This is a genomic window from Paenibacillus sp. NEAU-GSW1 (genome assembly GCF_009737085.1).
In the GTDB taxonomy this organism is placed as follows: Bacteria; Bacillota; Bacilli; order Paenibacillales; family Paenibacillaceae; genus Pristimantibacillus.
The window spans coordinates 1-57671 of sequence record NZ_WOVL01000027.1 but is presented as its reverse complement, the minus strand read 5'-3'; the positions used below and the strand labels follow the sequence as shown (position 1 = coordinate 57671).

Genomic DNA, 57671 nt, shown 5'->3' with positions numbered 1-57671 from the left:
GGTTTTATGTATGCGGCGGATCGCAACAATTTATTTACAGGCGATGGGGAAGAAACGGCAATCGTTTCGCAAACGGCGAGCAACGCAGCCTCAAGCAGTCAAGATGCAGGCGTGAAAACCGCTTCTGCAAGCGTGGATCAGAGCATCTCGGATATTTATGCCGAGGCGTCGCCGGCTGTCGTTAAAATTGAGAACTATACGGAGCCGCAGCAGACGGCCGGCAGAGGCAGCGACTATTGGCAGTTCTTTGGCGGACAGACGCCGCAGCAGCAGTTCGGCAAGGGCCGCAACGGTACAGGCGAAGGCGGCAGTCAGGAGCAAGGAGCGCCGCAATCGGAATCGAATTCGCAAAGCGAGGGCATAGACACTTCGAATTTGCAGCTGAGCGGTTCGGGGACTGGCTTTATTTTTGACAAATCCGGTTATATTCTGACCAACGAGCATGTGATCGCCGACGCGGCGCAAGTGAAAGTAACGGTTGAGGGCTATGACGAGCCGTTCGTGGCAACGGTTGTCGGTTCCGACGCGGAACAGGATTTGGCTGTGCTCAAAATCGAAGGAACGGACGAGTTCTCGACGCTTCCGATCGGCAACTCGGATGACAGCGCTATTGGCGATTGGGTAATTGCCATAGGCAATCCTTACGGTTTTGACCATACGATGACGGTTGGCGTGCTGAGCGCCAAAGAACGTCCGATTACCATTGCCGACGAATCGGGCGAGCATGTATACGAGCATCTGCTGCAGACGGACGCCTCGATCAATCCCGGTAATTCGGGCGGTCCGCTATTGAATGCAAGCGGAGAAGTCATCGGCATTAACACGGCGGTCAACTCGGAGGCGCAGGGCATCGGCTTTGCCATTCCGACAGGCACGATTCAAGAGGTGCTGAATACGATTATGGGCGCCAACACGCTATAAAAGCAAAAACCGTCTCGCAGCCAGCGAGACGGTTTTGCGTCTGCAGCGAGTCTAGCCCCGCCAACCGCACCAATTAAGCTCAAATGAGCCTAATATGCCCCGCCGTCAGGTGAGATCAGAAGATATTAGGCTCAAATGAGCCTAAAGTGGGCAACTAGGGGAATCTGGCGGCAAGTGCATACAGCGCGAGGGGCGCCATTATTTTTTGCCATACCCAGCCAAAAACGTATATAATGGTTCCGATACGAATGGAGGCAATGCGCTCAAATGAACAAAACTTCCGGCTACTGGTTAGCCGTGCTGCTCGTGGCGGGCGGCGCCGCATGCTATGGCGTAATGTCGCCGCTCTTAAAGCTGGCATACAACGGAGGTTTCCGTTTCGAGCAATTAACCGTTCACCAGACGGGAGCGGGAGGCGCGCTCTTGTGGCTGCTCATGCTGCTGCGGCCGGCTCGCTGGCGATACAATCGTTTTGACCTGAAGCAGTGGACGCAGCTTTCATTCATTGGCATTTTTGGCCTATGCATGACGACTGTGTTTTATAACCAAACGTTGGAACGGTTGGATGCTTCTTTCTCTATTGTCTTGCTTTTTCAATTTATGTGGATTACGATTTTACTAGAATGTTTATGGCATAAAAGATGGCCTGCCGCCACCCAATGGGCGGCAATTGTGCTGGCAATGACCGGAACGGTGCTGGCCGCAGGCTTGCTGGACCGGGGCGCATTGGACGCCCTCGATTGGAGCGGCGTATGGTACGGGCTTGCTTCCGCTGTTACATACAGCTTGTTTTTGCTGCTGACGGGCAAGGTAAAGTCGGATTACGATCCGGTAATGAAATCGGCGATCATGATGACTGCCGGCTTCGTATGTATCGCGCTGCTGTTTGGCTACAAATCGGCCGGCGACGGCCTGGCTGCGGAATGGACGCTGCTTGGTTGGGGAATCGCGCTTGGCTTGCTCGGTCAGGCGTTTCCGGCGCTGTTTTTCAATGCCGGCATACCGCGAATCGGAAGCGGGCTTGCTTCGTTGTTAGGCGCGTTGGAACTGCCTTTTGCGGCAATCAGCGCATGGCTGATTCTCGGCGAACCGATCACGCCGGTGACTGGGGCGGGCATGGCGCTCATTCTATGCGGCATTGCCGCGGCAGAATACGGCTCGCGCAAGCAAACCGTTCAAACGGAAGGGTTGGAGGAGTAATCGTGAATTTATTGGAGGCCCGACTCGCCAAATTAGCGTTGAAAGGCGATCAGCGGGCGTTTGCAGAGCTTGTGGAGCTGTATCAGGACAAACTGTTCCATATGGCCTACCGCATGCTGAATAACCGCCAAGAGGCGGAGGACGTCGTTCAGGAAACGTTTCTGCGCGTCCATAAAAATTTAGAGCGTTACGACGAGTCGCTTAAATTTTCGACATGGATCTATCGGATTGCGACGAATCTGTGTATCGACCGGCTGCGCAAACGGAAGCCGACCTATTCCCTTGATGCGGAATCTTCCGAGCATGAAGGGCTGGACGGCTATTCGATGATTCCAAGCGATAACCGCACGCCCGAGTCGGAGATGCTGCTGTCGGAGACGCAGCGCATTATCCACGAGGCGATCGAATCGCTGGCTCCGAAGTACAAGACAGTCATGATGCTGCGTTATATTCAGGAGCTGTCGCTTCAGGAAATTAGCGATGTGCTCGATATGCCGGTAACGACGATCAAAACGCGAGTCCATCGGGGCAGGGAATTTTTGCGCAAAAAGTTAGAGCATAAGCTGTAAGCAAGTTTAGGGACAAACAATTTGGCCTCATCTATAAAAAAGTGAAACATCCTGTTCGGCGCAACGTATCCTACTAATGAGAAAGAACTATGCGCAAAGCGCGGACGGTTTTGAGGTCCATTAGATGGCGAAGCCGAAGCGCGAACAGTGATTAATATGTGATATGTGATTCATGCTTGAACTGAACAAACGAAAGAAAGGACTGGCTGCCATGGAATGCAACGTCGCCATCATATGGATGCATGATTATTTGGACGGCGATCTGCCGCGCGAGGATGCGCAGCAACTACAAAATCATTTACGCTCATGTCCTTCGTGCATGGCCCGCTATGAACAGCTGGAGCGAACCGAAGCGTTGATGTTCAGCGCCAGAGAGCACGCACCTGTCATTACCGGCTACGACAAGGCAGCTTCAGCGAAGCTGACGGAACGAATTATGGCGCAGTTGCCGCAGGGGAAAATTCCGCAGCAGCGCCGTCGCGGCGCATTGCGCTACCTGTATAAATATCCTGGCTTAGCCGTTGCGGCCGTATTCGTGCTGGTGATGCTCGGAAGCTTCGTGTCGATGTGGGAGCAAGACTCCAAGCTGGTCGTATCGGGAGAAGGAGAAGTTCTCCAGCAGGTCGTTATTGAAGGCGATACTGTAACCGTGCCTGAGGGCGTTCACGTCAAAGGCAATTTGATCGTTGAGAACGGCAAGGCCGATGTACGAGGCGAAGTGGAAGGAAACGTAACTGTTATTGACGGCTCGCTCAATCTGGCATCGACCGGATATATCACTGGCCAGCAGCGCGAAATTGACCAAGCGCTGGACTGGTTCTGGTACAAAGTGACACAGACGTTCAGCGGATTGGCCTCTTAATCGCAGACTGCCTCCCTGGAAAGGGAGGCGGTTATTTTTTATTTTAAAAAAAGGATTTCCAAACCCAATTCTAGAAAACAATAAGGTTGCTACCGCGCAAATTTTTAGAAAAATAGTTGCTGTCGGTTGTTTGGGGGTTTGCATATGAGTTACTTTACCGATTTGAATTGGAATGACTGGGTTAAGGACATCATCGACATAGGCATTGTCAGCTTTATCATCTATAAATTGATTATGATCGTACGCGGAACGAGAGCTGTTCAGTTATTGAAGGGCATTCTCGTGCTTGTTGCGACATGGGCGATTAGCACCTGGTTCAATCTGTACACGCTCAAGTGGCTGATGAACCAGATGTTCACGTTTGGCGTCGTTTCGGTGCTCATTATTTTCCAGCCAGAGCTGCGGCGAGCGCTGGAGCAGCTTGGACGAGGCAAGCTGTTTGCCCGGACGTCCTCGATCGAGAAGGATGTTATCAGCGACATGATCGACGCCGTCATGCGTTCGGTGCTCTTCATGTCGAAGCGCAAGATTGGCGCGTTAATTGTATTCGAGCGGACGACAGGGATCAATGAAATGATCGAGTCCGGCATCATGATGGAGTCGAAAATCACATCGGAGCTGCTGAGCAATATTTTTACGCCGAATACGCCGTTGCATGACGGAGCGGTCATTATTCGCAGCAATCAGATTATGGCGGCCGGCTGTTATTTGCCGTTATCGGAAAATCCGTTCATCAGCAAAGAGCTTGGCACGCGTCACCGCGCGGCAATCGGCGTCAGTGAAGTAAGCGATGCGATCGCCGTCATCGTGTCCGAAGAAACCGGGCAAGTATCGCTTGCATTAAATGGTATGATCGTACGCGATATTAATGAGGAATCGCTTATCTCGAAGCTGTTCGAGGAGCTGACGCCGAAGCAGAAGGAATCATCCAAGGAACGCGCTTCCGTCTCGTCTTTCCTGAAGCGGAAAGGAGGCCGCAGCAATGGATAAATGGCTTAGCCATCCGACCGCGCTGAAAGTGCTGTCGGTCATTATTGCGCTGCTGTTGTGGGCGGTTGTTCATTTTGACCCGGAGAAAACTCCGGCAACGGTAACGTCCAACGTTGATACGAAAGCCTATGAGGCGCAGTCGGTCGTTCCGATCGGCCTGGACGATGAGTTCTATGCGCTTGTCAAGCTGGAGCCGACGGTCGTTCGCGTCGTTGTGGAAGGCAAGCGAGCCAATCTATTGGCGCTGAAGGACGATGATATTGTGCTGAACGTCGATGTGAGCGGTTTGGAGGCGGGCGAGCATACCGTGCCGCTGTCGTATAAGCTGCCAAAAGGCATCGAGCTCGTGGAAATGTCGCCGACAACGGTGACGGTTGAGCTTGTGGAAATACAGACGAAACTATTCGACCTTGGGGTCATAACGAAGGGGACACCTGCGAAAGGGTATATAACAGGCACTCCTATATTTGCGAATGAGGGCAACAGCCAGGTTGAGGTTACGCTCCCGAAAGAAGAGATGTCGCATGTCGGGTCTGTCAGCATCACGCTAAGCGTTGAAGGAGCCGAAAAGCCGATTGAGGAGAAAAAGGCGAAAATCGTCGTGTATGATACGGAAGGCAAACCGATGGAGCACTCGGTTATAAAGCCGGAAACCGTTGCGGTAACGCTCCCGGTTACTCCGCCTTTCAAGATGCTGCCGCTGCAAATTGGCTTTACAGGCAGCTTGCCGGAAGGGTTAAGCGTATCGGCGGTAAAGCCGGAGATCGAGAAAGTTGCCGTATATGGCGAGCAGAAGCTACTTGATACGATGGAGTCGTATAAAGGAGCGACGATAGACCTTTCGAAAATTAAAGGTTCCGGTACTTATCAAGTGAAACTGGAAGCATCGGACGGAGTGAAGCTGGTCGAGCCTACGGAAGTGAACGTCGAGCTGACGATCGTGAGCTCGGAGACGAGAACGATTAGCAGGCAGATCGAGCTTAATGGGCTTGGCGAAGGGCTAAGCGCCAATATTACGTCTCCTGAAGGCGGGACTGCTTCATTTGAGGTTGTAGGCGCGCCAAACGTGCTGGATGCGCTGGAGACTGGCGACGTGCTGCTGTCGGTCGATTTAAGCGGAGTTGCTCCCGGCACGTATACGATGAATGTGCAAGCGAGCTTGCCGCGATTCGTACAGCTTGCGGGCAGCGCCGAGGCCGTTTTGAAAGTAACGCTGGACATTACGGATAACTCCGTAAGCACCGGCGCCGATCCAGCTGGAGCGGATACTCCGGAAGGCGGAGGAGAAGCGACCGCTCCTCCTGCAGGCGAAACTGCGCCTGCAGGAGAAAGCGCTGAGCCGAACGAATCGGGCGGCGAGGCAGACGCCGGCTCGGGCGCAGGTGCAGGTGCAGGTGCAGAAACCGGCGATAGCGCAGCGAATAGCGGAGAAGCCGGAAACGGCGGTTGACGCTGTCCGCAACTTTTTGTAGAGTAAATGAGTTTAAAGGTTGGGGCTCAGTGATCTGAGCTTCGATTTCAATGAATTAAGGTTAGGCAACTATGCAAACAGAGGAGCAAGAACAATATGGGGAAATATTTTGGAACAGACGGTGTGCGCGGGGTAGCGAATGCAGAATTGACTCCGGAGCTTGCTTATAAAATCGGCCGTTGCGGCGGTTATGTACTTACGGGACAAGCGGATAAGCCTAAGGTTGTTATTGGACTCGACACGCGGATTTCCGGTCCGATGCTGGAGTCGGCGCTAATTGCCGGCCTGCTGTCGATCGGAGCGAGCGTTGTGCGTCTCGGCGTCGTGTCCACGCCGGCAGTTGCATACATTACTCGCGAGTTGAAGGCGGATGCGGGCGTTATGATTTCCGCGTCGCACAATCCGGTGCAAGATAACGGCATTAAATTTTTTGGCGGCGACGGCTTTAAGCTGTCCGACGAGACGGAGAATGAAATCGAGCGTTTGATCGATGCGGCAACCGATGAGCTCCCGCGTCCTATCGGCGGAGATATCGGTACGGTAACGACAGACGACGATGCCAAATATAGATTTTTGGAGTACTTGAAAACGACGATCAAAGGCGATTTCAACGGACTGAAAATTGTGCTCGACTGCGCGAACGGCTCGGCCTACGAGCTTGCTCCGAAAGTGTTCGCAGAGCTTGGAGCCAATATCGTTACGGTCGGCGCGGAGCCGGACGGCCGCAATATTAACGCTGGCGTAGGTTCTACGCATCCGGAATATTTGCGCGAGCAGGTGCTGGCGCATGGCGCGGACTTGGGTCTGTCGTTCGACGGCGACGCGGATCGTCTGATCGCGATTGACGACAAAGGCGAGGAAGTGGACGGAGATTATATTCTGGCGATTTGCGGCGATGCGATGAAGCGGGAGGGCAAGCTGAACGGCGAGACGGTTGTTACGACCGTAATGGCGAACATCGGCTTCTTCAAAGCGGCGCAGCGTTTGGGCCTGAAGACGGCGCAAACGGCTGTCGGCGACCGTTATGTGATGGAAGAAATGCGCCGCGGCGGCTTTAATCTGGGCGGCGAACAGTCCGGCCACGTTATTTTCCTCGATTACAATACGACAGGCGACGGTATTCTGACTGCCTTGCAGCTGGTGGATACGCTCGTGGCTTCGGGCCGCAAGCTGAGCGAGCTGAAAACGCTGATGAGCAAATATCCGCAGGTGCTTATTAACGTGCGAGTTGCCGATAAGAGCCTGTATGCGGGCAACGAGGCCATTGCTGCTGCAGTGGAAGCGGTGGAAGCGGAGCTTGGCGACAATGGCCGTGTGCTTGTGCGTCCGTCCGGTACGGAATCGCTTATTCGCGTTATGGCGGAAGGTCCGGATAAAGATCAAATCGAAGGCTATGTTGCCCGTATCGTTGATGTTGTGAAGCAGCAGCTTGGATAACATATGGTTTAGTTCGCGATGCCGCCTTGCTTGCTTGGAGCAGGGCGGTATCGTTTAACAGGCTAGAGCGAACGTAACGGAGAATGGGGAAGGGCTTAAAGACTACGAAAAGCGGACTTCGGCACGGGTTTTCTCGGTTAATTGCCAATTCTTTACCGGCCTAAGCCTAAAGTATAGGTTGCGAATTGCAATGAAAATGAATATGATAGGAAGTATCATTCCAGCAGGAAAGCGAGGAGCGAGGTTACAAACGTTTCATAAGCGCCAGAGCTTGCGTGATGAACAGATTTTTTTTCGCGGTATGGGAAGAGAATCGTTCATACGGGAAGCTGACGAGGTGAAGGTGTTCGGAACATTCGGCGGGGACCTTCCGGTATAGCATGCCAACCGAAAGCCGTTACGCAAATAGATTGGGCGACCGATCTGACAAACGTGCGGCGGGCTTGCAGAACAGTAATTCGTTTATATTTCAATGCGAAACGAAGCGTCGCCTCCAATGGACGGCGAAGCCGTTTCTGCTAGAACTCCCGTATGTCTACGGTGCCGCTTGAGGGGCGGGCAGGGGCAGAAGGGTTGACATTGGCTTGCATATAATGACAACCGAATAGCGCTGTGCCGCGCATAGCGGACATCCGGATACGGGCAAATTATACCGATAACGGAGGTCTATATAATTATGTGTGGTATTGTAGGATATATTGGTAAACGCGACTCGCAGGACATTTTGATCGAAGGTTTGAAGAAGCTTGAGTATCGCGGTTATGACTCTGCGGGCATTGCTGTGTTTACAGCGAACGGTCTGGAAATTTCGAAGTCGAAAGGCCGCCTTGCAGTACTGGAAGATAAATTGCGCGATGAGCCGCTTGCCGGTTCGGTCGGCATTGGCCATACGCGCTGGGCAACACACGGTAAACCGTCTGACGTGAACTCGCATCCGCATACGGACAACTCGGCGAAATTCTCAGTTGTACACAACGGGATCGTTGAGAACTACCTGGATTTGAAAGATGAACTGACAGCGAAGGGTCATGTTTTCGTGTCGGAGACGGATACAGAAGTCATCTCCCACCTTGTGGCTGATGAGTATGACGGCAACATCGTTGAGGCGGTTCAACGCGCGGTTAAACGGATGCGCGGCGCGTTTGCGCTTGGCGTATTAACGGAATTTGAGCCTGAGAAACTGGTTGCGGTTCGTTTCGCGAGCCCGCTCGTTATCGGCATTGGAGAAGGCGAGAACTTCATCGGTTCGGATATTCCGGCGATTCTGGAGCATACTCGCAACGTGTATATTTTGAACGACGGCGAAATGGCTGTTTTGACACGCGACGGTGTCGAATTGATGACGACGGAAGGCGAATTTATTTCCAAGGAAATATATCATGTCGATTGGGACCTGGTCACTGCAGAAAAAGCCGGATTTGATCATTTCATGCTGAAAGAAATTTACGAGCAGCCGAAGGCTTACCGCGACACGATGCTCGGCCGTATTGCTGATGACGGCAAATCGGTTGATCTGAAAGAATTGACGATGGATGCGGACTACATCAAGTCGATCCGCAAAGTGCATATCGTAGCTTGCGGTACGGCGTACCATGCAGGCATGGTTGGCAAAACGGTAATCGAATCGCTTGCTCGTATTCCGGTTGAGACAGATGTCGCTTCCGAATACCGCTATCGTTCGCCAATCATTACACCGGATACGCTTGTTATCGTCGTAAGCCAATCGGGCGAAACGGCTGATACGCTTGCTGCGCTTCGCGAAGCGAAACGCAACGGCGCTCGCGTACTGGCAATTACGAACGTTGTAGGTAGCTCGGTTGCGCGTGAAGCGGACGATGTGCTCGTAACTTGGGCAGGTCCGGAAATCGCGGTTGCTTCGACTAAAGCTTACACGTCGCAATTGATTGCGTTCTACCTGTTCGGTCTGCATCTTGCAGGCGTATTGGGAACGAAAGCGGAAGCTGAAGTTGCTGCGCTGATCTCGGCGATGCATGAGCTGCCAGAACAAGTCGAAGCTATTCTGGAGCAATCCGCCGTATTGAAACAAGTAGCGGAGTCGATCTCCTCGCATAAAAATCTGTTCTTCATCGGCCGCGGCGTGGACTATGCAGTCGCGCAAGAAGGCTCGCTGAAGCTGAAAGAAATTTCGTACATTCACTCCGAAGCTTATGCGGCAGGCGAGCTGAAGCATGGCACGCTGGCGCTGATCGAGGATAACATCCCGGTTATCGCGCTCGTTACGCAAGAAGAGCTGTACGAAAAAACGCTCAGCAACATCAAAGAAGTGAAAGCGCGCGGCGCTCACGTTCTGGGCATCGCTAACGCAGGCAGCGAAGTTGAAGTGAGCAAATCGGTCGACGAATTGTTCGCCATTCCGAAAACATTGCCATTGCTGTCGCCAGCCCTGTCGGTTGTGCCGCTGCAATTGATTTCGTACTATGCCTCGCTGGCGCTCGGCCATGACGTTGATAAGCCAAGGAACTTGGCGAAGAGTGTTACGGTTGAGTAGTGGGGGATTCTTTCTGTTCAGTGTTGTTGTTCAGTGAAAATAAAGTATTAGACTGCTGGGTGTGACAGTGTGTACATCTAACAAGCCCTAACGCCTACCATATAAACTCTGCACAAAGCTAATAAAGTTTGACTGCAAGCCGAGCTGATTTCAGGCATTTCTCTCCTGATTTCACTCGGCTTTTCTTTTTCAATCTAATCTTATCCCCGATCATTTCTCGATCAATATTTCCGCCAATCCCTTGTCAAATCAGGCTTCTTCTCGATTCAAGCTCTAACTGATTCTTATCTTGCTCGTCCTTTCAACCCTAATCTCGGTGTTACTCCTGCTTTTACTCCTGCCTTCCTTCAAACATTTACGGTTCGATTCGTGATTTGAAGAGGGATTTTTCCGATGATTTCTCCTGATTTTCCGTCAAACATAGCGTGAAAAAAGAATTTGGAGGGGAAGTGTGATGAAAGGTTGAAAAGCCTTGTGGAGCGTGGAGTTTCGGGGATTTGGATGGGGAGGGGGGATGGGCAGAATTATTTAGAAATTGACAGATGTAGATCGGTTACACTAAGTTGGACAGAAAAAATAAGGGCTTGTAGAATAAACCTATCCATGCTAAGGGGCGGATCTCTACAATGCCTAAAAAACAAAGACGCACGTTTACAACCAAATTCAAAAAGCAGATGGTGCAGCTCTATGAAAATGAGAAAACCAGAGCAGCGATTGTGGAGGAATATAACCTCACCTGGATCAGCCAAGCTCAGACAACGGGCTCCTTCACTCGGTATCAGCAATGTGCGACGTCCTGCAAATCGCAAGAAGTACGTTTTATTACGACGCCCAAGAACGAATCACTAAAGATGATGTCGCTGAAGCTATTGTGGATATCTTTCTCAAGAACCGAAAAGCCTACGGTACACGCAAGATCAAAGTGAACTCCACGAGCGCGGGTTCATCGTCTCCAGACGCCGCATTGGCCGCACGGTGTCGCAATATAAACCCCAGAAATCGTCCTGCGACGAAGCGACGACAGACAATGTTCTGAAGAGAATTTGTTCAAACGGAAGCTAAACGCTTAGTCGTCAGTGATTTGACGTATGTGAAGTCCAGAACCGATGGCATTACATTTGTGTGCTGATGGATCTGTTTATCGGTCGATCGCTAAGTATGGAAGGCTGTCCGTACGACAACGCTGCGCCTGAAGCCACCTATAAGATCATGAAAACAGAATTTGTGAACCAGATGACCTTCCAAAGCCTCCATCCATCGAATCGTTTCATTCCACACTAAAGTTTGAAACGTTCTATCTCGAAGGAATTACCTCTACAACAACTGGTGTACATTTCATTTATCTTCGGAGTCTTCCCATCTTTTCGAGTAAGCTTTATTTGTAACCCAGAAAGTCATCCACGCAAGCACAATAAGAATAAGTGTGGCGGCGATCCATACACCAACTGGAACATTCATAGTTACATCTCCTTAATTACTATTATTCAAACTAAAATTTTCTATTCACCTCAAGAGATTCTTCTGAACGAATAATCAGACGTCCAAAAAAGAAGATAAGAAATGGACATAAAATAAAAGCTACACAGAGCATAATAAAAGATACTAAAGTCGCCATTTGGTTATCTACCTTCCTATATTTGATTACACTTATTGAAGTAACTAAAATTATATTAGGTGGAAATGAAGGTAATGTAACCATCCAATCGACTAGATCTTATACCATCCAATTTTACCGTACATGAATGAGTAATGAACAATACGCAGAAGATAATTTCATTACTAATATCGGAATAGAATCATTAATTGGGCAGCATTAATTTAGACGTTTCAAAGCACTGTTTCGCACTGTATGTCGTATAGGGCGGTAGCACAAAAAAGGACGCTGGGCAGCGGGATTTCCACTGCTCAGCGTCTTTTTCGTATATTTTTGCATTATAGATCATCCGTTATCCCTGACGTTTCGTAAAGCCTTCCATGATAAAATACTGATACTCTAAGGGCGTTACGAGTGTGTTAAAAGTTGGATGTTTAGTCCAACCTTTGATGGTGGATTGATAGCGTGTTTGAACCCAAACCCCAAACGATGGTATACGAAAGTGTGAGAAAAAAATGGTTCTGTGGACTTAATTTATAACGATGAGTTGATGCTAGTCAGAGACCGTAGTGCTTCTGCAAATCGGGTTATTCCGGATTTGATCTCATCGTTTTTGGCTCGGGCAAATGTAAATCGTACGAAGCCTGAATCAGAGCCGTAGACGCTTCCCGGCACGAACACGACCCCTTTTTGGATTGCTTCATCCAGCAGTTTTCCATCGTGAACATCCGGAATTAGTTTACACCACAGATGCAGTCCCCCGTAAGGTATGTCGAATATGACCAAATCTTGCAGTTCTCTCCGCAAGGTATCGATCAGCAGATCTCGCTTAAATTGCAGTTGTATGCGGAGACGTTCCAAGTGCGGTTCAAAATGAGCTGATTTCAAAAACTGCGCAGCGACCTGTTGTGGAATGACGCTTAATCCGAAATCCATCTGCTGCCTAGCATCTGCTAGACGCTCCACAATGGAACGCGGGGCGACCATCCAACCGATCCGTAGACCAGACGCGGCGATTTTGGAAAACGAACCGATATACAGGACGGATCCGAAGGTATCCAACGATTTTAGCGGCTCAGGTGGCTTTCCTTCATAAGCAGTCAAGCTGAAAGGATCATCCTCTACAATTGGTAATGCCAATTCACTGGAAATTTTCAACAACTGTTCGCGACGCTCATTTGCAAGTACGGTCCCTGTCGGGTTCTGATAATTCGGATTGAGAAACACCATTTTGATCCGATGTTTTTTGTATAAGGTGCGAATGTCATCGGGACGGATACCATACTGATCTACGGGAAGCCGAAAGAGTTTGAGTCCAGCCGATTGAAACATAGGTAACGAGTAGCAGTAAGAAGGGTCCTCGATCGCCACGGCATCTCCCGGCGACAATAGGCATTGTGTAATCAAATACAATGATTGTTGAGATCCGGATGTAATGAGGATGGACGATTCGTTCGTTTGAATAGACCGGTGCTTCTTCAAATAAGAAACCAGAGCTTCTCTAAGCGGAACATATCCTTGTGGATTGTCGTAGCCCAAATAAGATGTATAGTGATGCGAACTCATCAAACTTGCAATTTCATCCGCGGGTGCTAGGTCCGCTGCCAGTTCACCACTTGCGAAATCAATTAGAGAAGGCTGGTCTGTTAGCGCTTCTCTTATCTTTCGCAAAAAAGGCGGATTAGGCAAAAAACTGCCTCCTTCGGAATATCGTTTCCAATTTGGTGTATGTTTGGGTGTAGCCCCCCACTTTGTTGAGCTGACACGCGTTCCGCTGCCAGTACGGCTTTCTATGATACCGAATGAGCGCAATTCGGCAAAGGCTTGAATGACAGTGCTACGATTCACTTCTAGTTGCTCAGCCAATTTTCGTTCAGATGGCAATAGGCTACCTGGCGGAAACTCGCCGTACGAGATTCGCTGTTCCAGAAAATCGGCAATCTGTTCATATAATGGTTTGTTGCTGTAACGATCAGGCTTCCACAAATCCCTCACCTCATTCAAATTTAGATTGCCATAGTGTGCTTTTTATCATACCATCGCTGCTCAAAATTGAAAGTAACCATTTCATCTTATCCTTTATTATCTATTTATTGAACATGGATGGTTCGGACCGGGATTGAATGGATGGTGAAATTGATCCGCTATTGGATGGTTATTTATTGTTAATTATCAATTAATATAGTGGTCAAGTCGGAATTCAAAGGGGTGATTTGGTTTGTGACAATCACTAATGACGATAAAATGGAGAAGATTTCGGGACGTATTGGCAGCGAACAGGAATGGGGTGAAAACAGTGGTTAAAGGACTTGCAGGAAAACGGATTGCCATTACGGGCTCCCGTAAAATAGTGGAATTGAGTGAAATTATCGAGCGGCAGGGTGGAGAGGCGGTTGTTCGTCCGCAGCAGGGGCTTTTTGTGCTGCAAGAGAAGGATGTGGAATATGACCTTCTTCGATTGCTCGAAAGTGGGACGGACTGGGCCATTTTTACAACAGGTACAGGACTTGCAGCCTTATTGGAACAGGCGGAACGCATCGGGGTTAGAGAACGGCTGATCACCCTGTTCAGGAACTCAAAAATCGGAGCGAGAGGTTATAAAACCTTTACTTTATTGAAAAAGCTTGGCATTCAGCCGATCGTAATAGATGAAGATGGTACGACTAAAGGCTTGATTCAGGCGCTGCAGAGCTATCATTATGCCGATCAAAACGTGGCAATTCAACTCCATGGAGAGCCTATGCCTGAACTTGTTTCATTTTTTGAAAGTAAGGGTGCGTTTGTTCGGACCATACTGTCTTACCAACATGTGGCTCCTGAACAGGCGATATCACACCAGCTTTGTCAAGAAATTTTAGAAGGAGCTCTGGATGCGGTTTGTTTTACAACAGCCGTTCAGGTACGTTACTTTTTCCAATATGTCAAAAATCATGGTCATTATTTGGATATCAAAAAAAGTTTTCTAAACCAGGTTTTAGCGGTTGCGGTTGGTCGGGTTACGGCAGAAGCGTTAAGGGAAGAAGGGGTTAGACGGATATTAACGCCCGAGAACGAACGAATGGGCGCGATGATTGTAGAGCTTTCATATTATTTCCGCAACGCGTCAACGCAGAGAGGGGGAGTGGAATGAATAATCGTAATGTTCGGGTGGCTGTTGTACAGTCTGCGTCTACATTATTTGAAAAACAATCAGCCTTGGATAAGATCGAAAGCATGACAAGAGAAGCAGCAGGACAAGGAGCGCAATTGATCGTCTTCCCTGAGGTGTTTCTTCCCGGATATCCGCGAGGACTTAGCTTCGGCGTTCGTGTCGGTAGCCGTACCCCTGATGGAAGAAAGGATTGGCAGCGCTATTGGGAAAATTCGATCAAGGTTCCAGGAGCCGAAACCGATTTTCTGGGCGGGCTGGCCAAAGAGCTAAACGTCTATTTAATCATCGGCATAGTTGAACGGGATCAGGAATTCAGTACAGGCACTTTGTATAACTCCATTATTTATATCGGACCTGATGGGACCCTCTTGGGCAAGCACCGCAAGCTGGTTCCAACTGGTTCTGAGCGCCTTCTTTGGGGGCAAGGGGACGGAAGTACTCTAACTGTTATCGATACCCCATTTGGCAGAATCGGTGGCCTTATTTGTTGGGAAAATTATATGCCATTGGCCCGTACGGCTATGTACGCACAAGGTATCGATATCTATATTGCTCCAACGGCGGATGCTCGCGATACGTGGCAGGCAACCATTCGTCATATTGCGTGCGAGGGTCGCTGTTATGTACTTTCTTGCAATCAATTTTCCACAAAAGAGACCTATCCAGCCGACTTAGCTTACTACGATGATATTCAAGATGATGATTATGTGCTCAACCGGGGCGGAAGCGCCATTGTCGATCCGCTTGGGGAGTACATCGTGAACCCACTCTATGATAAAGAAGGTATTATGTTCGCGACTCTGGATCTTGACGAGGTGATACGAAGTAGATTCGATTTCGACGTTGTCGGGCATTACAGCCGTCCGGATGTATTTCAGCTTATCGTTAATGATAAAAAGCAGGAAATCGTAAGTAAAATGAATTAGAGAGCCGTGTACTTGTGCATATTCGCATTTGCTTTCACATGCGTAGAATCCGACACAAGTACTCGGCTACGCGTCGGATTGGTAGACGGTAAGCCGCGATCTGGTCGTTAACGAATACAAAGCTACTGACGGTAGCTTCGCAGCGGATTTGAATGCTGAAGGAAACTTTGCCGTATTCGAATACGAGAAGAATTATGCCGATGTGGGAAGCTCGAGCTGGTTCTATGAAGCCGTCGCTTCGCAGTCGGCGAAGCATATGGGCTTGCTAAGGCAATTGACCTCGTGCGTTACCCCATCGTACAGAGGCGCTCGTTTTTGTTCAAACACCAAATTATTCGTTTTACAGGAATTCTAACGGGCAGTTTACGCTGATGAGTTTTCAATGAAATTCAAAAAGCTCTGACCGCGCACGAATGCAGAATCAGAGCTATTCTTCTCACCGACTTCAACAGCCGTTCTTATTATCCAGTGAACAATGTTCCCCTGCTATATTTTGTATTAAATTCGTGCAAGACAGACGCTCTTCAAGCTCCTCGATGCCCATAGTTCCACCAAGTGAGATTAATTCATTCCCGTTACGGAGTAGTAGGGTAGGATAGCTATTTACCCCGAGATGCTTTACTTTGACGAAGTCTGCGCGGGCTGCGGTAATTGACGCCGGGTCATCCAAGAGTTTCAGGACTGCGTTTGGATCGATATTGTTAGCTAGGGCAATTTTATAATAAGTTCCTGGATCACTGAGGCTCATACCCTCGTAGTAGAATGCATGTTGCATGGCGGAGGCAAGATATATTGCACGATCAGGCGCCAGGGAACGCAAAGCATTAAATCCGATTGCTGGGGACTTAGAATTCATAACGAAACTGCCTTCGCTTAGGAGTTCCTGGTAAGCTGAGCCAAACTCGACGCCTGTAAGTTGACTAATCCGCTTATTTGCCTCTGGAATATGAGAGAATGACCCTATAGAATGACTTCGATCACCAATAAATAGGCCGCCACTCAAAACGGTAAGTGGCAATTCGGGATGATTTTCATGCAGACTGCGAATGGTTTTTGAAAACCCGTAACACCATCCACAATAGGCGTCCCACGCATAGATAAGCTCTTTAGCAGCAGTCATGACGACTCCTTTCTAAATCAATTTTTGCCGGCTCGCTCACCAATAACGGTGCCTTGTAGGATTCAATGAATGTGTTGCCAACGGCAGTGCCGTAGGACTGACTTTCATCATGTGGGTGCGCTGTGATAGATAATACTTTTGCCATTATTAGTACCATTCTTTATAAAGTAGTTTGTTACCTATAACAATATCGTTTACATGTAACTATAATAGTTACATGATGGGCGCTTGTCAATCCTGATTGTATATTGAACTTAACGTCGCGAATTCATACAGTTGTATTTAAACCAGGTACTGCTAACATAGAGAAGGAATTGCAGTTAAAGCAGTCGATCTCCCGCGTTCGCGTCCGAATATATGCGAATATCGGTTGCTAGCCTCAACATTCATAACTAATATAAACCCATGTCCATATAAAAACGTAGGTTTATGTACATGCTGACCCGCTGAAAGCGGGTCTTTTTTTCATCTCTAAAACTAACTTTTAAGCCTGCCACGACTTTAAATGTTTCCTAGCGAATGCCTGAGCAAATGCATAGAGAGGATAACGATGGTTACGATTGTTGCAATCGGAGTTTAAATCTGTCTTTGATTCAAGTGAATAAAATAGATGCTTAAAGACAAAATATTCAAGTGACTAAATTATGTATTGAAGGGAGTGTGTGGAATTGTCATTTATCTGGATTTCTTTAATTCATTTATTAAGCCAATGGGAGTTCTACATTCAAACCTCCATAATGATTGGAGTTCCAATATTTCTGGATGCGCTATGCGTTCGTCTCCGCAATAGATACTTGAATAAGGATAAACCAACGTGATAAGGAGAAATGGTCGAAATGAACGCACCAATATTCACAGGCAATTATGATCTAGACATGGAGAAAGTTAGGAAAGGATTAGAAATCCATTCGGATCTTCAATGCAGGCAATTCCTACTGGGAGTAACCCCCCTCCGCGCCGCATTGGTGTTTGTAGATGGCTTATCCGACAAGGAGTTCATTGACCGCAACCTTATTCGCGAGCTCATGAAAGGCGAGTACGAGCTTCCTGTAACTACGGACTTTATACAAAATCGAATCCTTAGCATTGGAAGACTCTTACAAGACGCTGCCAAGGAACAGTGGCTTGCTAAAGTCTTATTTGGGTATACAATGCTGCTCGTAGAGGGCTTGTGTGAGCCTATACTGATCGATACGGTGCTGGGGGGGAAAAGAGACCTTCAAGAACCCGAAACAGAAGGATTGGTACGGGGCCCGCGGATTGGCTTTAACGAAGTGCTGGCTGACAACACAGCTCTGCTGCGTCGCAGCGGAGAAACCGATACACTGGTTATCACCAAGCGAACAATAGGCATTCGATCACGCAAATTAGTCGCCATTGCGTATTTCTCGGATATCGTTGAGCCGAATTTAGTACAGGAGGTTGAAAGGAGAATCTCCAAGATCGATCTGGATCATTTGCCGGAGAGCGGGTACATCGAACAACTTATAGAAGACGACCCGTTAAGTCCTTTTCAACAAGTGCAGAACACAGAGAGACCCGACAAAGTAATAGCTGCCCTACTTGAAGGACGTGTGGCGATTCTTCTTGACGGAACACCCTTCGTGCTCATTGTGCCGACGACATTTAGCATGCTGCTACAGTCACCAGAGGATTATTATGACCGCTGGCTTCCGGTCTCATTTATACGGCTTCTTCGATTTATAGCTGTCGGAGTGGCGCTGCTTCTCCCTTCCATCTATATTTCTTTCATATCCTTTCATCCGGGTCTTATTCCGACCAAACTTGTAATTTCAATCATGCACACTCGGAATGGCGTACCGTTCCCTGCCTACATCGAGGCGATTGTAATGGAAGTTGCAATTGAAATTCTGCGAGAGGCGGGACTTCGCCTGCCAAAGCCAATCGGTCCAGCCATGGGCATCGTCGGAGGACTTATCATCGGAGAAGCGTCGGTTCAAGCAGGGATTGTGAGCCCGATTCTCGTTATTGTAGTGGCAGGAACTGCCGTAACATCATTTACGATTCCTGCATATAGCGCCGGCATTACTTTCCGGTTCTTGCGGTTTTTCGCTATGATGTCCGCTGCACTGTTCGGCCTTTATGGTGTGCTCATGTTTCTTCTGCTTATCGCCAGTCATCTCGTCCGATTGAAGAGCTTTGGGGTCCCGTATTTAAGCCCAGCAATTCCTTACCGAATCTCCGATTGGAAAGACTTATTGTTCAGGCTTCCTATTGGCTACATGAAGCGTCGGCCAGAGATGTTGAAATCACTTGATGTAATTCGCAAGAAATGAATACGAGGAGGAATAAGTCTTGAATGTTTTAACAGAACGTATCGATACGCCACTGGCAGTCATCATTGTTTCCAATATGATATTAGGATCCGGAATTTTGTCATTGCCGAGAGTGGCAGCTGCGTCCACGCATACTCCCGATGCTTGGTTGGCTGTTGTCGGAGGCGGTCTGCTCACCATCGCTGCCGGGACTGGAATGGCTTTGTTAAGCCGAAGATACCCCGACCGCACCATCTATGAATTTATTCCCCATGTTCTCGGGAGAGCAGGCGGATTCGTCTATTCATTGCTGATCATATTTTATTTTTTAAGTAGCGCTTCGTTTCAAGTCAGTACCATGGCAAAAGTCTCAGGGTACTTTCTTCTTGAGGGAACGCCTTCCTGGGTTGTTATTAGCATTTTTATATGGGTAGGCCTCTATTTGATGGTTGGAGGAATCGAATCGATCGCTCGAATTAGTGAACTATTATTACCTCCAACAGTCCTTATATTGCTGATACTGTTGTTTTTGAGCATTCGAATTTTCGAATGGAATCATGTTTTGCCGATAGGAGGAAGTGGCGTTTCTTCGATTTTTCATGGATTGAAGTCGACAAGCCTCGCATTTTCAGGTGCGGAAGCCATTTTGTTCGTAACGGCTTTCATGTCGAATTCCTCCAAATCAGTTAAAGCGGTAATTGCAGGCATTATGATCCCGATGATCATTTATGTGGCTATCGTTTTTCTCACGATTGGCGCACTTACTGTAGATGGAACGATCTCGAGGACGTGGCCTTTAATGGATGTGATCCGGAGCTTTGAAATTCCAGGACTCGTTTTTGAGCGCTTCGAGTCATTGCTGTTAGTAACTTGGATCATGCAAATATTCACTTCATTCACCGTAAGCTATTTTGGAGCTTCTCTAGGGCTTGCCTGTTTATTTGGAATAAGCCTAAAAAGAAGCTTATTTATGCTTCTTCCGTTTTTATATGTCTTGATTCGTTTGCCGCGAAATATTGAAGAATTATCCCAGTGCGGTGATTTCATCGGAAATACAGCGATTTGGCTTTTTGGCGGACTGCCGTGGATACTGCTGCTTGTTTCCATAACGAAAGAGAAAATGCATGCCAAGAGTGGCTCTAATGCTTAAGATAGCTCTTCCGTTTTTTCTGGTCATTCTGTTGTCTGGTTGCTGGAGTAGCAAAGAGATTGAGTCGCAGAGTTTGTACATCGGGATGGCATTGGATAAGGAGTGGAGCGATAAGACCGAGGAAGCGATGAATCGCAAAGGCGGGGATTATCAGAAGAAGGATGTGATAACCTCAACGATTCAGATTGTTTCGATGGAATCGGCTACTTCACCAGGCGCGAATAGTCTGGGTTCAGGGAGAAAAAAGCCATATCGGAACATAGTCATCTCAGGCGACTCTGTTATAGAGATTATTCGTGAAGCCGCCCTTAAATTAGACAAGCCCATCATTGGACACCATTTGAAAGTAATCGTTATAGGCAGTAAGCTTGCGGAGAGCGTCGGAGTGGATCAGCTCGTCGACTTCTATTTGAGGGATAACGATATAAGGATGAGCACTATGGTGTTCGTGAGTAAAGGGAAAGCATCAGATGTGATAAAGAGCGATGCTTCTGGTGACATACCCTCGACCCATCTGGCGGGTATTGCCGATAATCAATTCCGAACCATTAAGATTCTTCCAGCGCAAACATTGGTCACATTGAACGGACATCTTCAAGCAGGAGAGAACTTCCTGCTGCAAAATGTGATTGCGGCTAAGGGAGAAATGAAGGTGTCCGGCGCTGGCGTATTCGATGGAACAACCCGAACATTGAAGGGCTTTCTGAACGAGGACGAGGTGGGATCGCTTATTTGGTTGAACGGTCTAGGCAAAGGGGGCGTGCTTAAGGTTTATGATCCTCGAAGCGGGAAGGCTATGACTTACGAAATAAATTCAATGAGGAGCAAAATCAAGTCCTCTCTGTCTTCAGACAAACGTGTCGTCTTTGAAGTTCGCATTCAATCGCGTGGGCACTGGATAGAAGATTGGAAAGACGCTGCTCATCCCCAGGGCGGGTTAGATCGACAGGAAGCGGAGAAGCTCTTCTCGGAAGCTGTGAAGGAAGGCGTTGAACAGCTTCTGGACAAGCTGCAGAATACACTTAAGATAGATGGTGCGGGCTTGGGAGAAAGACTGAGAGTTCAGCATCCCGCTGTCTGGGGCAGGCTAAAGTCAGATTGGAATAGCGAATTCAGCCAAGCTACAATTCGTGTAGAAGTGGAAACAAAGATTGAAGATTATGGGACGAAGAATCCTTCGATGTAAGGGGGGATAAGGCGATAGGGCTGTATCAAATGATCAATCGCTTGATACAGCTTTTAGGCTTCTTGGCACCAGCTTGACAAAAGTAACATCAATTATTTGTAAAAAATCCGAAACCATAACCCCTTATTCATCGTCTATACTAAGGTGTATTTTTTTGGGATTGATTTCTATTTTAGTGAAGGCGAGGAAAAGGGATGAAGAGATCTATGAATGGCAAACTGCTTGCAACGGTTTTGTCGCTCAGCTTGCTCCAGGTGCCTGTATTTGGCGGGCTTGCTTATGCGGCAGATTCCGTAACATCAACAAGTGCTGCATCTGTATCAACCGTGTCTGGCGCACTTGACGAGAGTCAGGCAAAAATTTCGAAAGATGAGGCTGTTGAGCGATTCAGAAAGCTGTTTCCGGAACTAAAGGATGCTGAAGCAGTAAGTGTTGATCTTGGCAACCCGAATCAATATCCGCCAAGCAATGAAATGATTTGGACCATTAGGTGGGACTTGACTGTAGAGAACGGATCATACGGCTTTGAATCTTCTATTGATGCGATTACCGGGGATATCATTACATACTATAATCCGCTTCCTAATGAACAATCGTATTATCCGGGAAAAGTCTCAAGGGAAGAAGCCGAGGAAATTGCCAAGAAATTCATCCAGGTTGCTTCGCCATCCATCAAGACGACAGACGAGCTTCAGCTCAAAGCAATCAAGAGCGATTATCCGCAAGCCTTATTTGGTCCGGTACAATATGCTTTCTCGTATCAGGTCCAAGTGAATGGTATTCAGGCAGCGAACGGCCAAATTCAGATTGTCATTGACGGGAATGGAAAAATAACGGAATATCGCGGTTTTAGCACTCCTAAAGATTATCCTTCTCCAGATACGGCTTTGACTGCAGCACAGGCAGCAGAAAAAATGAAGAAAGAGCTAAAGCTGCAACTGGCTTATATTCCAAGCGCCGATTATTACTTTAACCCGACGAAGGCCTCGGACTACCGTCTGGGTTATATTGCGACTAGCGGAATCGGCTTAATTGACGCAAAATCAGGCAAATTCCTCGATGAACAAGGTCAGGCTGCAGATTCTCTTCCGAGCATCGGTTACTCCTCCATTTCCTCATCGGCAGCTGTGTTCAAGCCTCATACAGGAGGAGAACTGACAAAGGAGGAAGCCATTGCGATTGTAACTGCGGCTACCGGTACGGAAGCATTTAAGGAAAACCCGCAAGCGTCGAACGGCAGTGACCGTGAAGGTCATAAGACATGGTCGATCTGGTCGGGAGATCCGTTTGGCGGAGAACAAGTCCATGCAGAAGTAGATGCTGTAACGGGACAACTCATCCAGTACTATTCTTTTTCCTATACATCAGGAGAATCCTCCACCGAGGAAGCACAAGCATCGGCGAAGACTGCCATTACAGAGGCGGAAGCAAAAGCGAAAGCTCAGGATCTCGTTACAAAGCTGTATCCGAATGCAGCTGGCAGCTTGAAGCTGATTGACCGCCCGGGAACGGTATCCTATAATCCGGATACGTCCTTTATATACAGCTTCCAGCAGTTCTATAACGGCAAGCCGATCCAGTCCTCGTTCGTTCAGATCAATCTGGATGGTCAAGGCAATCTGAAGCAGTATTATGCCATGACAACACCGGAGGATAAGCTTAGCAAGCTGGATTCCTTAAAAGCAAAGATTACGGAGGAAGAAGCGCTTAAGCTTTACCGCGATGCCATTAGTGCCGAGCTGCAATATACGACGGTCGGAGGCAATTACGTTGAAGGCCAATTGCAGGAGCAGCAAGTGAAGCTCGTGTATATGCCAAAGGTGAACGATGAAAGCGACTGGGGTGTCATCGTTAACGCGGTTACCGGCAAGCTCGAGCAGCAATATTTCTTCCCTGGCGCGACAGAACAGAAGAGTGAATTGCCGGCAGACGCGAAAAAGCATTGGGCGTTCAAATCGCTTCAGACCATGTTTGATTACGGCATTATTAAACCGGAATCCGACGGACTTATTCATCCGGACAAAACCGTTTCTAACGGAGACTGGATCAATATGCTGCAGGCTGGTTTTACAGGAGGAAACAACTACATTGCTCCGCAAAAACAGTTGTTTGCCGATATTCCGGTCGACAGCAAATATGCCGCAGCGGTAGAGTATTTGGTACAAAGGGGCTTCCTTAAAGCAGCTCCTACGCAAAAGCTGCATCCTGAACAGGCTTTAACTCGCGAAGATTTGGCTGTATGGCTGACGAAACTGCTGAAGTATGATAAGCTGTCTGAATTTATGGCTGGCGATACCGATGTGACCAAACTGAAGGATGCTGCCCAAATCAAGAACAAGGGCGCAGCGACCATCGCCTTGAAGCTGGGTCTGCTTACAGCGGATAACGGTAAATTTAATCCGACCGCGCCGGTTACGAAGGCGCAAATCAGTATCGTCCTGGTTAGACTAGCAACGCTGCAGGATAAAGTAGATACGCCAATTATGAATAATTATTATTTAATGAAATAAGAGGTTGTTCAAAAAAATCAAAAATAGCGGTGCAGAGGCTATCCCTCCACCGCTATTTTTTTGTTGTTTAGGAAATTAAGCAACACCAGATGCCCGTAGTTTCAGATGCTATTCATATCCGCGGATAACCTGCGGACATCTTTTTTTCCTTCACATAAATTAGTATGTGGAAAGGAGATGATCTCTTTTGAAAGAGAAACGAAGAAAGCTGGGCGTGCCCAAAGCGCATGTCTCAGCAACGTATAGAAAGGTGCAGGTTACTGTCCCAGATGCCCCCGTTGATGTTAATATCCCGGCTAGAATGACGTTTTATGTGGATACGAGATTTACAGCAGCACAAGTCAGTCGAATACAAGTGTTAGCAGGACTTGTATTATTAAACTGGGATACGCATTTCACAGAGTTAAACGATGGTGCTGCTCGCTCTCGCTATCAACAATGCGTGAACAAATACGCTAAGTTTAATTTAGCGCCAGTTTGGTTTGAAGGGAAACTCACAAACGGCGCAGCCGCTGCAGCTGTTCAAATGGATGGCTTCACAACGCAAATTGCTGCAAATGGCTTTGGGCAAGCTGCCAAAGCCTATATTATGTACCAGAAGTCAGGCAGTTCAACCATTAAAGGAGTTAATGCATCTAATCCTGAAACTAATTCTTTGACTGTTACAATTAATGCGACTGATATTAGCAAAACGTCGGTTACAAATCAATTTTTAGCGGGTTCTCTTCAGCACGCTTGGCTTCATCGCGAAGGTTATCGTCATCCTGCAGGTAAATATACGAATTATTTCGCGGGCGAATGCAGCATGTGCTTGATGCGAAATAATAAGGATAAAACGTCGACGCCTGCTAGCACTTACACGCAGTGGCTTGATTAACAACAAAGAGCAAACGGGTGAATGGAAAGGTTGAGGCAGCATCTGCGTATCCAAATCCCCGTTGTTCAAAATTCTCATCTGGTGTAATCTGGGAATATACTTTGAGAAAGTGAGTATTTATCGTGAAAACGGCGTTAGAAGTGAAACGGTGGCCTAAACCTATCATAGCGGCGGGTTGTCGTCATACCGTTGTCCTTAAATCGGACGGCACGGTGACGGCCGTGGGTGATAATAAATATGGCCAATGTGATGTAAGCGGCTGGCGTGACATGGTGGCAGTTGCGGTTGGTAATGTTCATATGGCGACGAACACGGGCAATGCTCATACAATCGGTCTTAAATCGGACGGCACGGTGATTGCTGTGGGCAATAATGAATATGGTCAATGCAGTGTAAGCGGCTGGAACGAATGAATAAAAGGAGCTAGAAGATAGAAGGATGAGAAGAATAATAGTATCGGATAATTGCGTTGCATGCGGCTCTTGTACGTTAGAAAGTGACTTATTAATAGAATTAGACAATGGAAAAGCGGCTCCAAAGGGAACGGGATTAATAACGGATGATCAGTATCATTCCTTGCTCAGCACATTAGAAAATTGTCCTGTACATGCGATCTCGGTGGTTGACGATGAAATCACGAAGAGCGGCGGAACGGCGAGTATATTAGAGCTGAAGAAGCTGATAGACGATAAATTAAAGGCCTTTAAACCGGAATTTCCAAGTACGGGCCAATTCGCTTTTAACGCTAATGAATACATAGCCCCGTTGCTGGTGAACAGATACAGTTCAGGATACGAATACTCCACTTATGATCGAGCTCATGATGAGGGATTTAGCGAGTTTGAACGAACGATGTATGCTCAGCATCAAACATTAGTGCAAGCAGTGTTGATTCATTACAAAGTCAAACAATTATCAAAGTTTGCTTATTATAAAAGTGAACCTGGCAATTATTTTTTCGAAATTTGCAGAGAAGTCTCTAAGATTCTGGCTGAAATTGAGGAAATGGCCAAGCAAATTACGTATGGTCAAATAGCGCTGCCAGAGGATTTTGTTCTGTTTGAAGCGGGGCCGGATCTTGGTTACGAAGGGGATATTTATTGCTACTCACTTAGAAACATGGAGAGAATGGAGCATTTTGAAAAAGACTATAAACCAGCCTCCTACTATGATTCTTATATTGATTGCAACGTGTTTGGCGACAAGTACAGTTATGACTTAAACAAGGTAGCTAAGAGATTCAGAGAATATGTTTCCTTTGAGGTGTCGCATAAAGTAAGCAGTCAAATATTCGAGTGGTTGAAATTATCGCTTAAACCGTTTGAAGAATTAGTAGCAAAGAAAATAAATGAAAAGGTTGTTACGATTAAGGCTGCCATTCAAGCCTGCTCGCAATTGGACGGGGCGGATGAATTAATTGGTGTACAGTCTAATAAACACGATGCTTTAAGAAGCGAGCTATTGGAATTGCTTGAGAATATGAAGAAGACTAGCTTAGCGCAGGAATATATTTTTAAAAGCATAGACACGGACTATAACTCGGATTATAGGTTCACATCTGCAAGCGAATGCAGAGAGGCAGCAGGAAATCGATTGTGGAGGTTTTATGACAGCTGTCAAGACTACTTATCGACAGGTCATTATCCGAGAATAAGCGAGGATTTAAGCAAGCAATATCAAGCTCAAATCGAAGCGGTATTCAATCGTTTCAAAACGAATGTGCAAGCGGTCTATGATAAATTTGAAATCGCATACCCTCAAACGGAAATAAAGATATGTGCAGATGACGAAACTATTTCCGTCGATTTTGCATCATTCGAAGATTGCAATTCTAATATTAATTACGACATAAGAGATTATATGGATGAACGAATTATCGGTTCTGGCGGCAAGGTGAAGCATTATGATTATTTCAAATACAGCACGGATGAGATAAGCATATGGGACAGATCAGAATGGAAGAAAGGCTTCTTTGGAGGAGAAACCGAATATAAAATGTATGGCTATTTATTAAGCTTTAACGCGATGAGCGGTTTTACAAAAGCTTGTGAAGCATGCTGCGATGCTGCGTTCAGCGACGGTTTCCTTCAAAATTATTTAAACAAGCTAATCAATAATATGGTTTCAGCATTTCATAAAGATGTGATTGCGAAAATATCGCCTCCTAACAAATAGGATCGTAAGCCGAACGAACTTTAGGCATTTGCCCTAATTTTCGCTCGGCTTTTTTTATTCTTTACGTTTTCCATATGATTACAAAAACAAAAGAGAAGAAGTTGGCGAATGGAGAAGGGGTTTGTTCATTGATGTTGAATATTGCTAATATATGGAACATTATAAAAGTGATGGGGTGTCAATCGATGAAGATGTCGCAGACCTGGACGAAACGCTTGATGCATAACACGCCGAAAGCAGTCATCGTGCTTTCAGCGCTTTCCCTTTCGATGAATCTGGCCAACTCCGTCAGCAGTTTTTTGGGGTACGCTTTCGCGCTCGCATTTGCCGGATTGATCTTTGCTGCGATTATCGTCAATCCGCTTTGGCTCAAGTATGTGATGGCGGCTGCCGCCTATATTGCATTTTTCAACACGCTGCCGGAATTGTCATTCGATAAGCTGATCAGCGTCATCTATCTCTCGCTTGTCCTTCTTGCATTTCTTCTGCCATCGCCAATTCCGGTAATCATCACCACGTGCTATTACCTGTATTTTATTCCAACGTATTCGTCTGTAGTGGAAGGAGAGATGATTCGTACGATTGTGATCGGCGTTATCATCAATATGATCCTCTATTCGCTGCTGGCTTTCTACTTTCGGAACTTAAAGAAGGAAAATGAGATTAACCGCAAGCTAAATGGACAGCTTAACGAAGCGTTCGGCAAGTTGGAGCATATGGCTTATTACGACACGCTCACCAAGCTGCCGAACCGCGAATTGCTTAAGAAACGGATGGTCGAGCAGTTGTTCAGCGACTCGAAGGTGGCCGTTCTATTCCTCGATCTCGACCATTTCAAGAATGTCAACGATATGATGGGGCACAACGCGGGAGACCAGATGCTGCAACATGTCGCTGCGCATTTGACAGAGGAGGTCGGTCATTGCTGCTTCATTGCCCGCTACGCGGGCGACGAATTTGTGCTGTTGTTCCCTTATCAGGTCCAGGAGGAAATCGGAGAGCTGGCTAAGCATCTCATTCACTCCTTCCATATGCCGTTCCAGATTGAGCAGAAGCATATCTATACAACGCCGAGCATCGGCATCAGTCTGTACCCGGGGGATTCGCGCGATGTTGATACGCTGATTCAATATGCCGACAAGGCAATGTATGACGTCAAGCGCGGCGAGAAGAACGGATTCTGTTTCTTCTCCGCCATCGAGAACGAGGAACTGCTGCTTCAAATCAAGCTGGAGAATGATCTTCGCAGCGCGCTGAGCAAAGAGGAATTTGTCATTCATTATCAGCCGTTGGTGGAAATGAGCACAGGGGAAATAAGGGGCTTCGAAGCGCTGGTGCGCTGGACGCATCCGGAGCTCGGGCAGATTATGCCGGGCGCATTTATCCCGCTGGCCGAGCAGACCGGCGTGATCGTCGAGCTTGGCGAATGGGTCCTTGAAGAAGCATGCAAGCAGGTGCGAAGCTGGCAGCGCGCCGGCAATCCGAATCTTACGCTGGCCGTAAATATTTCGATCCGCCAGTTCAAGTCGTCCTGCTTCGAATCAACAGTGCTGCGGATTTTGAAAAAGACAGGCTTCGATCCGTCCCTGCTGGAGCTGGAAGTTACGGAAAGCATGATGCAAAATTTGAGCGAAATGAGCTTGATTCTCGGCGAGCTCAAACGCCGGGGCGTGAAAATTTCGATCGACGATTTTGGAACCGGATACTCATCGCTCAGCGTTTTGCGGCACTTGCCTGTAGATTTTTTGAAAATTGATCGTTCGTTTACACGGGAATTGACGGCGGATACTTCCACCGCTTCGATTATTAAGCTTATCGTGGATATCGGTCATAGCATAAACCTGGAAGTTATTTGCGAGGGCATTGAGAATCAGGAGGAGATGGACTTTCTCCTTCAATATGGCTGCAGACTTGGGCAAGGCTTTTATTTTCACAGACCAGCCTCCGCGGATGAGATCGGGTCTCTGCTGTCCAGCAAAGATAGCCAGGGAAAAATAGCAAATTAGCAAAATAGCATCTATTTGGATAGACTCCCCGCTTGGTACATCTGCGTGAAATAGGCATATGATGGAGTATTCAAGTGTGGAGGGAATGAAATGAAGATGCATGCGAATACTCGGCCTCAAGCATTACTGAACGCAGCATATCCCTATTACTATTGGCAGCCGTACCCTCACTTTTATTTGCACCCTTATGTCCAATACGCATTTCCGCCGGTGTATCCGACATACGTTGTGAATGAACAACGTTTCACCAATTGGCAAGCGCGGGAATTGAAGGATCATGGGAAAGAACCGTATGTCATTGATATCGAACAGGCTGCGGAACAAAACAGCACGTACCGTACCGCCTTGTGGACGGGGGAGCATTTTCAAGTTACGGTTATGAGCATTCCCGTCGGAGCTGATATCGGTTTAGAAGTACATCCCGATACGGATCAGTTTATACGAATTGAAGAGGGGCAAGGCTTCGTACAGATGGGAGACGCCAAAGACCGGCTCGATTTCGAGGCGGCGGCCCGCGACGGATATGCGATTATGGTTCCTGCCGGGAAATGGCATAATGTGACCAACACAGGAAATGAGCCGTTAAAGGTGTACGTTATTTATGCGCCGCCGGAGCATCCATTCGGCACTGTCCATCCAACGAAAGCCGACGCAATGGCCGAAGAAGCATGATAACTTGAGCAACATCAAAATAGGGCTGTCCTTAGCAGCATGAATACAATTTCTTCTCAAAGCCGAGGAGAAATTGTATTTTTTTTGAACACTTATCACGGTTCGGTACTGCTGTGATATACGTCACAGCGAATAAGGCACGACGGATGGTTTAATGAGTATAGAAAATAAAGACGAGGAGAATTTGCTATGAAATTTGCCTTTGCAACAAAATTCGCGAAGATGTATTTTCTGACGATCGTTTCACTTCTTGTCCTCGTTTATATCGGAACTCGGTTTTTCACGCATATCGATCTGGCGCTATATGGATATATGGTTGGCACAATCGTATTTATTGGCGGCTTCTTCTATCGTTTTATTGCCTGGGCGGAGAGGCCTCCAACCAAATTAATCATTAAGAAGGGCATCAAGCTGTTATTTCGTAAAAGCACACCGCAAACCTCGGTTGAGCATTTGGCTACCTATCGTTTCATTTGGAATCGCGGCGTATATCGTTGGACGCAGCATGTGCTGCTGGGCTGGGGCTGCATTCTCTCGGCATTCGTCACTTTTCCTCTGGTCTTCGGATGGATGTATTTCACGATGGAAGACAACGGCACGTATACGGTTGTCGGTTTCGGACTCGATGTCATGAGGGTGAAGGCCGACGGGTGGATTGCCTTTCTCTTCTACAATGCTTTAAATATTACAGCGTTTATGGTCATTGCCGGCGTTTGCATGGCGTTGTACCGCCGTATCAAAAATATGCAGGCGAGAGCGGAACAAACCTTCGTTTATGACTTTCTTCCGCTATACCTGCTTCTGTTTATTAGTATTACCGGTTTAATGCTGACCGGCAGCAATATTTTCCTTCATGGCTGGGGGCATCCGGTTATCACCCTGATACACCAGTGGTCTGTCATCCTGACATTGATTTACTTGCCTTTCGGCAAGCTCGCGCATATTCCAATCCGTCCGCTCAGCGTGTTCGCCAAAAACTATCGCGAGCATTATGGCAAGCAGCAGATGAAGGCGTGCAAGGTGTGCGGTACCGGCTTCGTTTCTGTGGAGCAATCGGGCGATGTCATTCAAGTGCTGAAGCAAAATGACATCGAGTTTGCCATGAAGGAAGGCTTTCACCTGGCTGAGCTGTGCCTTCCGTGCAGACGCAAATATCGCATGTCTAAATTCTCGGGAGTCCCGACCCACCAGATCAAGGTCAAGGAGGCCAACCAGAATGCTAAAGGATAAATTTTATAAAGAAATACCAAATATACATCATCCTAAAGAAAAACTAGTTGCGACTCACTGCTCCTATTGCGGCATGCAATGCGGCATGAATTTAAGGGTGGATACGGATAAAAACACGATTATCGGTGTGGAGCCCCGATATGACTGGCCGGTGACGCTGGGCAAAATGTGTCCCAAAGGCGTTACGGCTTATCAGCAGACGAACCATGCTGACCGCTTGCTGCGGCCATTGATCCGCGATGACGCGTCGAAGAAAGGGACGAAGGAAGGGTTTCGGGAAGCAAGCTGGGATGAGGCTTACGATCTGATCGTGCATAAATTCAAAGCGCTGCAGGCTCAGTATGGCAAAGATTCGTTATCGGTCTTCAGCGGTGTGTCGATGACGAATGAAAAGTGCTATCTGACCGGAAAGTTCGCAAGGGTCGCCTTGCAGACACGCTACATTGATTATAACGGCCGTTTCTGCATGTCGAGCGCAGCGGCAGGGTTTCTAAGAAGCTTTGGTGTAGACCGCGGTTCTACGCTGCCTTGGACGGATATTCACGAAACGGATTGCCTGTTTATCGCGGGCAGCAACACGGCGGAATGTCATCCGACTTCGATGTTTCGGGTTTGGGAGGTGCAAAATCGCGGAGGCTATCTGATTGTTGCAGACCCGAGGGAAACGCCGCTCGCGAGGCGGGCTGACCTTCATCTGGATCTTAAGCCGGGAACCGATCTGGCTCTGGCGAACGGTATGGTTCATCTTCTTATTCAGAATGGTTATGCGGATGATGCGTTCGTTCAAGCCCATACGAACGGCTTCGAAGAAACAAAGGCGCTCGTAAGCCAGTTTACGCCGGAATATACGAGTGAAATAACAGGCGTAGCGCCTGAAAAATTGATTCGCGCGGCGGAGATCTACGGAAAGGCGCCGAATGCGATCGTTATGTTTGCCCGCGGAATCGAGCAGCAGACCAGAGGATCGGATAATGTATCGGCCTACACCAATATGTGCTTGGTGACGGGGAAGATCGGCCGTCCTAAATCGGGCGTTGCTACGCTGACGGGACAAGGAAACGGCCAAGGGGGACGCGAGCATGGCCAGAAGGCGGATGCGCTGCCGGGCTACCGCAAGATCACGAATCCGAAGCATGTTAAAGAGATATGCAGCGTATGGGGGATTGAGCCGGAAGAAATGCCGCAGCCTGGGGTGTCTGCCTATGAAATGTTTGAATTCATGCAAAACAAAACGATCAGAGGCCTGTACCTGCTCTGCTCGAATCCTGCAGTATCGGCGCCTAATTTAAATGAGGTCAGAGGAGCATTGAAAAGTTTGGATTTCATGGTGTGCTCGGACATCTTCTTATCCGAATCAGCTGAATTCGCCGATGTTGTGCTTCCCTCCGTCACATGGTCGGAGGATGAAGGAACGGTAACTAATTTGGAGGGCCGAATTATTAAAATCAACAAAGCTCAGGAGCCAATCGGCGAATCGAAGCCGGACTGGTTAATTGAGGTCGAGCTTGCGGAACGGCTGGGCCGCGGCAAATACTTCTCTCATCTGACGTCGCCCGCAAAGGTGGCGGAGGAATTCCGGTTAGCCTCTAAAGGCGGATATGCGGATTACTACGGCGCGACGTGGGATAAGATTGAGAAGCAAAATGGCGTTTTCTGGCCCTGCAAGGATAAAGACGATTTGGGAACGCCATACATGTTCCTTGATCAGCAGTATTACCATGCGGACGGGAAAGCCCAAATTTGCGCGCTGCCTTACCGTCCCCCGGCCGAGGAGCCTTGTGAGCAGTATCCGCTTCGCTTAACAACGGGAAGGGTAGTCTATCACTATCTATCCGGGAATCAGACACGGAGAATCCCATTTCTGCATGATATGTGTCCGGAGCCCTATGTGGAGGTTCATCCGGAAACAGCAAGGCAGTACGGCATCGAGCATGATGAAATCGTGCAATTGTTCACACGTCGGGGAGAGGCGCATTTTAAGGTGAAGGTGATAGAAGCGATCCGTAAGGACACGGTTTTTGTTCCCTACCATTTCGGTCACGAGCAGTCAATTAATTTATTGACCATTCCTGCGCTGGACCCGATGTCCCGTATGCCAGAGTTTAAGGCTTGTGCGGCTCAAATGGAAAAAATCGCAGCTCACGGGGAGGCCGTACGGTGAAGAAATTGCTTTATATCGAAATGGACAACTGCATCGGCTGCCGGAGCTGTCTGGCGGCATGCACGCAGTGCGGCGGCCATGATGAGCGCAACCGCAATTATGTATATGAGGTCAATCCGCTTGTGAATCGGCAAACGATACCGCTTATGTGCCTGCACTGTGTGAATCCTGCTTGTGCCAGAAGCTGTCCGGCGCAAGCCATACAGATTACGCCGGAAGGCGCCGTATTGTCCGCGATGGTAGAGAAATGCATCGGCTGCCAGAACTGTACGATTGCTTGTCCGTACGGCATCCCGAAATTTGACGAAGAGCAGAATTTGATGTACAAATGCGACCTTTGCTATGACCGCACCAAAGAAGGAATACCTCCGATGTGTGCATCCGTGTGCCCGACCAATACGCTGCAATGGATCACAGAGGATGAACTGGCGATGAAGCAAGAGCAGCACCGTCTTGGAAAATGGCTTTCCAGCCGTCAGCCTTTCGATCCGCTGGAAGGAGAGACGAATGTGAAAATCAATCTCCCCGGTATTTTACAAGGCAAACAAAAGCTGTTTTAAGGGGGATTAGCAAATGGAAAAGGATAAAGGCAAAAATAACAAGATTCCGTTTGATGAAAATAATTACACCCATAACATCCATAAACAGAATGAAAGGCTTCTGGATCGGCGCGGGTTTATGAAGACGATGGTTGGCGCAGCGGGCGTATTCGCGGTTTCCACCCTGCCTTGGGGCGGATTGGCGGCCAAAGAGCTGATGGGACTTGGCACAAAAAGCCATGCGAAAAAGAAGATTGTTGATATCGCTTCCTTGCCAATAGGCGAAGCGGCTGAATTTTCATATCCGAGTGAACATGAATCGGCTTTGCTCATTCGTTTGGGAGAAAACGAGTACAAGGCGTATCAGAATGCGTGTACGCATTTGAAATGCCCCGTCTTCTGGAGCAGCGAGGAGGAGAAAATGGTCTGCCCTTGCCATCACGGTTACTTTGATCCGAAATCGGGCAAACCGACGGCAGGCCCGCCTAGAAGGCCGCTTCCCGAAATTGTTATAGCCGTAGAGAACGACGCCGTATTCGCAACAGGAGTGAAGCGCTATGAAGCGTAGCTACAGAGGCGTCCTATTGCTGAGTATTGTTCTATTTTTAAATATCGTCTGCACCCAATATGTGGTTAATCATTATTTCCATCAAAAATACGAGCTCGTTATTTTATTTGCGGTACTGAATGTAGCTCTGTTTCCTAGCGCTTTATACATTTATAAGAAGGAAGGCAAAGCCAAATGAACGTGGAGTTCTTTCTGGATCTATGCTTTATACGCGAACATGAACCGGAACCGATACACCGTTTCGAGCAGGCCGTTCAGAAGCAATTAGATCATCTTTTTTCCGGCACGGGAAGCTGGTATACGGAAGGGAAGCAACAAGATCAAGCAGATATTGTTGTAGCGGAAGTTAAAGGAATGGCAAAGTGGCAGTCTGAGGAGGATATCGTTGCTTATATCGAAGCGAATGCAGCGCCGCCATTCATGGCCTGGCTGCAAGGCTACCGGATTCAGCTCGATATCAAAGAAGCTCATGAAGGCTGCAGCCATTGCGGCAAAAATTGAAATGGAATCAGAGGGATCATTATGGACTGGGAAAAAGGGTTATCTGCGTACTTGGGGCGTCCGATAGAGGTGTGGATCGAAGATCATTCAGGAGAAGAGCAAACGAAACCAAAGCCGTATCCATCCTTGTTCAAAGCGAAAGTGTCAGAGGACCGGAAATTCGTGCAGTTATATTTACAGCCTACACAGTTCTTAGCCGTCCCTGTATTTGATGACAACGCGACAAAGCTGGAACAAAGCGGAGGCGGAAGACCTTATTTTGTTTCTCATGATCTTGAGGGCAAGCTGACCTATTGGGTCTATTTTTAATAGATAAGGAATGCACAGAAGGGCAGGGATTAACCGTGAACGGTAATAAACTTCAATTATCGGTTCAGACACTCAGTCTTATTCTAGGTTTTATGGTTTGGGTCATCCTTTCATCTTTGATCCCCTTTATTAAAGAGGACATTTCCTTAAGTGCAGGTCAACTGGCTTGGGTTACGGCCATACCCATACTGTTTGGTTCCTTGCTGCGTATTCCGGTAGGTTATTGGACCAACCGGTACGGTGCGCGCAAGTTGTTTGTCATTAGTTTTGTGCTGCTGCTGGCGCCGGTATACTGGGTTAGCATAGCGGACTCCTTCATCGACCTGATTATAGGCGGGATGGTTCTAGGCATTGGCGGAGCTGTATTTTCCGTTGGGGTTACCTCTCTGCCGAAGTACTACCCGAAAGAGAAGCATGGGCTTGTGAACGGGATCTATGGCATAGGCAATTTAGGCACCGCGATAACCGCTTTCTCAGCGCCAGTGGTCGCAAATCAATTAGGCTGGGAAAAGACAGTTCTTATGTATGGCCTGCTTCTTGGTATCTTTATAGCTATCAACTTTTTCTTGGGAGATAAGAAGGAGCCTAAAATCGTCACTTCGTTGCCGGACCAGATTAAAGGGGTTTACCGAAACGAAAAATTGTGGCTATTATGCTTATTTTACTTTATTACCTTCGGTTCGTTTGTCGCATTTACCGTCTATTTGCCTAACTTTCTAGTTACTCATTTCGAATTGACGAAAGTAGATGCAGGCATCCGAACAGCGGGATTCATCGTTCTGGCTACGATTATGAGGCCGGTTGGCGGCTGGATGGGAGACAGATGGAATCCGTTCAAAATTCTGATGATAGTTTTTGGCGGATTAACGCTGTCGGCCGTTATCTTATCCTTTGCTCCGTCAATTGAAATCTACACGATAGGATGCTTAACCATAGCACTGTGTGCGGGAACGGGGAACGGCACCATCTTCAAGCTTGTTCCGCTGTACTTCTCGAAGCAAGCGGGAATTGCGAATGGACTTATTTCGGCAATGGGGGGCTTAGGCGGATTTTTTCCACCGTTAATCTTATCGGCAATCTTCAAGTTGACGGGGCATTATGCGATCGGATTTATGGCGCTGTCCGAGGTGGCTCTGGCAAGCTTAATTCTAGTGATCTGGATGTTCTATCAGGAGAAGCTGAGTTTATCCTTGAGCATTATGGATCAAACCTCTCAAGGAATCATGGTCACGGATGCGAAAGGCGTTATTCAATCGGTAAACGTCCCATTTACCGAAGTTACCGGATATACGGTTGAGGAGGCTGTTGGCAAATCGCCGAGTTTACTGAAATCGGGAAAGCAGTCCTACCCGCCAGCCCCCTGATACCGATTTACGCCGAGCATCCAGACACGGTAGCCTATCCAGTAGCTGAGCGGTCCAACCGCGGGCACAATCCACATCGCCCAGGAGGAGAGAAAGGATGTGTCATGCGAGAGCAGGAACGCGGCGGGATAATAATTAATAAAGGCAAACGGAATGACGAACGTCAGCAAAAGCTGGATGAAAGTGCCGAATACGGGAAGCGGATACGAGATAAAGTCCTTCAGCTTGAAGAACAGTGTAAACAGAAACCCCGTTCTCACCCAGACGAACGAAGTCGCGCCGATCAGCGACATGAAGCCCGCTTGAATCAACGCTCCACCGATAACGGTCAGCACGAGGTACAGAACGCTTAGCGCTGTCCACTCCATATCGAGGGAGGTAAGCGACCAGACGAGCACCGAGCAGGAAATGGTAAGATGAGCGATGTAAGCTAAGTTAAAGCCTCTGCACACGAGATACAGATAAGGATTGACCGGTTTGACGAGTAGCGAGTCGAACGTGCCGTTCTTCACATGCCCTTCTAGCTCACGCATTTGCACGAACGAGAAGGATGCTCCAAGCGCGTATGTAAACAAGCCGATACTGTATAAAAAAGCAATCTCCGGCCACGTCCAGCCGGCCAACGAATCGAATTGGCGGATAAACAGCCAGATGACGAGATAATCCGCCGTGTAGCTGATCATCTGGGCGAGGATCCCCAACAGGAAGTCGGCCCGGTACTCAAGTCTTTCCTTCGTCAGCAGACGCACCAGCTGTCCAAACAATCTAAATGTCATTTTCGTCCATCCCCCTTATCCGCCTTGAACGACAAGCCGCCGGACGGCTCTTTGCCACAGCCATTTCACGAATACGGCTAAAATCGCCGTCCAGATTATACCCTTGCCGAGCAGCACCGCGACTTGTTCCATCGGAAGCGTGCCCAAGTACAAGGCAGCCGGAGCATATCCGAGAAACTGGAAAGGCAACGCCGAAGCGACTGCTTGCCACGTGTCAGGGAAAAACCAAAGCGGCAGAAACGATCCCGAAAAAAGCGTCGTCAATCCGCCGAGCATCCATACGAGCGCGAAGTGGTTCATCACCCAAAACGCGATGAGCGAGATAAGGTAGCCGAGCAAAAACGAGATCAGCAAAGCGATGCACAGCGAGATCAGGTATGCGGCCAGATAGGCGCCGGAGGCGGGAGGCAGCATGCCGAAGCAAAGCCATACGATCAGAAGCGACGGCGCGGCAGTGAAGAAGAACCGGTAGAAAGCGCTTCCGAGGCCGTCGGCGAACAAATAAGCCGGGTAAGACATCGGCTTGATCAGCTCGGAGGCGATAGCTCCGGATTTCAGGCTGGTGTCAACCTTCTCGCTCATGCCGTTGAACAGAAGTCCGTACAGCAGCGTGTTCAGAATGCTGTAGGTAATCATTTGGTCGACGGCGATGCCCTTTACGCTCCCGTCCCCGATGACGGCCCGCCATATTTCAACCTGAATAAGAATTGTAACGAAATTGCCTAGCAGTCGCAGCCAAACCTCAGAGCGGTAGGACAATTGATTGATGAATGCTTTAATGCCGAACATCCAGTACGTCTTCAATGAAATGCCCTCCGTTCATCCGATTTCACGCTGATCCCGGTCTTCCTCCTGCAGCTGCAAATACATCTTGCGAATGACTGAATCGATGTCCGCCCCTTCAATAGAGGCGTCCTCTATCGGATACGATGCGGCGATTTGGCTGATGCTCTCGAATACGGCCGAGCCTCCTCTTTCGCAGAGGAATGTTTTGCGCACACCTTCGTCATGGATCAGCGTCATGCCGGGGGACTTAACCGGGCCCGGATCGAACCGAAAATCGATGACGACACGCCGCTCATTGCCGAGCTTGCTGCGCAGTCTGGCAACGGAGCCATCGTAGACGAGATTACCTTTGTTCACGACGATCATGCGAGGGCAAATCTCTTCGATATCTTTCATATCATGAGTTGTCAAAATAATGGAAACCTTCTTCTCGCGGTTGACCGTACGCAGAAATTGTCGGATCTGGTCTTTCGCGAGTACGTCAAGACCGATCGTAGGCTCATCGAGGAACAAGATCTTCGGTTCATGGAGAAGGGACATGGCGATTTCGACGCGCATGCGCTGTCCAAGGCTCAGCTGTCTGACGGGCTTTTGAATGAAGGAAGACAAGGAGAGGAGCTCGGTGCAGAACTCGACATTTTCGCGAAATTGGGTGTCGGAAAGCTTGTAAACATATTTATGGAGATCGAATGAGTCCTGAACAGGCAAGTCCCACCACAACTGGCTTCGCTGCCCGAACACGACGCCGATTTGCTGGGCGATCCGCCTCCGCGACTCGTGCGGGACGGCATCCATGACCTTCACCTCGCCGGAAGTCGGGACTAGAATGCCAGTCATCATTTTGATCATCGTCGACTTGCCGGCGCCGTTTGGCCCCAGATAGCCCACCGCTTCGCCTTCCCCGATCGAGAAGGAAATATCGCGCACCGCCGCCTCTTCCGTAAACTGTCTCGTGAACAAACTGCGCATGGATCCGATAAGCCCCGGGTAGCGTTTGTATTGCCGATATGTTTTCGTCACTTGATTCACTTCGATAATGCCCACTCCATCACCCATCCGTCTATTAGGATTTACCATCTAAAGCAGCACTTGCAGAAGTGCAGTAATATCTTCGAAAACAGACATTATTCCATGTCAAAATTCAACATAGTCGCACACAATTTTCGCATTGCCATAGCATCAGCTTTTATTATCCTTATATTAACATGTATTCAATTTCCAAACTATACTGCCTGTTAGAATTCCTGTAAAACGAATATTTTGGCGTTTGAACAAAAATTAGGATCATTCTACTTTCGGCAGCCTGATGTTTGATATGGCGCAGTTATTACATTCTGCAAATATCCTTAGGGCAATCCTCGCAGTGGCAGATGTCGCGCAAGTAGGAAAGGTCTTTTATAACGATGTGACTATTATCGATGGCAATCGCATTTGCTCTGCGAAGCTCGCTCAGAATCCGATTGACACTCTCACGGGTAGACCCGATCATGTCCGCGAATTCGGTGTTTGTGTGCGTCTTTGATATCCAAATGTGGTCCTCCTGTAGGGTGCCGTAGGTATTGGCCAGTCTGATCAGCAATGAACAGAGCGCGCCATGCTTGCCGAACATCATCAAAATGATTTAGATCACGATCACTTTTGCCTTGGAGTGTGACATTCTTCACTTACACCGTCCATTATTTTGACTAAGGTGAACCTATACGAATCAGAAAAGGAGATGTGATGCGATGCTTTCAGGCGTTGTTTTGGCAGGCGGAACAAATCATCGAATGAAGGGAGAGCTAAAGGCGCTCCTTCCTTTTGGCGAAAAACTAATGATTGCGAGGCAATTGGATAGGATGCGGGATTTATGTGACGAATTGATTGTCGTTACCCATGATCCTAAGCCTTTTCTAAATATCGTTCATCGATCGGTGCGAATTATTACGGACTATTATGAAGGACATGGCCCTCTTGGAGGCATGCACGCAGCCTTGTCTCTGGCGAAGCACTCTTCGGTGTGGGTAGTCGGATGCGATATGCCTTTCATTTCCAGTAAAGCGGCGGAGTTACTACTGGAAAGGAAGCGGGACGGTTTCGAAGCGGCAGTGCCTTTGATCGCTGGAGAGAGTTATCCTTTACACGGTGTTTATGACCGGGCGTGCGCATCGCATATCATTCCGCTTCTTCATAAGGGGGAGAGGCAGGTCTCCGCATTGCTTAAAAAATTGTTCTGGAGCGAGCTGGATGACCGGTTTTTATGCGAGAACGGTATCGACTTGAATTTTGTGTTTCGTATAAAATCGATCGAGGATTATGAGGCAATGAGCAGGCTGGAAGCGTCAAAGTCGTAATGTGAAAATATTCACAAATCGTTCATCAAGAATGGGTTCAGACTGTGATTTAAATCATAGTTGGGAGTTTCGATACGGCTTAAGCTAAAAGCATAACAACAAAGCAGTGCAGCACATTTAAGCCAATATAGAGGAGCGGATGGATTATGGCAATGAAAGAAGCGAAAGCAGCCGAACAAATCTCGGCCAGGGAAGAAGTCAATCAACTGGTGGCTCGAGCGAAACAAGCTCAGCAGCAATTTCTGAAGCTGGATCAGGCGCAAGTCGATCGCATTGTGCAGCAGATGGCGCTGGCCGGCGTCGATCGGCATATGGCTCTCGCAAAGCTGGCTGTAGAGGAAACGGGACGCGGCGTCTACGAAGACAAGATTACGAAAAATTTGTTCGCTACGGAATCCATTTATCACAGCATTAAAAACAATAAAACGGTAGGCGTTATTGAGGAGAACTCATACGAGAACTATCAGATGGTTGCCGAACCGGTTGGGGTTATCGCTGGGGTAACGCCGGTCACGAACCCGACATCAACGACGATGTTCAAGGCGTTGATCGCGGCAAAAACCCGCAATCCGATCATCTTCGCCTTTCACCCCTCGGCTCAACAATCAAGCGCTGCGGCAGCAGCAACGTTGCTTGATGCGGCTGTGAAGGCCGGTGCGCCTGAGCATTGTATTCAATGGGTCGTGCATCCATCCGTTGAGGCTACACAGCTCCTGATGAATCATCCTGATGTTGCTCTGGTCCTTGCCACGGGGGGATCGTCCATGGTAAAGGCGGCTTACAGTACTGGCAAGCCGGCTCTGGGCGTAGGGCCGGGCAATGTGCCGTGTTTCATTGAGAAATCGGCTAATTTGCAGCAGGCCGTTAATGATTTGATCCTTTCCAAAAGTTTCGACAATGGCATGATTTGCGCATCGGAGCAGGCCGTTATTATCGAAGAATCAGTATTTGCGGATACCAAAAAGCTGATGGCGGAGCAAGGCTGCTATTTTTTGAACAAAGAAGAAACGGAAGCTGTCTCGGGGCTGGTGATCAACTCGGACAAATGTGCGGTTAACGCCGTCATCGTTGGTCAATCCGCAGTGAAAATTGCCGAAATGGCGGGCATCAAGGTTCCTGCGGCAACCAAAATATTAGTCGCTGAATTAGCGGGCGTAGGCGAGGCCTTCCCTTTATCGGCCGAGAAGTTAAGTCCTGTGCTCGCTTGCTACAAAGTGAAGCATGCAGAGCAAGGCATTGAGCGTGCCGTGGAGGTCGTCAAATTTGGCGGGATGGGACATTCGTCGGTCATTCATTCGCAGGATGAGAAAGTCATCAGAGCCTTCTCCGATAAGCTGCAAACCGGGCGCATTATTGTGAACTCGCCTTCCACACACGGAGCGATCGGCGATATTTACAACACGAATCTGCCTTCTCTGACACTGGGCTGCGGTTCCTATGGACATAACTCCACAACTTCTAACGTCAGTGCGGTTAATTTGATTAACTTGAAGCGGGTCGCTTACCGGACCGTCAATATGCAGTGGTTTAAAATACCGCCAAAAATTTATTTTGAAAAAGGAGCAACGCAGTATTTGGAGAAAATGCCGGACATTACGCGGGTCATGATTGTTACGGACCCGATGATGGTGAAGCTCGGTTATGTAGAGCGGGTGGAGTATTATCTTCGCAAACGCCAGCTCCCGGTTTACATCGAAGTATTCTCGGATGTGGAGCCCGATCCGTCGGTAGAAACGGTGGAGCGCGGCAGAGCGCAGATGGCCGCCTTTAACCCGGATTGCATTATCGCGCTGGGCGGCGGGTCGCCGATGGATGCTGCCAAAGCGATGTGGCTGTTCTATGAATATCCGGATACGAGCTTTGATGCGCTGAAGCAGAAGTTTATGGATATTCGCAAACGGGTTTACAAATATCCGAGGCTGGGACGCAAGGCGAAGTTCGTTGCGATTCCAACGACATCGGGCACGGGCTCGGAAGTCACTTCTTTCGCCGTCATCACGGATAAGGAAAAAGGGAACACGAAGTATCCGCTTGCCGATTATGAGCTGACGCCGGATGTAGCGATCATCGATCCGGATTATGTATACAGCCTGCCGAAAACAGCGGTAGCCGATACCGGCATGGACGTCCTTACTCACGCGATTGAAGCTTACGTGTCGGTTATGGCTAACGATTACACGGACGGCTTGGCGATGAAGGCGATTGAGCTGGTGTTCCAGAACCTGGAGAAGTCCTATGCGACAGGAGATCCGGTCGCCCGTGAGAAGATGCATAACGCATCGACAATAGCCGGAATGGCATTCGCCAACGCTTTCCTTGGAATCAATCATAGCTTGGCTCATAAATGGGGCGGTGAATACCACACGGCGCATGGACGCACGAATGCGATTCTAATGCCGCATGTCATTCGCTACAATGCGAAGAAACCGACGAAGTTTACTTCGTTCCCTAAATACGATCACTTTATTGCAGATCGGCGATATGCCGAGATTGCCCGTATGCTGGGGCTTCCTGCGAAGACGACGGAGGAAGGCGTGAACAGTCTCATCGAAGCGGTTCGCAAGCTGAACAAAGCGCTTGGCATTCCCGAGAAGTTTCAGGACCTGGGCTTCCAAGCCGAGCCGTTCGAATCGCGTGTCGATTATTTGGCGGACCGGGCTTTCGAGGATCAATGCACAACCGCCAACCCGCGGATGCCGTTAGTCACAGAACTGGCGGACGTATACCGGAACGCTTTTTACGGGAAATTTGATTAAGTTCAAGTTCATTCAGGAGGTGCCATCATGGCCATACAAGAAGCTGATGTGAAGATGAGAGGCTGGAGAGGCTTTGTCGGCGGCAAGTGGGGCAAGAGCATTGACGTTAAGGACTTTATCGATAAGAACATTACGGTCTATACAGATGATCATGCATTCCTTGCAGGACCTACGGAGGCGACGGCGGAGCTATGGCGTATGATCAGCGTTCTCACCGCTAAAGAACGGGAAAATGGCGGCGTGCTGGACGTCGATGTCGATACCGTATCCACGATTACATCGCACGCCCCCGGCTATATTGCCAAGGAGAAGGAGAAGATTGTAGGACTGCAAACGGATGCCCCGCTGAAGCGTTCCGTTCAGCCCTACGGGGGGATCCGCATGGTAATCGATGCTTGCGAGGCGTATGGCTTCAAGCTTCCGCAAGAAATCGTGCAGCTGTTTACCGATATTCGCAAAACGCATAATCAGGGCGTGTTCGATGCCTACACGACGGAGATGAAGACGGCGCGCAAAGCGGCTATCATTACAGGGCTGCCGGATGCTTACGGACGCGGGCGCATTATCGGCGACTACAGACGCGTAGCCCTCTATGGGGTCAATCGTCTGATCGAGGAGAAGAAGAAGGATCTCCTTCAACTGGAGGTCGATTCGATAACTGAAACTATTATTCGGCTGCGCGAAGAGATTTCCGAACAGATTCGCAGCCTGGATGAGCTGAAGCGGATGGCCAAGACGTATGGCTTCGATCTATCGGAGCCGGCTGTCAATGCCGCCGAAGCCGTACAATGGTTATACTTCGCCTATTTGGCGGCGATTAAGGAGCAGAATGGCGCGGCAATGAGCTTAGGACGCGTATCGAGCTTTCTCGATATTTACATCGAGCGGGATTTACGGGAGGGTACGCTTACCGAGGAAGCGGCGCAGGAGCTGATCGACCATTTTGTCATGAAGCTTCGCATCGTCAAATTTCTTCGTACGCCGGACTATAACGAGCTGTTCAGCGGAGACCCGACATGGGTGACGGAGTCCATTGGAGGCATGGGACTGGACGGAAGGGCGCGCGTAACGAAAAACTCGTTCCGCTTCCTCCACACCTTGTACAATCTGGGACCTGCTCCAGAACCGAATCTGACCGTGCTGTGGTCGACGGCGCTGCCGGAAGGATTTAAAACGTACTGCGCGAAGGTGTCGGCGGAGACCAGTTCGATCCAGTACGAAAACGATGACCTGATGCGGCCGCACTACGGGGACGATTACGGAATCGCCTGCTGCGTATCCGCAATGCGGATCGGCAAGCAGATGCAATTTTTTGGCGCCCGCGCTAACTTGGCCAAAGCGCTGCTCTATGCGATCAACGGCGGGGTAGATGAGAAGCTTGGTTTGCAGGTAGGACCTGAGCTTGCGCCGATTGCTTCCGAAGTGCTTGATTACGAAGAGGTCGCCGAGAAATTCGACACGATCATGGAATGGCTGGCGAAGCTGTATGTGAATACGCTAAACGTCATTCACTACATGCATGATAAGTACTGCTATGAACGTCTGGAAATGGCGCTGCATGACCGTGAAATTGTTCGCACGATGGCTACAGGCATTGCCGGACTTTCGGTGGTCGCCGACTCGCTAAGCGCGATCAAATATGCGAAGGTCCGTCCAATTCGCAATGACAAAGGCATCGCCATCGATTTTGAAATTGAAGGCGAATATCCGCAGTACGGCAACAATGACGAACGTGTAGACGCCATCGCCGTTCAATTGACCGAGACGTTCATGAACAAAATTCGCAAGCATAAAACGTATCGCGACTCCGTGCCAACGATGTCTGTATTGACCATCACCTCGAACGTTGTGTATGGCAAGAAAACAGGCAGCACGCCGGATGGCCGTAAAGCCGGCGAGCCTTTCGCGCCGGGTGCCAATCCCATGCATGGACGCGACCGGAAAGGGGCGCTTGCATCGCTCGCCAGCGTAGCGAAGATTCCTTACGACCATTGCCTGGACGGCATATCCAATACGTTCTCCATCGTGCCTAAAGCTTTGGGCCGCGAGGAAGAAACACGCATCACAAATCTGGTAGCGCTGCTCGATGGCTACATGGCGAATCAAGGCCATCATCTTAATATTAATGTATTCGACCGTGCGCAGCTTCTGGATGCGATGGAGCATCCGGAACAGTATCCGCAGCTTACAATTCGGGTATCGGGCTATGCTGTGAACTTTATCAAGCTGACCCGTGAACAGCAGCTTGATGTGATCCATCGTACGTTCCACGGCTCGATGTAAAGGAAAGAGAGGGGCAGACCGATGAAAGGACGCATACATTCCTTCGATACGTTTGGTACCGTTGACGGTCCGGGCATCCGCTTTGTCCTTTTCATGCAGGGCTGCGCGCTGAAATGCCAGTACTGCCATAATCCCGATTCATGGGAAATGAATGCCGGCAGGGAGATGGATGTCGATGACATTCTTCGGGAGGTAGAGCCGTTTCTGGAGTACTATCGCCGTTCAGGCGGGGGCATTACGGTAACGGGGGGAGAGCCGACGCTGCAGGCTCCCTTCGTAGCCCGCTTGTTTGCCGAATGCAAACGGCGCTGGGGACTCCATACCGTACTGGATTCGAACGGTTTTTGCGAGCCAAGTCATGCGGAAGAGCTTTTGAAGGTAACCGATTTGGTGCTGCTGGATCTGAAGCAGATCAATGCGGATAAGCATATTGCGCTTACGGCGCAGCCGAATGACCGTATTAAGCGATTCGCGGCTTATTTAAATGAAAGGAAGAAGCCTGTCTGGATTCGCCACGTGCTAGTTCCCGGCTGGACGGATGACTATAAGGATCTATTTGAACTTGGGGAGTTCATCGGGGGACTAAGCAATGTGATGAAAACGGAACTGCTGCCCTATCACAGAATGGGCGTTTACAAATGGCAGCAGATGGGGAAGGCCTATCCGCTTGATCAGTGTCCCGAGCCGACAGACCGGGAGGCAGCCAGAGCCAGAATGGTTATTGATCAAGGCATTGAAGCGGGGCGAAAAGCACTGTCCCAGTAGACAAGATACCATCTTAGCCGCAGAATAACGGGTTCCGTTTTGACGTGAAACAGTCATAATTGACACATAAAATGACGTGCCAAATGGCACGTCATTTTGTTGTTCATTTATTTAATTTGTCTGCTACCATACAGAAAGCCTTGTTCTGAAATCATTGTCATCGGTTACATATTCAACCTTCTCGTACCCTTTATTGACTGCATTCTTATAAAGTGCATCAATTTGAATCTTATCTTTACAGTAAATCGTGACATAAGCAGAATCAACAACTAAGAGAACAAGTTGGCAATCACTTTTTAGGAACTCATCAAATGTTGAAATATCTTCTACTATCTTGCCTTTTGGGTATGCCTTAATATTCACAAAGATTAAATACTGCTTCATGTTTTCAATCGTTCTTTTCAGTATCGCTCCGTCTAAACCAAACTCCTCATTTGGAAAGAGCGGTTCGACCAACTGATTGTCATTTACGAAGTATGATTCTTCCCCTCCGACATACCAATCGTACAATGTCATATCAAAAGGAGATAATATCTCTTCAAGAAAGTTTCCGTATTCATTAGGAATTTCAAAAATAAGTCCTCTCGTCACTTCGATTCCTCTTTTCTGTCCTGAATAGAAAATACTTTGTCGGAAACCCAGTCTTCGAGCTGGCGTTAGTTTCTCGAGTTATATGTATGCGATAGAGCCATTCTAACTTATTATAGTAAGTGTTTGAACCTGTCTTCATTTTTTCGCACGTTCGCTTAACGGGAATCCTGATCACCAACGAGTTTTATATATAGAAAAATGACGAAACAAACTATTGTCAGTTTGAACGTCATTTCATGCGTGCTCACAAATGTGACTAATATCACTTTTGTCTATGGCATAATGATTTATGATTCTACTAATAAGGGCTGGATGAAAGGATTGTTAAGCAATGAAAAACCGCAGCCAGAAATATGTCCGCAGGGCAGTAAAAGTTGAAGATGCCCAGCATGCGATCCGTCAGCATATCCGGCAAGCGAACAGCGAGTATATATCGATAGATTCATGTTTACATAGAACCGTTTCGGAAACATTGTCATCGTTGGAATGCATGCCTCATTTCCGCCGGTCGGGGTTGGACGGTTATGCCGTACGGAGTGAAGATGCAGAGTCTGCATCTCCACAAGACCCTGCATGCCTCAAGGTAATCGATGAAGTGCCTGCCGGCTCCGTTTCAAGTCAAACGGTTGTTCCCGGAACTGCGATTCGCGTCATGACGGGATCAGCGGTTCCAGAAGGCGCGGATGCGGTTGTCATGTTCGAGCAGACAGAGGAGTATCAACAGGATGGGCATGATTTTATCCGGGTTAAGCATAAAGTCGCGTATGGGCAAAACGTTGCCAAGCCGGGTGACGAAATAAAGACCGGACAGCCGCTTATGGGCGCAGGCACTCGAATCGGTCCAGGACAAATTGCGCTGCTCGCTTCATTAGGTTATGAGAAGGTTCCTGTTTACCGGCGCCCTATCGTGGGTGTACTAATGACCGGAAGTGAACTCATCGCAGTGGGGGAGCCGCTTCAGCCGGGGAAAATACGCAATAGCAACGCTTATATGCTTGCAGCGCAAATCGAGCAATATGGCGGGCTTGTTGCGGGCTTTGGCACAGTTCCGGATGATACAGCTAATATGGGGAGTACGATTCATGCAGCGCTGGAGAAATGCGATATGCTTATTGTCAGCGGCGGGGTGTCCGTTGGCGATTATGATGTTATGGCGGATTTTTTTGCTGCAGCAAACGAGAACGGAGCCGAGCTGCTCTTCAATAAAGTGGCCATGCGGCCCGGAAGTCCAACCTCGGCTGCCGTCATCAATAAGAAGCTCGTCTTCGGTCTATCCGGCAATCCCGGCGCTTGCTTTGTTGGTTTCGAGCTGTTTGTGCGCCCTGCTCTGCTTGCGATGCAAGGTGCAGAACGTCCGCTCCTATCCAGTATTCAAGCGATTATAGCAAACGATTACAATAAAGGATGTCCGCATGATCGATACATTCGGGGAGTTATGACTTACTCCCAGCAGCAAGTAACGGTAAACGCATTGGAAAAGAACAGTTCGAGCATGCTCGTTTCTATTCCAGATGCCAATTGCCTCATTCTGATCCCGTCAGGGTCTAAAGGCGTCTCAGCCGGGCAGATCGTTACGGTATTCGCTCTTCCTTATGAAATAACCAAGTGGTGAAGCGGGCATTACATTCTGCATATTTCCAATGGGCAATTTTCGCAACGGCAAATACTGCGCAGGTAGGCAATATCTTTAATGACTATATATCCGTTTTGAAATTCGATCACACCTTCTTTACGCATATCGCTAAGCATCCGATTTACGTTCTCGCGGGTGGAGCCAATCATATCGGCCATTTCCGTATTGTTGATTTTATAATCGATCAGCACATGCTCGCCTTTCGGAACGCCGTAGGAGTTGCTCAGCCTGATCAATAAGGAACATAAAGCGCCTGGTTTGCCGTACATCATGAGATCGCGAAACTTGGATTCGGTCATACGATGAACAAGGCCCATCCATCTCATAAACTCGATCGCTAAATCTCCATGCTGCCATAATAGAACTTCAAGATCCTTGCGCAAAATAACGCCTATCTCGCAATCTGCAGTCACTTCTGCGCTAAAACTTTGGACAGAATCTTGAAAGGGATCGATTTGGCCGAACAAATCTCCTGCCTGATGCAAATACAAGATAAAGCTTTTACCCGTTTCCGACATTTTCGTGACGCGTACGCCGCCCTTTACGACATAATACAATTTGTCTGCGGTATCGCCTTCCCAGAATAAATGCTCCTCTTTCTTTGCTTGCTTGGGATACATAATGCTTTTTAATTTATCAAAATTCGTTTCGGAGAAAAATGCCGTAATGCCTTTATGCTGAACGGTTTCCGATATATTTATGGCCATGTGGACCAACTCCTCGACATTTTTTGTTACTTTGATCATAGAGGTTTTGGCTAATTTTGTTTATCGGGAGTTACACTGATCTTTTGCAGCGATATTCCCTACGATAGTGTGAGGAAAATCACTGCTGAGACCCTTACTTTCCTGATACTCCCATAAGGAAAACCCTGATGCGGAAATCAGGGTTTTCCCTGACTTACAGGCCATAAAGAATCGTTTACAATAGTAAGTGAGGAAGTTTGGCATGGCTTAATAGAATGGAAGTGGCCGGGATGGCAAGCACTAGGAAGAACATCATGGAACAATTAGAGCAGATACGAACTTTAACTTCGAGCGATTTTGTCGCATTGGCTCCTTTCATAGCTAAGTCCGTACCTATGAAATGGAAGTACGCAATAGGCAACAGCAACAATCGCTATCAGCATATGGTGGTCAAGTCGGGGCAAGGATTAGCTGGAGCCGCGCTGCGTCTAGGCAGATGGGTGAAGCTTGACGATACGCATCCTAAACTTGTTCAAGAAAGACGCGAATGCCCGGTCATGTTAGCCGAACAATTGCAAGCGGCAGCTGTCTTTCCGTTAGTAATCAACGATACTTCCCTAATGAGCGGGCTGCTTTATATCGGAAAACGAACAGCAATCGGATATGAAGAAGATGAAATACGCGCAGCCCAGGAGAGCCTCCGCGCCCTGATGTCATCTATGGCGGAGCATAACAAGGAAATGACGAAATGAATTCCATTAACGGAATTCTTTTTATTTGCTATGATATTGAATGCGGCGGCAGCGGAATGAACCGCGTCGCAATGGAGGATTGAAATGCCGAAAATTTTAGTAGTGGATGATCATGCCGTCGTAAGATCAGGCCTAATGATGCTGCTGAACGGCAAGCATGGTATAGAAGTCATTGGGGAAGCGGCTGATGGCGAAGAAGGCATACAAGCTGCGCAGGTGCTCAAACCGGATGTCGTGTTAATGGATTTGAATATGCCCCCCGGTATGGATGGCTTAACGGCTACGGAAAAATTGCGGAAACTGATGCCTGAATTGGCCATTCTTATTCTCACTATGCACGATGATGATGAGTATTTATTTAGAGCCATACATGTCGGCGCATCGGGATATATATTAAAGAGCGCTCCGCATGACGAGTTGTTGACAGCCATTCGCTCTGTCGCAGCAGGAAATGCTTATCTATATCCTACAGCCACCAAGAGGCTGATGGATGAATATATGGACCGGATTAAGAATGGAGAGAACAAGGTTACGTATGAAACGCTTTCGGAACGCGAGAGAGAAATAGTGGCTCTCATTGCGAAAGGATTTTCAAATAAAGAAATTGCTGAACAGTTAGTTATAAGCGTGAAAACGGTGGAATCCCATAAAAGCAATGTCATGGAGAAGCTGGGGTTGAAAACAAGGCCGGAATTAGTGAAGTATGCGGCGAAGAAGGGATTGTTGAACTTTGAATAAGGATCATGAAAGTCGTTATCCGGAAGTAATTGGCGAGAATGTTAACCAATTGCTGGCTCGTCTGGGTGATCATATTTCGGAATCCTCGCTTCTGCAAGACCTGAAACAATCTCTTAAGCAGCTAACCGATGTGAAGTTTGCGCTTGATGAATCTTCGATTGTCGCCACTACTGACGCGAAAGGGAAAATTCAATACGTTAACGATAAATTTTGCGAAATTTCCAAATACCCTCGCACAGAGCTTTTGGGAAACGACCATCGAATCATTAATTCCGGTCATCATGATAAAGATTTTATGTCGGCCTTATGGAACCGCATTTCGTCAGGCAAGGTTTGGCGCGGAGAACTCAAAAACAAGGCAAAAGACGGCTCTTACTATTGGGTGGACACAACGATTGTGCCTTTTCTCAATGAGGAGGGGAAACCGTATCAATACCTGGCGATTCGCAATGAAGTGACGGAGCTGAAGAGGGTAGAGGAAGAGCTGCAAATTATGATGGCGCAGGTGCTGCAAATTCAGGAGGAGGAACGAAGAAAGTTTTCCCGCGAGCTGCATGACGGCATAGGGCAGAGTCTGTTTTCTTTATTAATCGGGATGGACAGATTGATCGCCGACGAACCCGATTCGCAAATCGCCCCTCTCCGGCAACAGGTTTCCGGCATCATCGAAGAAGTGCGAAGCCTTGCGTGGCAAATTCGTCCCTCCGTATTGGATGATTTGGGCGTTCTCCCTGCCATTCGCACCTATATCGAAAATTATACAAACCATTACGGTATAAGCGTCAAATTGGAAGGCAGCTTGCGCAAGCGGCTGGGGGCTCTTGAAGAGACAACAATCTATAGAGTCATCCAGGAAGCGCTAACGAATATTGCGAAGTATGCAGACGTGTCAGAGGCCAATGTGGCCGTTCTCGACAAGGAATCCTATATAGAGGTGCGAATTGAGGATACAGGGAACGGTTTTGCGAGAAATAGCAGTTCCAAAGGCGTCGGTCTCTTTAGTATGGAGGAAAGAGCCAAGAGCATTGGCGGCAAGATAGACATCTCTTCAGAAGCAGGGAAAGGCACAACAGTCGTTTTAACCATACCGAGATAATGATTTTGCGCCCCGTTTGTTAGACAACTTCTAACAAATGGGGTGTTTTTTTATTTTAAAAAATTTTCTTTACGGCATGTTCACGGTTTGTTAAACTGTTCTCGATTAATTGTTAACCTAATATAAATAATATTGGTTAACAATTAATCAAAATGGCCTTATGGACGGTGACTTCCCATTTCTACACAACAATATGAACGTCTCGTGGCAATGAACAAGGCGAATCTATGGCATCCTTTTACGCAAATGAAAGACTATAACGACTCGAATCCGCTCATCATCGAACGAGGAGAAGGCGTCCGATTGTTTGATGTCCAGGGGAAAGCGTATTATGACGGTTTTTCGTCTGTGTGGCTTAATGTGCATGGGCATAACGTGCCTGAGCTGAATGAGGCTATTACGGATCAATTGGGCAGAGTTGCCCATTCTACTTTGCTGGGCATGGCGAACGTGCCTGCAATCGAGCTAGCCGAGAAGCTGACGCGGATCGCCCCGAAAGGGTTAAGCAAGGTGTTCTATTCGGATTCAGGAGCAACCGGTGTGGAGATCGCGATCAAGATGGCGTTTCAATACTGGAAGAATAAAGGAAATCCCGCGAAAAACAAGTTTATTACGATGAATCAAGCGTACCATGGGGATACGATTGGCGCAGTGAGCGTCGGCGCGATCCCGCTATACCATGATGTGTTCCGGCCGATGCTGTTTCCTTCGCATGTCATTCCGTACCCTTACGCATATCGCCATGACGGCGGTGCGGCGGCTGCAAAGGAGGCTACGTTATCCGCCTTGCGCGACTTGCTGGAAACTAGCTGCGAGGAGATCGCAGCGCTTATTGTAGAGCCAATCGTGCAAGGCGCCGGGGGCATAATCGTCATGCCGCCCGGCTGTCTGTGCGAGATGGCTTCGCTCTGCCGCAAGTATGACGTGCTGCTCATCGCGGATGAGGTGGCGACCGGTTTCGGACGAACGGGCGAGATGTTTGCCTGCGAGCTGGAAGACGTCTCGCCCGATCTGATGGTGATCGGCAAAGGACTGACCGGCGGCTACCTCCCAGTAGCTGCGACTCTAGCGACCGATGAGGTGTACTCGGCGTTTTATGCCGATTACGAGGAGCAGAAAACGTTTTTCCACGGGCATTCGTTTACAGGCAACCCGCTAGGCTGTGCCGTCGCTTTAGCGAGCTTAAAGCTGTTTGAAGAGCGCGGCATCGTGGAAGGTGTGAAAAAGAAGGCTTCCTTTGTCGAGCATAAGCTGGAAGCGCTGATCGAGCGTCCGCATGCAGGTGAAATCCGACAAAAAGGACTTATGATCGGGATCGAGCTCGTGCGCGACAAATCGTCTCGCGAGCCGTACGATTGGGCGGACCGCATCGGCGTTCGGACAGCTATGCGTGCCCGAGAGCTAGGGATGCTTACTAGACCTCTTGGCAATGTCGTCGTGTTCATTCCGCCGCTTGCCAGCACGGAAGAGGAATTGGATGCGATGACGGATATTTTGACGAAGTCGATCGTCGATGTTACCGAAGGCGGAGCTTCTCTATGAGCGCGTTTCGCGGATTGTTTGTGACCGGTACGGACACGGCCGTCGGAAAGACGGTGGTGACGGCTGCCCTCGCCGCCGCGCTTCGAGCCGAAGGACTGAATGCCGGCGTGTGGAAGCCGGTCCAGTCTGGCGCGCAATTGGGGAGCGGAGATACGGATGCAGAGCGCTTGCTTCGAGACACAGGCATCGACGAATCGATCGAAGCCGTTGCGCCTTTTTCTTTCGAAGCGCCGCTGACACCTTTTCTAGCCGCAAAGCACGCCGGCGCAACTCTTACGTTGCAAGGAATCATAGACGCAGGAAGACCGCTGATGGAACGCTACGAAGCGCTGCTCATTGAAGGAGCGGGCGGAGTCGCCGTGCCGCTGACCAATGATGCGCTCGTGCTCGATTTGATCGCTGCGCTGCGGATACCGGCGCTTATCGTCGCCCGTTCCGGCCTCGGCACGATTAATCATACGATTATGACGGCTTCATGCTTACGGCAGCACGGCATTCCGATCGCGGGAGTCATTTTGAACGATGGCAGCGATCCAGGCAGCGCCGACGACGATCCCAGCATAGCGGGCAATGCATCGCTTATCGAACGGTTCGGCGGCCTCAGAGTGCTGGGCCGTTTGCCCCGCTTGCCGGAAGCAGCGAGCCAGGATGCCTTGATACATACCGTTCAAGCAGCCATTGAGCTGCAGCCGATCAGAGAGGCTATAGCAATGTAAACAACAATATACGGGGGATTTCAGATGAAAACATACGAACAAGATTTGGCGTGGCAGTCGCTGGCGGATAAGGCGCTGAGCGGCCAATGTTTAACGGCAGAAGAAGGGCTGGCCGTTCTCGAAGCCGATAATGACGAGGTTCTGCCGCTGCTGCAGGCGGCATTTCGGGTGAGAAAGCATTTTTACGGCAAAAAAGTGAAGCTGAATATGATCATCAACGCCAAAAGCGGCCTTTGTCCCGAGGACTGCGGCTACTGCTCGCAATCGATCGTATCGACTGCGCCGGTGAAAAAATATACGCTGCTGGACAAAGATACGCTTCTTGCAGGCGCGCGCGAAGCGATGGCCCGCAAGGCCGGTACGTATTGCATCGTTGCCGCGGGGAAAGGGCCGACAGAGAGAGAGCTCGATCAAGTGGTGAGCGCGGTCAAAGAAATTCGCGACACGATGCCGCTCAAAATTTGCGCATGCCTTGGCATTCTGAAGGACGAACAAGCCGAACGTCTGGCGGAAGCGGGCGTCCATCGCTACAACCATAACTTGAACACCAGCAAAGCGAATTACCCGTCCATCACTTCGACCCATACGTACGACCAGCGTGTTGAAACGGTGGAAAAAGTAAAGCTGAACGGCATGTCGCCTTGCTCCGGCGTCATTATCGGAATGGGCGAGACGAATGTTGAAATCGTCGAAATGGCGCTTGCGCTGCGCGAGCTCGATGCGGATTCGATTCCGATTAATTTCCTCAATGCGATTCCGGGAACGCCTCTTGAACATATGGGGCGCACGCCGGCTATGAAAGCGCTAAAGGTGTTAGCGTTGTTCCGGTTTATGTGCCCGTCGAAAGAAATCCGCGTGGCGGGCGGACGCGAAGTGAACCTTCGCACGCTGCAGCCGCTCTCTTTGTACGCTGCGAATTCGTTGTTCGTAGGCGACTACTTGACGACGGCAGGCCAGGAAATTACGACCGATCATCAGATTATCGAGGATTTGGGCTTTGAAATCGAATTGAATGCGTTGTAAGGCGGGGTCGATATGAATTGGATGGAAAAAGAACTCGAAGCGTTGGACCGGGCATTGCTGGAACGCCGGTTGCGCATAAACGCGCCTTTCGAAGGCAATCCCGGTCTCATGATGCGGGAAGGGCGAGTATTGCTTAACTTATCCTCGAATGACTATTTGGGGCTTGCCGGACATCCTGCCATCGCCGAAGCGATGCGCGAATCGCTGCTCACGGAAGGAGCGGGAGCGGGAGCTTCGCGTCTTGTGACCGGCAATCGCCAGCCCTATCGGAACCTTGAAGAGTCGCTTGCGCGTTGGCAGAAATGCGAGGCGGCCCTCGTTTTTGCCAATGGATATATGGCTAATGTCGGTATTATCAGCGCTTTGGCAGGCCGAGAAGATGTCGTATTCAGCGATCGGCTGAATCATGCAAGCATTGTCGACGGCATTATGCTCAGCCGTGCCGAGCATGCCCGATACCGCCATAACGACATGGAGCATTTGCGCGCGTTATTGAGCAAGCATCGGGATAAACGCCGCAAGCTGATCGTTACCGATGCTGTTTTCTCGATGGACGGCGACCGGGCTCGCTTGCATGAGCTCGTCATGCTCAAGCGGGAGTTCGATGCCATCCTCATCGTTGACGAAGCGCACAGCGGAGGGGTCTACGGGCCGCGCGGCGAGGGATTAAGCCAGGAACTCGGGCTAGAGCGTGAAGTGGATGTTCATATCGGAACGTTCAGCAAAGCGTTTGGCGTATACGGAGCTTATGTTTGCGGAAGCGGCGCGTTGATAAGATGGCTGATTAACAAAGCTCGTCCGCTCATTTATTCCACAGCGCTGCCGCCGTCTCTCGTAACGGGAATCGGAAAAGCGCTGGAGCTTGTGCAAACCGAGCATTGGCGCCGGGAACGATTGCTGGAGGCAAGCCGGTTTTTCCGCTCCTCGTTGAGGGAGGAGGGCTTTGATGTCGGGGAGGGAGATTCGCCGATTGTTCCTTTGATTCTGGGGGATAACGGCGCCGCTCTGCAATTCAGCGAAGCGCTTGATGCGAAGGGGATTGCAGCAGTTGCCATACGCCCTCCGACTGTCCCCGACGGCACTGCGCGAATTCGCTTTTCCTTATCGGCGGCGCATGCTCCTGATGCGCTTAAGGATGCGATTTCAACAATTTGCGGCATAGGGCGTCGCATGGGTCTGGGGGTGCGGGAAAAATGAAATTGAATCTACAGCAGAAGAGCACTGTCCTATGGCTGACAGGATGGAGCATGCCGGATTCGGTCTTTGATCGGCTTCGCGAGCTTCTGCCGGAATTTCATCACGTTTCTCTCGTGTACAGCACAGCCTCCTCAGCGGAGGAAATGATGCGATTGACGGAAACTGCCGCGAGAGAAGCGCGGTCAGCGGCCTCCGGTCCGCTTCTAATCGGAGGGTGGTCGCTTGGCGGATTGCTGGCGCTCAGGCTTGCGATCCAAGGGCTGGCGGACGGTCTTGTTTTGTTTGCGGCTACGGCTAAATTCACTCGTCCCAAAGGACAGACGAATTTGGGTTGGGCCGATGCATATGTAAGGCAGATGATCATTGGAATCGGGAAGGATCGGCAAGCGGTAGAGCAACGATTCCGGCAACTCGTATTTTCGGAGACAGAAACGGATGGCGAAATAGAGTTTCCGCGAAGCGGAACTTGGAATGCCTCAGCGCTAATCGCAGGACTTGAGATTCTCCGCAGTGTCGATTTCCTGCCGCGGCTTTCAGAAATCGATTGTCCGGTATTTCTCGCGCATGGCGCCGATGACCAGATCATTCCTTATGCAGCGGCCGAGGAGCTGCTCCTGCATTTGCCTCAGGCAAAGCTGCTCGCCGTTCCAGAATGCGGGCACGCGCCGTTCCGGGGACGAGAAGCGGATGTGGCGGAATCGCTTAGGAGCTGGTGGAATGGCGGATAGAAAAGCGTCGATTGGACGGCAATTCGACAGAAGCGCAGCAGGTTCCTATGATGCGCACGCCTTGGTACAGCGCCAAATGGCAAGCCGCCTTGCCGCTTCTTTCAATCAATGGGCGAGCAGCGCGAGGAAGGAGCAGCTTCAAATTCTCGAAATTGGATGCGGAACCGGCGCGTTGACCGAAATGCTGGTCAACCATTGGCCAAACGCTGCAATTACAGCGCTTGATCTGGCGCCGGCTATGCTGCGAGCGGCCGAAACTCGCATCCTTCAACGAAAGGAAGCGGAACGCTCCAATGTTCGCTTTCTGCTTGCCGATGCCGAAATATGGTCCGCGAACGCTCCGGCATCCTCATTCGATCTGATCGTTTCGAATGCTTGCTTTCAATGGCTGAGCGATCCGCAGCAAACGCTGGGGGCCCTTCGCCGGTTGCTGCGCCCCGGAGGATTGTTGGCGTTCGCAACGTTTGGTCCGGACACGTTTCGCGAATTGCATGCGGCTTTTGATGAAGTCTATTGCGCTTCCGGACTGGAGCCGAAGCGTCACGGGTTAACGTTTCAATCTGCGAATGAATGGGGAGAAAAGCTAAGGGAAGCGGGTTTCTCAGCTATTCAGCATGAGCAGTATGATCGCAAGGAAGAGTATGCGACGGCGAGGGAGTTTCTACGGGCTGTCAAAGGACAAGGAGCAAGCGCAAGCGAAGCCGCAACTGGAGGCAGTCACGGGTCACGGCGTCTTTTTGCCAGCATGTTTAAGGAGTATGAAAGCAGGTTCAGCACGCCAGGCGGAGTTTCCGCTACCTATGAGGTTATCATCATGCAAGCAATGTCCGGGGGGTGTCCCATAAGTCATTAAAATGACGATGGGATACCCCCCCTGTTTTATTTGGGTAAAACAGCAAACTGCACATTTAAATGTTCTTCCGATCGCCATTGCTCAGGGATTCCTTTGAATCAACGAGGTAAAGTGGGAATCCCTTCACAAAAACGAACGCTGAC

The 57671-nt window shown here is 48.9% G+C and carries 49 protein-coding genes and 3 pseudogenes (1 of these 52 running past the window's edge); 42 read left to right on the top strand and 10 right to left on the bottom strand.

Annotated elements, in window-relative coordinates:
• The 9 genes from GOM71_RS18960 to GOM71_RS25165 all read left to right on the top strand — a co-directional run.
• Positions 1 to 921 carry the 3' portion of a S1C family serine protease gene (locus tag GOM71_RS18960; RefSeq protein ID WP_156283899.1) on the top strand. Its footprint begins 264 nt before the window's first position, so the window shows 921 of its 1185 coding nt (coding positions 265-1185); the start codon falls outside the window, past its left edge; it ends in the stop codon at positions 919 to 921.
• Between the two features lie 267 nt (positions 922 to 1188).
• On the top strand, positions 1189 to 2121 hold the full coding sequence (locus GOM71_RS18955; protein WP_156283897.1) for an EamA family transporter: 933 nt from the start codon (positions 1189 to 1191) through the stop codon (positions 2119 to 2121).
• A gap of 2 nt (positions 2122 to 2123) precedes the next feature.
• Positions 2124 to 2690: an RNA polymerase sigma factor SigW gene (sigW, locus tag GOM71_RS18950; protein WP_367649704.1), complete on the top strand. Its 567-nt coding sequence runs from the start codon at positions 2124 to 2126 to the stop codon at positions 2688 to 2690.
• A gap of 172 nt (positions 2691 to 2862) precedes the next feature.
• Positions 2863 to 3552: a zf-HC2 domain-containing protein gene (locus tag GOM71_RS18945; RefSeq protein ID WP_253944924.1), complete on the top strand. Its 690-nt coding sequence runs from the start codon at positions 2863 to 2865 to the stop codon at positions 3550 to 3552.
• Between the two features lie 144 nt (positions 3553 to 3696).
• Positions 3697 to 4542, top strand: a complete 846-nt coding sequence (gene cdaA / locus GOM71_RS18940; protein WP_156283895.1) for a diadenylate cyclase CdaA — start codon at positions 3697 to 3699, stop codon at positions 4540 to 4542.
• Positions 4535 to 5992: a CdaR family protein gene (locus GOM71_RS18935; protein ID WP_156283893.1), complete on the top strand. Its 1458-nt coding sequence runs from the start codon at positions 4535 to 4537 to the stop codon at positions 5990 to 5992. The genes cdaA and GOM71_RS18935 overlap by 8 nt, the downstream gene beginning before the upstream one ends.
• Before the next feature lie 117 nt (positions 5993 to 6109).
• The gene (glmM, locus tag GOM71_RS18930) at positions 6110 to 7450 is read left to right on the top strand and encodes a phosphoglucosamine mutase (RefSeq protein ID WP_156283891.1); all 1341 of its coding nucleotides are present in this window, start codon (positions 6110 to 6112) and stop codon (positions 7448 to 7450) included.
• A gap of 676 nt (positions 7451 to 8126) precedes the next feature.
• Positions 8127 to 9959, top strand: a complete 1833-nt coding sequence (gene glmS / locus GOM71_RS18925) for a glutamine--fructose-6-phosphate transaminase (isomerizing) (RefSeq protein ID WP_156283889.1) — start codon at positions 8127 to 8129, stop codon at positions 9957 to 9959.
• Positions 9960 to 10585: 626 nt separating this feature from the next.
• Entirely contained in the window at positions 10586 to 10885 is a 300-nt protein-coding gene (locus GOM71_RS25165; protein ID WP_156283887.1) for a hypothetical protein, read from the top strand.
• Between the two features lie 409 nt (positions 10886 to 11294).
• Here GOM71_RS25165 and GOM71_RS24745 read toward each other — a convergent pair whose 3' ends face one another.
• Both GOM71_RS24745 and pdxR read right to left on the bottom strand, forming a co-directional pair.
• Positions 11295 to 11417: a hypothetical protein gene (locus GOM71_RS24745; RefSeq protein ID WP_301539647.1), complete on the bottom strand. Its 123-nt coding sequence runs from the start codon at positions 11415 to 11417 to the stop codon at positions 11295 to 11297.
• A gap of 670 nt (positions 11418 to 12087) precedes the next feature.
• The gene (pdxR, locus tag GOM71_RS18915; protein WP_156283885.1) at positions 12088 to 13539 is read right to left on the bottom strand and encodes a MocR-like pyridoxine biosynthesis transcription factor PdxR; all 1452 of its coding nucleotides are present in this window, start codon (positions 13537 to 13539) and stop codon (positions 12088 to 12090) included.
• 310 nt (positions 13540 to 13849) lie between these two features.
• Here pdxR and GOM71_RS18910 point away from each other — a divergent pair, with 310 nt between their 5' ends.
• Positions 13850 to 14683: a uroporphyrinogen-III synthase gene (locus tag GOM71_RS18910; protein ID WP_367649707.1), complete on the top strand. Its 834-nt coding sequence runs from the start codon at positions 13850 to 13852 to the stop codon at positions 14681 to 14683.
• On the top strand, positions 14680 to 15630 hold the full coding sequence (locus GOM71_RS18905) for a carbon-nitrogen hydrolase family protein (protein WP_156283881.1): 951 nt from the start codon (positions 14680 to 14682) through the stop codon (positions 15628 to 15630). Before GOM71_RS18910 ends, GOM71_RS18905 begins: the two co-directional genes overlap by 4 nt.
• Before the next feature lie 445 nt (positions 15631 to 16075).
• Here GOM71_RS18905 and GOM71_RS18900 read toward each other — a convergent pair whose 3' ends face one another.
• Complete coding sequence (locus tag GOM71_RS18900) at positions 16076 to 16750, bottom strand: DsbA family protein (RefSeq protein ID WP_156283879.1); 675 nt, start codon at positions 16748 to 16750, stop codon at positions 16076 to 16078.
• A 13-nt stretch (positions 16751 to 16763) separates the two neighbouring features.
• Positions 16764 to 16895 (bottom strand): annotated as a pseudogene (locus GOM71_RS24150) (FMN-dependent NADH-azoreductase); the annotation flags it as partial.
• A 691-nt stretch (positions 16896 to 17586) separates the two neighbouring features.
• Here GOM71_RS24150 and GOM71_RS18895 point away from each other — a divergent pair.
• The 17 genes and pseudogenes from GOM71_RS18895 to GOM71_RS18815 all read left to right on the top strand — a co-directional run bounded on the left by GOM71_RS18895 (position 17587) and on the right by GOM71_RS18815 (position 36274).
• A complete protein-coding gene (locus GOM71_RS18895) occupies positions 17587 to 19047 on the top strand; it encodes a spore germination protein (protein WP_253944922.1) in 1461 nt (486 codons plus the stop codon).
• Positions 19048 to 19066: 19 nt separating this feature from the next.
• Positions 19067 to 20176, top strand: coding sequence for a GerAB/ArcD/ProY family transporter (locus GOM71_RS18890; RefSeq protein ID WP_156283875.1), 1110 nt, complete (start codon positions 19067 to 19069; stop codon positions 20174 to 20176).
• Positions 20151 to 21362: a Ger(x)C family spore germination protein gene (locus GOM71_RS18885; protein ID WP_156283873.1), complete on the top strand. Its 1212-nt coding sequence runs from the start codon at positions 20151 to 20153 to the stop codon at positions 21360 to 21362. The genes GOM71_RS18890 and GOM71_RS18885 overlap by 26 nt, the downstream gene beginning before the upstream one ends.
• 206 nt (positions 21363 to 21568) lie before the next feature.
• Entirely contained in the window at positions 21569 to 23872 is a 2304-nt protein-coding gene (locus tag GOM71_RS18880) for a YcdB/YcdC domain-containing protein (protein ID WP_173275812.1), read from the top strand.
• Between the two features lie 187 nt (positions 23873 to 24059).
• Positions 24060 to 24749: a hypothetical protein gene (locus tag GOM71_RS18875; RefSeq protein WP_253944921.1), complete on the top strand. Its 690-nt coding sequence runs from the start codon at positions 24060 to 24062 to the stop codon at positions 24747 to 24749.
• Positions 24750 to 24868: 119 nt separating this feature from the next.
• A pseudogene (locus tag GOM71_RS18870) lies at positions 24869 to 25159 on the top strand (chromosome condensation regulator); the annotation flags it as partial.
• A 28-nt stretch (positions 25160 to 25187) separates the two neighbouring features.
• Positions 25188 to 26924 (top strand): ferredoxin, encoded by a 1737-nt coding sequence (locus tag GOM71_RS18865; RefSeq protein WP_156283870.1) that lies wholly within the window; start codon positions 25188 to 25190, stop codon positions 26922 to 26924.
• Between the two features lie 134 nt (positions 26925 to 27058).
• The gene (locus GOM71_RS18860; protein WP_216651780.1) at positions 27059 to 28930 is read left to right on the top strand and encodes a putative bifunctional diguanylate cyclase/phosphodiesterase; all 1872 of its coding nucleotides are present in this window, start codon (positions 27059 to 27061) and stop codon (positions 28928 to 28930) included.
• A 90-nt stretch (positions 28931 to 29020) separates the two neighbouring features.
• The gene (locus GOM71_RS18855) at positions 29021 to 29602 is read left to right on the top strand and encodes a cupin domain-containing protein (RefSeq protein WP_253944920.1); all 582 of its coding nucleotides are present in this window, start codon (positions 29021 to 29023) and stop codon (positions 29600 to 29602) included.
• Positions 29603 to 29791: 189 nt separating this feature from the next.
• Positions 29792 to 30832 (top strand): hypothetical protein, encoded by a 1041-nt coding sequence (locus GOM71_RS18850; RefSeq protein WP_156283866.1) that lies wholly within the window; start codon positions 29792 to 29794, stop codon positions 30830 to 30832.
• Complete coding sequence (locus tag GOM71_RS18845; protein WP_156283864.1) at positions 30819 to 32993, top strand: molybdopterin oxidoreductase family protein; 2175 nt, start codon at positions 30819 to 30821, stop codon at positions 32991 to 32993. Before GOM71_RS18850 ends, GOM71_RS18845 begins: the two co-directional genes overlap by 14 nt.
• On the top strand, positions 32990 to 33553 hold the full coding sequence (locus GOM71_RS18840; protein ID WP_367649703.1) for a 4Fe-4S dicluster domain-containing protein: 564 nt from the start codon (positions 32990 to 32992) through the stop codon (positions 33551 to 33553). Before GOM71_RS18845 ends, GOM71_RS18840 begins: the two co-directional genes overlap by 4 nt.
• 13 nt (positions 33554 to 33566) lie before the next feature.
• Positions 33567 to 34100, top strand: coding sequence for a QcrA and Rieske domain-containing protein (locus tag GOM71_RS18835; RefSeq protein ID WP_156283862.1), 534 nt, complete (start codon positions 33567 to 33569; stop codon positions 34098 to 34100).
• The gene (locus GOM71_RS18830; RefSeq protein ID WP_156283860.1) at positions 34090 to 34278 is read left to right on the top strand and encodes a hypothetical protein; all 189 of its coding nucleotides are present in this window, start codon (positions 34090 to 34092) and stop codon (positions 34276 to 34278) included. Before GOM71_RS18835 ends, GOM71_RS18830 begins: the two co-directional genes overlap by 11 nt.
• Positions 34275 to 34601, top strand: coding sequence for a hypothetical protein (locus GOM71_RS18825; RefSeq protein ID WP_156283858.1), 327 nt, complete (start codon positions 34275 to 34277; stop codon positions 34599 to 34601). Before GOM71_RS18830 ends, GOM71_RS18825 begins: the two co-directional genes overlap by 4 nt.
• 21 nt (positions 34602 to 34622) lie before the next feature.
• Complete coding sequence (locus GOM71_RS18820) at positions 34623 to 34910, top strand: hypothetical protein (protein ID WP_156283856.1); 288 nt, start codon at positions 34623 to 34625, stop codon at positions 34908 to 34910.
• Between the two features lie 35 nt (positions 34911 to 34945).
• Complete coding sequence (locus GOM71_RS18815; RefSeq protein ID WP_367649702.1) at positions 34946 to 36274, top strand: MFS transporter; 1329 nt, start codon at positions 34946 to 34948, stop codon at positions 36272 to 36274.
• Here the strand turns inward: GOM71_RS18815 and GOM71_RS18810 are convergent.
• From GOM71_RS18810 to GOM71_RS18795, 4 genes and pseudogenes are all read right to left on the bottom strand, one after another.
• Positions 36256 to 37050, bottom strand: a complete 795-nt coding sequence (locus GOM71_RS18810) for an ABC transporter permease (RefSeq protein ID WP_156283854.1) — start codon at positions 37048 to 37050, stop codon at positions 36256 to 36258. The genes GOM71_RS18815 and GOM71_RS18810 overlap by 19 nt on opposite strands.
• A 15-nt stretch (positions 37051 to 37065) precedes the next feature.
• Positions 37066 to 37854, bottom strand: coding sequence for an ABC transporter permease (locus GOM71_RS18805; protein WP_156283852.1), 789 nt, complete (start codon positions 37852 to 37854; stop codon positions 37066 to 37068).
• Positions 37855 to 37869: 15 nt separating this feature from the next.
• Positions 37870 to 38892, bottom strand: a complete 1023-nt coding sequence (locus GOM71_RS18800; RefSeq protein ID WP_156283917.1) for an ABC transporter ATP-binding protein — start codon at positions 38890 to 38892, stop codon at positions 37870 to 37872.
• A gap of 271 nt (positions 38893 to 39163) precedes the next feature.
• Positions 39164 to 39451, bottom strand: a pseudogene (locus GOM71_RS18795) (Crp/Fnr family transcriptional regulator); the annotation flags it as partial.
• A 112-nt stretch (positions 39452 to 39563) separates the two neighbouring features.
• Here GOM71_RS18795 and mobA point away from each other — a divergent pair.
• The 4 genes from mobA to pflA all read left to right on the top strand — a co-directional run bounded on the left by mobA (position 39564) and on the right by pflA (position 45973).
• The gene (gene mobA, locus GOM71_RS18790; protein WP_156283850.1) at positions 39564 to 40169 is read left to right on the top strand and encodes a molybdenum cofactor guanylyltransferase; all 606 of its coding nucleotides are present in this window, start codon (positions 39564 to 39566) and stop codon (positions 40167 to 40169) included.
• 146 nt (positions 40170 to 40315) lie between these two features.
• Positions 40316 to 42925 (top strand): bifunctional acetaldehyde-CoA/alcohol dehydrogenase, encoded by a 2610-nt coding sequence (gene adhE / locus GOM71_RS18785; RefSeq protein WP_156283849.1) that lies wholly within the window; start codon positions 40316 to 40318, stop codon positions 42923 to 42925.
• Between the two features lie 27 nt (positions 42926 to 42952).
• Entirely contained in the window at positions 42953 to 45208 is a 2256-nt protein-coding gene (gene pflB, locus GOM71_RS18780) for a formate C-acetyltransferase (protein ID WP_156283847.1), read from the top strand.
• A 21-nt stretch (positions 45209 to 45229) separates the two neighbouring features.
• A complete protein-coding gene (gene pflA / locus GOM71_RS18775) occupies positions 45230 to 45973 on the top strand; it encodes a pyruvate formate-lyase-activating protein (protein WP_156283845.1) in 744 nt (247 codons plus the stop codon).
• A gap of 123 nt (positions 45974 to 46096) precedes the next feature.
• On the opposite strand, the gene GOM71_RS18770 is transcribed toward pflA, so the two are convergent.
• On the bottom strand, positions 46097 to 46564 hold the full coding sequence (locus GOM71_RS18770; RefSeq protein WP_367649701.1) for a DUF2691 family protein: 468 nt from the start codon (positions 46562 to 46564) through the stop codon (positions 46097 to 46099).
• A gap of 331 nt (positions 46565 to 46895) precedes the next feature.
• Between GOM71_RS18770 and GOM71_RS18765 the strand changes: the two genes are divergently transcribed.
• Entirely contained in the window at positions 46896 to 48176 is a 1281-nt protein-coding gene (locus GOM71_RS18765) for a molybdopterin molybdotransferase MoeA (RefSeq protein ID WP_156283841.1), read from the top strand.
• Positions 48177 to 48184: 8 nt separating this feature from the next.
• On the opposite strand, the gene GOM71_RS18760 is transcribed toward GOM71_RS18765, so the two are convergent.
• On the bottom strand, positions 48185 to 48904 hold the full coding sequence (locus GOM71_RS18760; RefSeq protein WP_156283839.1) for a Crp/Fnr family transcriptional regulator: 720 nt from the start codon (positions 48902 to 48904) through the stop codon (positions 48185 to 48187).
• A 374-nt stretch (positions 48905 to 49278) separates the two neighbouring features.
• Between GOM71_RS18760 and GOM71_RS18755 the strand changes: the two genes are divergently transcribed.
• From GOM71_RS18755 to bioC, 9 genes are all read left to right on the top strand, one after another.
• Positions 49279 to 49635, top strand: a complete 357-nt coding sequence (locus GOM71_RS18755) for a GAF domain-containing protein (protein WP_216651779.1) — start codon at positions 49279 to 49281, stop codon at positions 49633 to 49635.
• Positions 49636 to 49719: 84 nt separating this feature from the next.
• Positions 49720 to 50373 carry a response regulator transcription factor gene (locus GOM71_RS18750; RefSeq protein ID WP_156283835.1) on the top strand — a complete coding sequence of 218 codons (654 nt, stop codon included), beginning with the start codon at positions 49720 to 49722 and terminating at the stop codon, positions 50371 to 50373.
• On the top strand, positions 50366 to 51469 hold the full coding sequence (locus GOM71_RS18745; protein ID WP_156283833.1) for a PAS domain-containing sensor histidine kinase: 1104 nt from the start codon (positions 50366 to 50368) through the stop codon (positions 51467 to 51469). Before GOM71_RS18750 ends, GOM71_RS18745 begins: the two co-directional genes overlap by 8 nt.
• A gap of 210 nt (positions 51470 to 51679) precedes the next feature.
• Positions 51680 to 53011, top strand: coding sequence for an adenosylmethionine--8-amino-7-oxononanoate transaminase (gene bioA / locus GOM71_RS18740; RefSeq protein ID WP_156283831.1), 1332 nt, complete (start codon positions 51680 to 51682; stop codon positions 53009 to 53011).
• Positions 53008 to 53727 (top strand): dethiobiotin synthase, encoded by a 720-nt coding sequence (gene bioD, locus GOM71_RS18735; protein ID WP_156283829.1) that lies wholly within the window; start codon positions 53008 to 53010, stop codon positions 53725 to 53727. Before bioA ends, bioD begins: the two co-directional genes overlap by 4 nt.
• A gap of 24 nt (positions 53728 to 53751) precedes the next feature.
• Positions 53752 to 54750, top strand: a complete 999-nt coding sequence (gene bioB, locus GOM71_RS18730) for a biotin synthase BioB (protein WP_156283827.1) — start codon at positions 53752 to 53754, stop codon at positions 54748 to 54750.
• Positions 54751 to 54762: 12 nt separating this feature from the next.
• On the top strand, positions 54763 to 55947 hold the full coding sequence (gene bioF, locus GOM71_RS18725; protein WP_156283825.1) for an 8-amino-7-oxononanoate synthase: 1185 nt from the start codon (positions 54763 to 54765) through the stop codon (positions 55945 to 55947).
• A complete protein-coding gene (locus GOM71_RS18720; protein WP_156283823.1) occupies positions 55944 to 56675 on the top strand; it encodes an alpha/beta hydrolase in 732 nt (243 codons plus the stop codon). The genes bioF and GOM71_RS18720 overlap by 4 nt, the downstream gene beginning before the upstream one ends.
• Complete coding sequence (gene bioC / locus GOM71_RS18715) at positions 56665 to 57528, top strand: malonyl-ACP O-methyltransferase BioC (RefSeq protein WP_156283821.1); 864 nt, start codon at positions 56665 to 56667, stop codon at positions 57526 to 57528. Before GOM71_RS18720 ends, bioC begins: the two co-directional genes overlap by 11 nt.
• The last annotated feature ends 143 nt before the right edge of the window (positions 57529 to 57671 follow it).

Coding starts and splice junctions, on each gene's coding strand:
- mobA (WP_156283850.1), top strand. CDS start 39,564: ATGCTTTCAGGCGTTGTTTTGGCAGGCGGAACAAATCATCGAATGAAG.
- GOM71_RS18900 (WP_156283879.1), bottom strand. CDS start 16,750: ATGACTGCTGCTAAAGAGCTTATCTATGCGTGGGACGCCTATTGTGGA.
- glmM (WP_156283891.1), top strand. CDS start 6,110: ATGGGGAAATATTTTGGAACAGACGGTGTGCGCGGGGTAGCGAATGCA.
- GOM71_RS18825 (WP_156283858.1), top strand. CDS start 34,275: ATGAACGTGGAGTTCTTTCTGGATCTATGCTTTATACGCGAACATGAA.
- adhE (WP_156283849.1), top strand. CDS start 40,316: ATGGCAATGAAAGAAGCGAAAGCAGCCGAACAAATCTCGGCCAGGGAA.
- GOM71_RS18945 (WP_253944924.1), top strand. CDS start 2,863: ATGCTTGAACTGAACAAACGAAAGAAAGGACTGGCTGCCATGGAATGC.
- cdaA (WP_156283895.1), top strand. CDS start 3,697: ATGAGTTACTTTACCGATTTGAATTGGAATGACTGGGTTAAGGACATC.
- GOM71_RS18845 (WP_156283864.1), top strand. CDS start 30,819: ATGCTAAAGGATAAATTTTATAAAGAAATACCAAATATACATCATCCT.
- GOM71_RS18895 (WP_253944922.1), top strand. CDS start 17,587: ATGAACGCACCAATATTCACAGGCAATTATGATCTAGACATGGAGAAA.
- GOM71_RS18820 (WP_156283856.1), top strand. CDS start 34,623: ATGGACTGGGAAAAAGGGTTATCTGCGTACTTGGGGCGTCCGATAGAG.
- pflA (WP_156283845.1), top strand. CDS start 45,230: ATGAAAGGACGCATACATTCCTTCGATACGTTTGGTACCGTTGACGGT.
- GOM71_RS25165 (WP_156283887.1), top strand. CDS start 10,586: ATGCCTAAAAAACAAAGACGCACGTTTACAACCAAATTCAAAAAGCAG.
- GOM71_RS18755 (WP_216651779.1), top strand. CDS start 49,279: ATGAAATGGAAGTACGCAATAGGCAACAGCAACAATCGCTATCAGCAT.
- GOM71_RS18765 (WP_156283841.1), top strand. CDS start 46,896: ATGAAAAACCGCAGCCAGAAATATGTCCGCAGGGCAGTAAAAGTTGAA.
- GOM71_RS18830 (WP_156283860.1), top strand. CDS start 34,090: ATGAAGCGTAGCTACAGAGGCGTCCTATTGCTGAGTATTGTTCTATTT.
- GOM71_RS18810 (WP_156283854.1), bottom strand. CDS start 37,050: ATGACATTTAGATTGTTTGGACAGCTGGTGCGTCTGCTGACGAAGGAA.
- GOM71_RS18835 (WP_156283862.1), top strand. CDS start 33,567: ATGGAAAAGGATAAAGGCAAAAATAACAAGATTCCGTTTGATGAAAAT.
- GOM71_RS18800 (WP_156283917.1), bottom strand. CDS start 38,892: ATGGGTGATGGAGTGGGCATTATCGAAGTGAATCAAGTGACGAAAACA.
- bioD (WP_156283829.1), top strand. CDS start 53,008: ATGAGCGCGTTTCGCGGATTGTTTGTGACCGGTACGGACACGGCCGTC.
- GOM71_RS18955 (WP_156283897.1), top strand. CDS start 1,189: ATGAACAAAACTTCCGGCTACTGGTTAGCCGTGCTGCTCGTGGCGGGC.
- GOM71_RS18885 (WP_156283873.1), top strand. CDS start 20,151: ATGCCAAGAGTGGCTCTAATGCTTAAGATAGCTCTTCCGTTTTTTCTG.
- bioC (WP_156283821.1), top strand. CDS start 56,665: ATGGCGGATAGAAAAGCGTCGATTGGACGGCAATTCGACAGAAGCGCA.
- GOM71_RS18855 (WP_253944920.1), top strand. CDS start 29,021: ATGAAGATGCATGCGAATACTCGGCCTCAAGCATTACTGAACGCAGCA.
- GOM71_RS18935 (WP_156283893.1), top strand. CDS start 4,535: ATGGATAAATGGCTTAGCCATCCGACCGCGCTGAAAGTGCTGTCGGTC.
- bioB (WP_156283827.1), top strand. CDS start 53,752: ATGAAAACATACGAACAAGATTTGGCGTGGCAGTCGCTGGCGGATAAG.
- GOM71_RS18720 (WP_156283823.1), top strand. CDS start 55,944: ATGAAATTGAATCTACAGCAGAAGAGCACTGTCCTATGGCTGACAGGA.
- glmS (WP_156283889.1), top strand. CDS start 8,127: ATGTGTGGTATTGTAGGATATATTGGTAAACGCGACTCGCAGGACATT.
- GOM71_RS18905 (WP_156283881.1), top strand. CDS start 14,680: ATGAATAATCGTAATGTTCGGGTGGCTGTTGTACAGTCTGCGTCTACA.
- GOM71_RS18750 (WP_156283835.1), top strand. CDS start 49,720: ATGCCGAAAATTTTAGTAGTGGATGATCATGCCGTCGTAAGATCAGGC.
- bioF (WP_156283825.1), top strand. CDS start 54,763: ATGAATTGGATGGAAAAAGAACTCGAAGCGTTGGACCGGGCATTGCTG.
- GOM71_RS18865 (WP_156283870.1), top strand. CDS start 25,188: ATGAGAAGAATAATAGTATCGGATAATTGCGTTGCATGCGGCTCTTGT.
- GOM71_RS18850 (WP_156283866.1), top strand. CDS start 29,792: ATGAAATTTGCCTTTGCAACAAAATTCGCGAAGATGTATTTTCTGACG.
- pflB (WP_156283847.1), top strand. CDS start 42,953: ATGGCCATACAAGAAGCTGATGTGAAGATGAGAGGCTGGAGAGGCTTT.
- bioA (WP_156283831.1), top strand. CDS start 51,680: ATGAACAAGGCGAATCTATGGCATCCTTTTACGCAAATGAAAGACTAT.
- GOM71_RS18760 (WP_156283839.1), bottom strand. CDS start 48,904: ATGGCCATAAATATATCGGAAACCGTTCAGCATAAAGGCATTACGGCA.
- GOM71_RS18880 (WP_173275812.1), top strand. CDS start 21,569: ATGAATGGCAAACTGCTTGCAACGGTTTTGTCGCTCAGCTTGCTCCAG.
- GOM71_RS24745 (WP_301539647.1), bottom strand. CDS start 11,417: ATGAATGTTCCAGTTGGTGTATGGATCGCCGCCACACTTATTCTTATT.